The following is a 54,551-nucleotide window of genomic DNA, read 5'->3' on the forward strand; positions in this document are numbered from 1 at the left end:
TGGTTTCAAAGGCATATCCTTTTGCAGCATCTTTAATCTCTTCTTCACTCATTGTAGATTCTGCTAATGCAACTGCTTCTCCTTTCTGAGTGTAAATGCCAACAATGTCACCCTTTTTCAAATTGGGAGAAATTTTCAAAATTCCAGGAATTGCAAGTTGTGCACCATGACACATTGCATCAACTGCAGAGTCACGAATCACCACAGATTTTAATTCACTTAGGGCATTCTCTACAGGTTGAATCATACTCTTTAGTTTAGAATCATCTTTCTTTTCCTCCCACAATGCAAACGCATTTGCAAGTTCATGAAGAGTCACCAATCCATCTGTTTCTCTAAATTGATCAACTCTAGTCCTTCGGAGTTCAATCATGGTTGCACCAGGTCCTAGAATCTCACCTAGATCATAGTATAATTTTCTAATGTATGTTCCAGCCTCACATAATACTCGAGTTAGTAGTAATCTTTCTTTTTGTTCTAGAACTTCAAACTCATAAATTGTTCTTGTTCTTGTTTGTCTCACTACTGCAGAACGTTGTGGAGGTTTTTGGTAAATTTCACCAGTTAGTGATTCTATTACTTCATGTAGTTTTTCTTTTGAGGGGAGAGAATGTACTCTACCTAATGCATGATATTCTTTCGGACCAAAGAGCAACACACCTAATGCTTTAGTTGCCTCACCCAATCCTAAAGGCAATACTCCTGAAACTTGAGGGTCTAGAGTTCCACTGTGTCCAATTTTTGGCAGTTTCAATATTCTTTTTGTCCAAGCTACTGTCTCATGACTTGTAGGTCCAGGAGGTTTGTCTAAAATTATAATTCCATAGTTTAGTAGTTGTTCTATTGTTCTTTTGTCATAGTATGTACCATATGCATCATCAGTGATGTCTTGATCAACTTCAATTAGATTTTCTAGTTGTTTTAGAGTCATAGTAGTTTTCTCACCGTTTCTTTGGCAACATCAATTACTTGTTGTGCTGTAAGGTTGTCAGTATTAATTATAACATCAAAGACAGACTTGTCATCACCAAAATCAAAATCATAGAGTTTCTTGTATAGTGCCTTGTTTTTATCAAATCGTTGTTTTGTGATTTGGTATGCATCCTCAGGGCTCATATCATCTCTTGTTTGCATACGTTTTGTGCTGCTCTCATGAGAACCTTCTAACCATATTCTTATTCCATCTTGTATTAACCAGGGGAGTGTATAGCTGGTAATCACCATACCTCCCTCATTGAATAGTTTAGTTAGTTTTTCATCTAGTTTCTTGTCAAATTCAGAATTTTCTTCTCGTTGATTAAGAAATTTCATTCCATCTTCTGTATCCCACCAATCATCACCTGCTGAATCAAAACCTTGTTCTTGTGCCATCTCTTTTAGAACATCACCACCGCTAAGATATTTTAATGAAAATTCTTCAGCTAGCCCTTTGGCAACAGTTGTCTTTCCTACAGCAGGAGGACCTGAAATTACGATTGATTTTGTCAACTGAGATCCATGGAGGTTTTAGTTAGTTTCATGATAATGCCACTAAATGCAATTGAGGACAAGAAGTACCAAGCCCAGAGGAACAATGCATTTTCTGTAGTACAAACATGTTCAGGATCTGCTGCTTGTTCTGCAGTACATGTTAACTGGAACATATCTCCTGGAATTACATTTAGAGGAATTGGAGATACAGCTACAGTGTAAGCAAATAGTTGTGGCAATACAAGATAAAATATCAAAATCAATGGAACAAATGTAATCATCATTGGTCTCATATTCATCTGCATCATTTCCATAGACATCTTGTTCATGTATGCAGATTTTTTGTTAAGTTCAGCTGCTTTTGCAGTATCTTTTGCCCTCATTGCTGCCATTCTTTCTTTTTGCCATCCACGTGTCTCTTTCATGATTCGTTTTAGTTTTACTTGATCAACCATTTTCTTTCTAACTGCGGCATTGAAGACGTTAAGCAAGATACCAAATCCAGTAACTGCAAACATTGATAGAATTAGTCCTTGAATTATAGGGTCATCACTTCCCAATGCCCCCCTTTCACCTCCAAAGAAATCAAACTGGAGAGGAATTGATTCGATAAATAGTAGAATAAAGTTAAAGTCCATTTTTTACAGTCCTAATGCTTTGATTATCTTTTCTGCTGCTTCATCAACCTTTCCCTCACGATTAAGGATGTATTTTACTGGTGAGCCTGTAATTACTGCACATGCAGAAATCATGCCTGACTGGACATCTAATTCCTTTTTTACATTTGCAAGTGTGATTTTATCTCGGTTTCGAGTATCATCGCTCATTCGTCTACTATAGATTTCCTCAGGTTTTGCAGACACTGAAACAAAGTTTGAGGGTTGGATGATTTTGAGAACATGTTCTGGAAGTCCTGGATAATATCCCTCTGGTGAGCTGATAAATGCATGAGTATCAATAATTACAATTTCCTCATTGTGTGCAGCAATCTTTTCAGCTGCAGTCTTTTGTAGTTCTTGTTGTTTTGAAACAGGTAGTTTTCTTAATTCATCTCTGTCATTAAGACCATTTTCTTTTGCAACTTCAAACATTAGAGTTCCATAACTTACAACGCTAACACTTTTTTGATGATCTTTAATGTGATCTACAATCTTTGCTAGTAAGGTAGTCTTCCCAACTCCAGGGATTCCAACAAGGATGATTTTCTTACTTTCTACCAAGTAAAGCACCCAAACGCGGCATTACAACTTCGACTTGTTCTCTAACTAATTGTGTGTAATAGTTGATGAGAATATCTACCATAAGTAAAATTCCGATACCAGAACCAAATACACCCAAGACATCAGATGCACCTGCCAACAGACCCAGAATAGCTGAGCCAATAATGGTGACTGATGGAATGTACTTGTTCAACAATGCTTCAACTGGTTTGTTTGATCTTCTAAATCCAGGAATCTGTACATCTGCATCAAGTAAGTTCTGAGCTGCACTCTTTGGTGAAAGACCACCAAGTTCTACCCACAACCTACCAAACACAATTACAATTCCAATCATGAATAAGACATAGCCAACTGCACGTCCAGGATCCAGAGCTGCAACATCTAGACCTCTAGGTGGTGTGATGTAATAGATAAGACCACCAATTGGAGTCGACGGACTCGTTGGGTCAAATTGCGCTATGAAATTCATAAAGAAATTATTGTTACGTGGGTTTGCATTTGCCCACAACATCTGGAAAATAAAGACAGCATTTGCAGTAAGTGCAGATGCCAAGATAACTGGAATGTTTGAGACATACATCATCTTAATTGGATACACTGCAGAGAATCCTCTGTATTTTGTAGAAACGATTGGAATCTCAATTTTCATTCCTTGTGTAAATACAAGTATCAACAATACACCGGCTGTCAGACAAAGTCCAAAGATGCTCGGTAATTGGTTTGAACGGAACAGAATGTTTGAGACATCACCTGCCATGATTGATTGTCCAATGTATGGAATGATACCAATAGTTCCTCCATCTCCTGCAGGTAAAGGACTAAACAAACTCCATAGAATTTGTTGAGCAACACCGGCCATAATGAAAAGACTGATTCCACTGCCAAGACCCCATCCTTTCTGAATTAATTCGTCTAAGAACATGATAATAATCGACGCTGCCATCAGCTGCCCAACCATAACATACAGTATAGACGGATCTGATACACCAGGACCATACACTGCTACACCATATACAATAGATTCAGCTACAATCACAACATAAGTTACCATCTTTGTAGCAGTTTGGAAGATACCTCTTTCCTCAGGTTTCTTAAAGTCAAATTTGAGAATATCTGAACCTCTCAACAACTGCATTAAGAGACCAGCTGTAACAATCGGTCCAATACCTAATTCAACAAGTGTACCTTGTTGTGATGCAAAAATTACTCTAGCAAATGCTAGAAAATCAAATTCAGGTGCTGTTGCTCCAAATAATGGTGTCTGTCCCATTACCATGTAGATAAGTAATGCAACTCCACACCAGAGCAATCTAGTTGATAATGGAATCTTCTTTTTTGGTTTTGGAACTTGGGGAAGATATGGTTCTGCTTTGAAAACAGCTTTTCTAATAATAGTAGTAACTGTACCCTCAGCCATCTTCTGTAACTACCTCTTCCCCATCAGATTTTTCCTTTGTAGCAGAGATAACTTCGCCGCCAACTGCTTTTAGTTTCTCTTCTGCAGATGCTGTATACTGTGTGACTTTGACAGAATAAGCGTTTGTTACTTTTCCGCCGCCAAGGAGTTTCTCGTATCCAGCACTTTCAAGGTCTACGATTTTTTTTCCTCCTTCTTCTTTACCGAACTTAGTAAACAAGTCATCAAGATCACGGACGCTAGCCCATTTCTTGGTAATATTTGGGTGAGGTGGTTTAGTTGAATCATGGCCATAATGATCTGGTTCGTCTTTTAGTGTTGTACTCCAATGATGTTTCATCATTCCAGTAACTCCAAGACCACCCTTGTGACCACTTGCACGATGTTGACCTACCTGGCCCCATCCCATGTGGCGTCCTCCCCTAAGTCGTCTTGTTTTTCTTAATCTTGTTGCCATGTTAAATCATATTCCTTACAATTGTTCCAAGTTCTTTGTTTCTTCCAAGAATTCCTTTTTGTCCATACAATTTCTTTGTACTTCTTTTGAATCCATGTCTTGGTGGTGCTAATGCAAACCAAGGTTTTAGTGGTTTTAATTTTGATAACATTGTTTTTCCTTCTGCTAATGCTGCAGCCAATTCTGCAGAACTTGCATATCCTAATTCTTTAAGATCTTCTGGAGTTACTTTTTTGTAACCTGCTTTTCTTGCTTTTTTGTCAATCAATTCTTTTGCTAAGTCTGCATCAAGATCAACCCATGAAACATAGTGTTGTACTTTTTTTAACATTCCAAGTAAGTTATCTTTTGCAGGAAGAATTACTGCACGATATTTTTTTTCTAGTTTTAGCAAATCCATAGTAGTTGATGCCCAATAAGGACAGTCTGCTTGGCCTTTGATTCTAACAACTAGTACTGCATTTGCCATTTCTCATCAACCCTGACTAAATGTCTGTCTAAGACAGTCCAAGATAGCTTTTGAAGTAGAATTCATTGTAGGTGTAGAACCTTTTGCAGTAGTCCAAGCGTCTTTTAGACCAGCTAATTCCAATAATCGTTTAATTTTACCACCTGCAACAAGACCTAATCCACGAGGTGCAGGAATAATTTCAATTGTAACACTTCCACCTTTTCCTCTTACTTTGAATGGAACAGAATGTTTTTGATCACATCTGCATTCCCAACTGCCACATCCCAATTTGATTGGGTTGACATTAAGATAAGCAGCATTAGTTGCCTTTTCAATTGCAATTCTCATTTGTTTTGATTTTCCTTGTCCGATTCCCAAGTAACCGTTCTCGTTTCCTGTTGCAACGATTGCTTTGAATCTAGTTGATTGGCCGTTTGATGTCATTTTTTGAATAATTCCAACATCAACAACTTCACTCTTCAAGTCAGGAAGTAATTTTTTGATGATTCCTGCTTCTTGAATTCTTAATCCTAATTCAATAATTTCTTCTAATGATGAGATTTCTCCTGATGCGACTTTTTGTCCTAAGATTGTTTTTGGAACCCAAACTTCTTCTTCGGGTTCTCTTCTTCTTCTTGGTCTATCTCCACCTTTTGCCCCACCAGGTGGGCCTCCACCATAAACTGGTGTACCTTTGCCTCTTTGTCCGCCTTGTGGTTTAGATTCTGCTTTTTGACTCATTTTATTTTACCTCAGTATCAATTGTAGATTTCATTTTAGAAACTTCGTTTTTAACAGTAAGATGTTCTCCGTTAATTCTATCTTCAGATGGAAATGTTTCTTCGTTTGCTGGAACTTCAAGACCAGCATCAATTACTCCTTTGAGAGCTGCTGCCATTCTTTGTGTATATTTTCTGGTTCCAGTATACAAGATTGCATCCTTTGCACCTTGTCCAAGTGCTTTCTTTCCTGCCAAGTATCCTGTAAGATATGCTGCAGGAACACTTTTTCTAGAACCTTTCCAACCTTTTTCAAGCAAGTATCTAGAATGTGCTGATGCAACAACCTTGTCTCCAGTCATGCCAGGCTTTAGAATTTGAACTTGTGTATTTTCATTAGTAATATTTACAGTGATAAAGTCACGCTTACCCATCAACATTGTACCACGTTTACGGTAATTGGTCTTCTCCTCTCTAAGTCTCCTCAATATTTTTGAATAGGCCATGTATAGAATTCGAGTTTGAACGTGCTCTTATATACGTTAACCGAGAATGAGTGAGGCAAGCAATGCCTTTTGAGAATGGAGACGATTTTCTGCCTCATCCCATACAACAGACTGAGGTCCATCAATCACAGATGATGTCACTTCTTGATCTCGCTTTGCAGGAAGACAGTGCATAAAGATCGCATCTTTCTTTGCAGACGCCATCAGTTTTGAGTTAACTTGGTATTTTGGAAGGAATTTTTTGATTCTATTTGGATCGTCATTATGAATAGAAGAATAGGTATCAGTGACTACAACATCAGCATCTTTTACTGCATTTAGAGGATCAGATGTCAATTCAATAGTAGTTGATTTTTTTGCTTCTTTTACTGCCTTTTTGTCGGGCTCAAAACCATTTGGAGTTGCAATTGACATTGTGGCACCAGATAATGCTGCTCCATAAATCATTGAGTTACAGACATTATTCCCATCGCCAATCCATGCAATCTTAATTCCTTTGATTTTTTTCTTCTTTTCTTTTATGGTCATAAAGTCTGCTAAGATTTGACAAGGATGAAAAGTATCAGAGAGTCCGTTAATTATTGGAACAGTTGCATTTTCAGATAATTGTTCTAGTAACTCATGATCATAAACACGAGCCATTATACAATCAGTGTATCGTGAAAGAGTCTTTGCAGTATCTTCAACGGATTCGCCACGAGATAATTGCATATCATTTGATGAGAGATTAACGGTATAACCACCAAGTTGTGACATTCCAATTTCAAAACTTACTCGTGTTCGAGTAGATGGTTTTTGGAAAATCATTGTTAGTGTTTTATTTTTTAGAACAGGTTTGTTTCCGCCTTTCTTGAGTTCTTTTTTTAGTTTAATTGAATCATCAATTAACCCCACAAATTCCTTTGGAGATAATTCCGCTAAAGTGAGTAAATTTTTTGTTTTTAGTTTCATCTTCTAAAGAACCCGAACCTACCTTTTTTCTTTTTTGGCTCTTCCTTATCATGTTTGTGAATCTCTTCTTCATTTTCTTTGTCTTCATCATCATACTCTTCATCATTATCTTCATCACCAGGTTCTGGTTTTCCATCTTTAATCCATTGACGAATCTTTTTGCCTAGTCTGAAAGCTTCATCATCATTTTCTGGTGGAGGTACATCAAACAAATCAGAATAAGTTGCAATCTCATCATCTGAGATTCCTTCAAATGGATCATCAGAAGTTGGTGTTGGTTCAGGTTCTGGTGTTGGTTCAGGTTCTGGTGTTGGTTCAGGTTCTGGTGTTGGTTCAGGTTCTGGTGTTGGTTCAGGTTCTGGTGTTGGTTCAGGTTCTGGTGTTGGTTCAGGTTCTGGTGTTGGTTCAGGTTCTGGTGTTGGTTCAGGTTCTGGTGTTGGTTCAGGTTCTGGTGTTGGTTCAGGTTCTGGTGTTGGTTCAGGTTCTGGTGTTGGTTCAGGTTCTGGTGTTGGTTCAGGTTCTGGTGTTGGTTCAGGTTCTGGTGTTGGTTCAGGTTCTGGTGTTGGTTCAGGTTCTGGTGTTGGTTCAGGTTCTGGTGTTGGTTCTGGTGTTGGTTCAGGTTCTGGTGTTGGTTCAGGTTCTGGTGTTGGTTCCTTCTTGATATCAACCCCTTCAAGGGTTCCAAAGACGGTTTCAAGGAAAGTTTTCTTATCAAAAGGTTTTAGATCAGGATATTCTTGTCCAACTCCAACAAACATCACGGGAGTAGATGTGACTTTAACAATAGATAGTGCTGCGCCTCCTCTTGCATCAGCATCACTTTTAGTCAAAATAGAACCATCAAATTGCGTATGAGAATAAAATTCACGAGCTTGATTAACAGTGTCATTTCCTGCCAAAGAGTCACCAACAAAAATTTTCAAATCAGGATTTACAACTTTGGTGATCTTTTCAATTTGTTGCATTAAGTTTTCGCTTGTCTGCATTCTTCCTGCAGTGTCAATTAGAACAACATCTGTTTTGTGGGATTTTGCGTATAATACAGCATCACGTGCAACAGCTGCAGGATCAGAATTGTAATTTTGTGCAACAAGTTTTAGGTTAAGTCGATTAGTATGTTCTCGTAGTTGTTCAATTGCACCAGCTCTAAAAGTATCAGCAGCTGCAACAACAACAGAATATTTTTCTTGTTGTAACAGATGTGCAACTTTAGCTAGAGATGTTGTCTTTCCAGTGCCGTTAATTCCAAGGAATAAAATAAGAAATGGTTGACCTTGTTCCTTTTTCTCATTGATTTTTCCAAAAAGATCAATTTCCCCTGCATTATCAAAATGCGCAGATATGCTTGAAATCAAACTATCCTTAACAAATTTTTCAATCTCTTTTTTTTCAACTTTAGAGCCAATTAGTTTTTCTTTTAAATCATCTTTGATTGAATCGATTACTTCAGTTGCAACATCAGATTCTAACAGTGAAATTTCTAATTCAAAAAGAATATCTTCAATGTCTTTTTCGTTGAGTTCCTTTTCACCAAAACTTTTCGCTGCATTTGAAAACGCATTACGAAGTTTATCAAACATTGTTTATCCCGATTGTGGAGGTTGGCCAGGTTGTTGCATGGCTTGCATCATTTGATTAATTTGTGCCTTACCTTGCTCTAATCTTTGGGCAGCGTCTTGTTTTTTTGCTGCAGTATCTTGTATTGCAATTTCAATTTCCTTGATTCTTTCTTCAAGATAATTAATTGCAGAAGCAAAGTCCTTTTCAACTGCCACCCCTGCACCAATATTTAGAATTATTTTGCTATTAGATGAAATTTTTGTTGGGACATAAGTTCCCAATCCAATTGGGACAAGAGTATCAGATTCAGGGTTTTGACTAAGAGATTTAATGGACTCAATAGCTGCAGTTGCCTCTCTAAATACACTAAAAAAAGTTCCTTCTCTTTGAGACAAATCTGCAAAATATGTTTCAAGCATTTGCATTTGCTGCATCAATTGTTCTGCTTGCTCTTGACTCATTTACAACAGGACTTTCTCTTATGGTTATAAATTCATTCATAGAAAGTGAATCAAAAAATGAATAAAAAATAAAGAAGGAACTTTATTTTGCTTTAGAGAATCTATCTTCTACCTCATCCCAGTTAACTACATTCCACCATGCGGCGATATAGTCAGGTCTTTTGTTTTGGTAGTTAAGATAGTATGCGTGTTCCCAAACATCACAGCCTAACAATGGAACTAATCCTTCAGTTCTAGGACTTGTTTGGTTTGGCATTGATTTGTATTCAACCTTTCCAGAAGAAGGGTTGTATACTAACCATCCCCAACCACTGCCTTGAATTACCGCGGTAGTGGATGAAAATTTCTCTTTGAAGTCAGAAAAGCTTCCAAAAGAATCGTTGATTGCATCAGCAATTGATCCTCCAGGTTCTCCGCCTCCATTTGGTTTCATATTATTCCAAAATAACCTGTGGTTGTCATAACCACCACCGTTGAAATTAATTGCACCTCTTTTGTCTTCAGGAACTGAATTGATATCAGACAAAATGTCAAGGATGTCTTTGTCTTGAATTTCAGCTGGACATGTTTCAAGAGCTGCATTTAGTTTGTCAGTGTATGTTTGATGATGCTTTGTGTGGTGAATCTCCATTGTTCTTGCGTCAATGTGAGGTTCTAATGCATCATAAGCATATGGCATTTCAGGAAGTGTGTATTTTCCCATGAGTTCAGTTGATAATTTATTCCATTTATTGGTTTACAGGTAATCATTTTTACTTGCTAAAATTGTTAGAAGATTTGTGAAATTCTTAGTGATTTTTTCTTTCATTATTGTAATTTTGATGGGATTGGTTTTGACTCAAGCAACAAATTCTCAAAATGAAATTCACACATACTTGGAAAGAAGTGTTCCATTTGTTGGAACAGATATTCCAAGAATACAAGGAATTGATGGGACAGGAATCAATATTGCAATTATCGATACTGGTGTAGATTTTAACCACCCGGACTTGTTTGGTTGGGGACCAGATGGAAAAGTTGTTGGAGGATACAACTTCATTCAAGAGGGACAGCCACCAATGGACAATAATGGACATGGCACCCAAGTTGCAGGAGTAATTGCTGCAGATGGACAAGCAGTAGGTGTTGCACCCAAGGCAAAAATTCTTGCATACAAAGTATCTGAAGACGGCGAGGGCGTATCATCTGATTTGATAATCAAAGCGATTGAGAAAGCAATTGAGGATGGTGCAGATATTATCAATATCAGTTTAGGAGTAAACAAAACTAACACAAAGATTGAGAGGGCAGTAAATCATGCATTAGAAAAAGAAATCTTTGTAGTGGCTGCGGCAGGAAATGATGGTCCAGATTTAGGAAGTATTGGAAGTCCTGGAAGAAACTTTGGTTCAGTTACAGTTGGTGCAACTTACAACAATCTCACATCAAGTCTAGTTGCAACATTAGAAGTCAATGACAAACCATACACAGTAATCCCAATGGCAGGAAACAAAAAGACAGAAGATACAATTACTGGAAAATTAGTTTTTGGAGGATACGGAAAAGTAGATGAATTAAAAGATCTTGATGTCAAAGACTCCATACTAATTGTTGAGAGGGGAAGTGATATTGAAGGAGAACTGCTGTATTTTTCAATAAAGGAAACTAATGCTGCAGATGCAGGAGCAAAGGCAATGATTGTTTACAATAACATTCCAGGAATTTTTCTTGGAGAATTAGTTCATGAATTTATCGAACCGGATTATTCACCACGAATCCCAGTGGTATCAATTGACAGAGAAGAAGGATTAGAGATTGTTGAATCAATTAATGGGAATGAGGCTACACTGAATCTGTTTTTCAATCCAGATTATCTTGCACATTTTAGTTCAAGAGGACCTGTATCTCCATTTTACATTAAACCAGAAATAGTAGCACCTGGGGCATACATCAACACTACACAAAGTAATGCAGGATACAACTTTACCAGTGGAACTAGTTATGCTGCACCTCACGTTAGTGGTGCTGCAGCACTGTTATTACAGAAAAACCCTGCATTGCATCACCACGAGATAAAATCACTGCTACTAACCACAGTTGAGCCTGTATCAGATGCCTACGGAAAGGAGTTTTCAATACAAGAAGCAGGAGCAGGAAGACTGAACATAGCAAAGGCATTTGAGGCAAAATTGATCATAGAACCTCCAAACTTTGTGGCACTTGCATCATCAGATAGCAAAGTAGTTGAAAAACAATTCCAACTAAAATCACTAGATGGGACATGGGAAGGATTTGATGTAACATTTGATGGACCAGAATTCATAAAATTTAGTGGAGAATTAATCAATGAAAATATTTTGAATGTAAGGATGAGTATGTTAGAAGATAACTTTGGAGAGCATGAAGGAAAGATAAGAATAACTCATGAAGGAATACAATATGTTGTCCCGTTTATTTTGCATTATACTCACGGTTCAATTTCAATAGTTCAACAAAACGACAAACTACTCTTTGATGTTCACCATCCAGAAGAATGGAGTTTTGCAAAAATTTCAATTACAAACAGTAAAGATGGAAGAATAGATACAACAAGTGCAACACCATACAAAGCTGCATCAATTGACATTTATGAAAATGCAGAGTATTGGGTTGATGCAAAAATCAGAATCAATGGAAATACATCAAGTGCTTACAATACCATTGATGTTAGAACACTTGAAGAAAGAGAAAGACTGGATCTCGACATTCCAGAAAGACAGATGGGAATAATTGCAGGAGCAGTTATTATGATTGGAATAATAGGTATTTTTCTAAAAAGAAGATAGATTATTGTGGTGGTTTTGGACCAGCATCAATAATTTCTTGTGCAACTCCATCAAATTTCTTAAAGTTCTCAACGAACATTTGAGCTAGCTTCTTTGCAGACAAATCATATTCATCCTTGTCAACCCAAGTGTTTCTTGGATCTAAAATCTCAGATGGTACTCCTTCAACTTCAGTTGGAACATCTAGATTAAACAAATCATTATGAGTATATTTTACAATGTTAAGACCACCAGAAAGGGCAGCAGTAACCATTGCGCGACTATACTTTATCTTGACTCTGCTTCCAACACCATATGGACCTCCAGACCAACCAGTGTTGATTAGGTAGACTACTGTATTGTGTTCGTTAATTTTCTCTCCAAGCAATTTGGCATAAACAGAGGCAGGTCTAGGCATGAATGGTGCTCCAAAGCATTGAGAAAATACAGATTTTGGTTCCTTGATTCCTCTTTCAGTTCCTGCAAGTTTACTGGTATATCCAGACATAAAGTGATACATGGCAGCTTCTTTGGTAAGTCTTGAGACAGGAGGTAAGACTCCCAATGCATCGGCTGTCAAAAATATAATCACTTTAGGATGTCCACCAATACTTGGAATTACAGCACCGGGGATGAAATCCAAAGGATAGCCAACACGAGTGTTTTCAGTTAAAGTGTTATCATCATAATCAGGAACATTATCTTTTAGAACTACATTTTCTAAAAGTGCACCAGGTTTGATTGCATTCCAGATTTCTGGTTCTGCTTCTTGACTAAGATTGATACATTTTGCATAACATCCTCCTTCAAAGTTAAAGGTTCCATTGTCAGACCAACCATGTTCATCATCGCCAATTAGTTTTCTATTTGGGTCTGCTGAAAGAGTAGTCTTTCCAGTACCAGATAAACCAAAGAACAATGCGGTGTCACCTTTCTCACCAATGTTTGCAGAACAGTGCATTGGGAAAATTCCTTTATCAGGTAAAAGAAAATTCATCACACCAAACATTGACTTTTTCATTTCACCGGCATACTCTGTTCCTCCAATCAAGACAATTTTTCTTGTCAAATCAATGAGAATGAATACATCAGTTCTAGTTCCGTCAATCTCAGGGTCTGCCTTAAAATCATTAATACAAAGAATTGTGAACTCGGGTTCATGTTTTTCTAACTCTTCACTTGTTGGACGAATAAACAAATTACTTGAGAACATATTTTGCCAAACATGATCATTAATCACTCTAATTGGTAAACGATTTTCAGGATCTGCACCTACAAATCCATCAAAGACAAATAGTTCCTTGTTATCAACAAAGTTCTTCATTTTTTCTAAGAGTTTTTCAAATTTGCCACTTGGGAATTGATGGTTAATTTTACCCCAATCAATTGTTTCATGGGTTTTATCATCATATACGATAAATCTATCATCAGGTGAACGTCCGGTATATTTTCCAGTATTTACTGAAAGGGAGCCTGTAGAGTTGACCACACCTTCTTTTCTCTCAACTGCAAGAGTCACCATCTCATCTGTGCTGAGATTTCTGTGTACTTTGGAGGGGTTTATTCCAAATTCCTTGAGTTGGGCTGAAAATTTGTCAGTGGTAGCAGTACCTACTACTTGTGTCAGAGTATTACGCCTCCAAAAATTATGTCATTAATCCCAGGCTTGTTCATGAGATATTTCGATCCGCCTTCCATTTCCTTATTATCTCTTGTCATCTGAAATTATTTGCATCGTCTAGGAACGTATTTATTCCAAAATTCAAGAGTCAATTTGATGCCGATCAATAAAGACAAGATTGCAAAGAGACAGGAGATTAAAGGACATAATCCTGATTTTGAAAGACCAGAGAGCTGGCGTTATGTTAGACTTCAAACGGGTTGGAGAAAACCAAAAGGTATTGATCATCATCAGAGAAAACAATGGAGTAGAGGTCGTCCAGGTCTAGTCAAAGTAGGATTTGGTGGACCAAAAGATGCAAGAGGATTACACCCATCAGGATTTACAGATAACTTAGTTTACAATTTAGATGACTTAACAAAACTTGATCCAAAGAAAGACGGAGTCAGATTGGGTCACAGTGTAGGTACTAGAAAAAGAAAAGAGATTGTTACAAAAGCAGTCGAACAAAAATTCAAAATTTTCAATGCGAGAGTGAGTGCAAGTGGTAGTAAATCTTAAAGCTAAGAAAAGACTAGCATCCAGAGTAACTGGTGTTGGTATTCACAGAATAAAATTTGATGCAGACCATCTTACTGATGTAGCTGATGCAATTACAAGAGAAAATATCCGCAGTCTAATTACAGCTAACACAATTAGAATCGATTCATTTACTGGAACTTCCAGAGGAAGAGCACAGACCAAAAAAGACCAGAGAAACAAGAGAGGAACCAAACAAGGTTCTAAACAAGGACGTAAAGGCGCTCGTGTTGGTAAGAAAGAAGTCTATGTTGCAAAAGTCCGTGCATTAAGAAGATTGTTAAAGATTGCAAAAGACAGAAAGGATTTGACTAATCCAGAATTTTGGGCACTCTACAAAAAAGTAGGTGGCAACACAGTCAGAAACAAGGCTCACTTGAGACAATTAATGGAAGAGATTGTCGCAAAAAGAAAGAACTAGAATCTGTAAACAGTTTTTTCCCAATCTAAAATTTTACCATTTTCAATTTTGATACCTTCATCATGGAGCATTTTTGTTTTGATATGCTCACCATATGCATATCCACCAACTTTTCCATCAGACATTACAACTCTGTGACACGGAATGATTACAGGATACGGATTTTTGTTCATAATTCTTCCAACTGCTCGTTGTCCGTTCTTTAGACCAACTGCCTTGGCCAGTTCACCATAAGTTGTGATTTGGCCTTTTGGAACTTCTAGTAATTTTTTGTAAATCTTTTTTTCAAGATTCAAAGTCTAACTACCTCAAGTTCTGTAGACTTGAGAAGGTCAAGAACTTTTTGCTTGTTTGGTCCTAATCCATTCCAATCTAGCAGAGCAAACTTTGCCATCTTGTTTTGCTTGAGAATATGTGAAAACAACTCATCATCAAGATTATCAAGTGCATGTTTTGGAATTACTGTCCCAAGTGCATATTTGCCATCAAGTAGTTGTTCTGTAAACTTTGTAGGGTAATGAGTTCCACCAAAACATAATGCAACAGGGTTTTCGGGAATATCATTTGACATTACCTCATGAACTAGTTTTGCAACCCTATGGCACAAATTCTCATCAGTCCACTGTTTTTCAGTCGTTCCAATTTCGATGAATATTGTGGGCTTTTTGAGATCTGTTGGTCCATGATGTGTTGCCTCTATAGTAATATCAAATTCTTGAAAATCAGACTGATGATCACGTAAAGTTTGAAGATACTTCTTTTGCAAGTCAGGATGAGGAATTGCTACTTGTCTATTATTTCCACCAAACTTTGCCTCTGAGAAATTTCCAGTACTATGGCAAGTAAGTGCAAGTACTCCGGATTCTGCTGCATGTTTTGATAAAAAGACAAATCCATCATAATCGTATTTTTCTTCTAGCCAATCAGCAGAAATTGCAGGAGTTGGAATAATCACCAGATCATAGAATTTTCCATGATATACATCACCTTCTTGAGTCATATCTTTGCAAAGAAATTTTGCCATATTATGACCAGCAGGGTCATCGGCGTATGCAACTAACAGTTCCATGAAATAAGAGATATAAAGAGACCCTATTAATTTCCACCAATGAACCCGAAGCAGACTTTGAAAAACATGGCAAATACCTTGAAAATGGCCAAAAAGCCAGATAAAGATGAATATCAACAACATCTCAGATTGGTATTGTTAGGAATAGCTGGAGTTGGAGCTATTGGATTTACAATTCAGTTTGTATTTTCGGTGATCACATTTGGTAGGTAAAATTGTCTGAAGAAGTAAAGTCACATTTGTTTGCAATTAGAACCACAGGTGGACAAGAAAAAGTGGTAATGAGATTATTAGAAGCAAAAGCTAATGCTAATCAAATCAATATTCAATCAGTATTTTGGGTAAGTGATCTTAAAGGATATGTTGTCATTGAAGCAATAAATCCAAGTGATGCATACATGGCCGTAGAAGGTGTAAGACACATCCGCGGTCAATTAAGAGGGGAATTAGAATTCAAAGATATCGAAGGATATTTGGTGAAGAAATCAACAGTTTCAACATTAGCAGTAGACAACGTAGTAGAGATTACTGGAGGACCATTCAAAGGAATGAAAGCAACAATTACCAGAATCGACCCAGAAAAAGAAGAAGCCACAGTTGTTTTGCTTGATGCATCATATCAATTACCAGTTACAGTCGACGCAAACTATCTAAAACTATCAACTGAGGGTTAGGAAGGATTAAATTTTCATTTAGAGGCGATAAAACATGGGAGAACAAAAAATATCATCACTTGTAACAGGAGCAGCAGCATCTGCAGGTCCACCTTTGGGTCCAGCATTAGGTCCTCTTGGAGTCAATATTATGGAAGTCATTAATGCAATTAACGACAAAACAAAAGACTTTGAGGGAATGAAAGTTCCAGTTACAGTCATTGTTGATAGTGACACCAAAAAATATGAGATTGAAATAGGTATCCCATCAGCAGCTGCATTAATCATGAAAGAAGCAGGAATTCAAAAAGGATCTGGTGCTTCTGGAACTGAATGGGCAGGAGATGTTACAATGGATTCAATTGTGAAAGTCGCAAATACTAAACTGGACAAATCTTATGCATCATCACTAAAATCAGTTGCAAAAACTATCATTGGTACATGTGTTGCTTTAGGAGTAAAAGTTGAAGGAAAGACTCCAAAAGAAATTACTGCAGAGATCAATGAAGGCAAATGGGATGAGAAATTCCAATAATTAAACTCGAGTCTTATCGACATCATCTAAAATTTTCTGCATACAATCATGACAAATTACATCATGTTCAGATAGTTTTCTAATCAAATCATGATCTTGAACTTTAGAGTCATAAGTTGCAGAGATCACTATCTTGTTGCTCCAGACCTCAAAGTCTTCTTTTTTCTTGGAGCAACCAAAGCAGTTCATGGCATAATTACTAGTTTTACGTATAAAATCTAAACATCATTTCCAGTAACTACCCATTCAAGGGCTCTAAGAACACCCTGATAGTACTTCATAGCATCCATTGATTCAGCATTTACCAATCTTTGTTCAATTTTTTTTCTATATTCTGCTATTTCATTTTCTGTTTTCATAAAAATTGTAAAAAATTAACCTATATTGAATTTAGGATTTTTGGTAAAGACTGCCTCATAAGTTGTCTAGTTTTTACAGTTTCTACTTAATCTCATATCTGTAACAGGGATTAATGACAAAGAATTTTGTTTTAATGTAGAACAGTTACAGGTTTTTTGAAAACTTGTTTGTAGTTTCTCTTTTTTCCATCCTTGAATACAATCTTTGGATAATGCTTCATTGAAAATGCAGCCATTTGGTCAATTATTCCCTGAAGATCTTTACCTTTTTTGGTTAATGTGTATTCAATTCTAATAGGAATTTCATCATAAACTGTTCTCTCAATAAGATCTGTTTCTTCTAATTCTTTTAGTCTAAGAGATAGAGTTTTTGGATTGATGTTTTCGATTGTTCCAAGAAATTCATTAAAACGTGTCTGATTTCTCATTGCCATATTTCTGATTATATGAAAAGTGAATTTTTTTCCAATTATCTTAAAGGTATTATCCACTGGACAGTTCTTTATCATATGTTCCAGCGTAAGATTATCCATAATAAAACAAGTGTTCAAAGTGTATTAAAACTTAACTTACTTTAGTATAGTTACTAATAAAGGGTTAGTTACCACAAGGTAATCTAATGTAGAGTGTTTCCCTTTCTATTATAAATATAGTAACAATAGTAACTTACCTAAGGTAAGTTAGATGAAGACCACAACCAAAAATAACACAAAAGAATATACTGCAATTTATTCAAAACTTGTGCCTCTATGTCAAGAGCCTATCCCCAGATTGGTTTTGGTGTTCACTCTCTTACTGTTGAGGTAAAAGGAGGTGAAAGTATGGCATTATATGGAATTTATGGCAGACACGAAATCAAAGACTGTCCACTAAACTGTTCAGAATCTAGAAAATTAGTTTTAGAGTTAGAAAGTAAAAATGAAGATCCAGAGATTTGTAAAAATTACAAAATTAACAAGGTAATTGGCAGATATCACTCTGGTCTCGAACACACGTTCTTGTGGATAGTTGATGCAGAAGATCCACATCTAATTCAACAAAAAGTAATTGATAGTGGTATGGCAAGTTTCAACGAAGTCAAAATTGTCCCACTTATGACATTTGATGATGTTATGGCAGTGAGTAAAAAACTAGAACAAGGTTAACTGTGAGAAATCACAGTAAACGTTTTTCCTTTTTAACCATAAACTCCAAGTTGGAGTTTTGTTGATTTTTTAATCCTTTGAATCGATTTCGTATAGTAACTTCTGTAACTCCTGCAGCTTCTGCAAGATTACGTTGAGTTATTGAATCACCATTTTTGATACAAGATACATACAATGCAGTTGCTGCAAGACCCATGGGGTCTTTTCCAGCAGATTCCTTGTTATCTTGGGCCTCTTGGAGTACTTTGACTGCATATCTTTTGGTTTTTTCTGAGAGTTCTAACTTACTTGAAATTCGGGAGATACATTGAATGGAGTTAACGACAGGCATTTTTAATTCCAATTCATGATGGAGTAGCCTATAGCATCTAGCAATATCTTTTCGTTTTACATTAGCAGCATCAGCTATGTCATTTAGTGTTCGAGGTGTTTCAGTATCTCTACATGCAGCATAAAGAGATGCAGCAATCATTGCAGAAATAGATCGTCCACGAACTAGTTTTTTCTCCAAAGCTTTTCTATACAGATATGCTGCTTTTTCTAGAACATTTGAAGAAAGTGCAATTTTGTCTTTCATCCTAGATAATTCGTTAAGTGCTTGTCGCAGATTTCTATCTACAGGTTCACGAGACTGACTACGATTATCCCAAGTTCTCAGTCTTTCAATAGTACTTTTCATTGAAGACGAAAGAGGTTTGCCAGTTGCATCCTTGTTTATGGGATTAATTACAGTAGACAATCCCATGTCATGCATCAACAATGAAGAAGGAGCTCCGGTTCTGGCAGGATTTGCACCACTTTCTGTTTGAAATGATCTCCATTCAGGACCAGATTCATTTGATTTTTCAGATACAACATACCCACATTTACTGCAAAATTGTTCTCCTGTAACATCATCAGTTAGCAGTGAATTTTTTCCACAACGTAAACAGTTAGAATCTTTAGTTAAAGTTACCATGAAAATTGCTTTACGCTGCCACCTTTTTTATTGAAATTTTAGTTGATGCATCAGAATTTTGAGACTCTGAACCGATGTCAATATCTCCTAGCACAGTATTTTCAGATAGGTCACCATCAAGAGTTAACGTATCGCGAAATTTCTTGTACATTGTTGCATCCATCTTAGTTTTGAAAAATAGAAATTCTAATTCTAATCTCTTTAATCGATTCATCTCTGCTAATTCTTCTTCAATTCTTTTTGTCATAGTTCCATTCCAAGTTCATTGCACTTAAGGGATAGGATTTTGTGCAATTTTGCATCATTTTGCACACGAGTATTACAAGTCATTTCTTTAAACATTCACATCCGCAATCAAACATTCCAGCTTTTCCCATACATTGATCATGATGTTCGTTATAGCACTTATTACAAATCACCATGATTTTTTCCTTTTTTGTGAGTTTTTTCATGTGTTAGTACTTTATCAAAAGTGTCAGGAAATCCTTCCCAAGAAAACTTGCAAATCCTGCAATTGTATTTCATTTATTTTCCTCTCTTTGAGATTGGAATTTCAATAGTTGAAACATCTCTATTTCTCCCATCTTGAGATTCAAGTGATTCAGAACTAATGTTTACACACCCTACTTCAAATGCATCTGTTTTCTTTAAGAGAACTTGAGTGACGTCTACTGCAAGTCCAATACTGTGTCCCCTGGCTTTGATAGTAATAGAATCCAATGTAGCTAATTGAATTATTGCAGAAGTAACGTACGACATTAACGGTTTTTTACCGATAAAAATTGTATCAGTTGTATTATCTAACATACAGAGTGGAGATTAATGCCTCATTTAAACTGGGAATACAAAATCTAGTCGTGAATTCCAATTAATGAAAAGAAAAGAGGTTTTGAGAACTATCTAAAAATAATCTAGTTTAAAATTAATCAAACAAAACTAATCTAAATTTTCTACTTTCTGTGTTTTGGTAAACATTCTTTACAATATACAGGTCTGTCGGGTTTTGGTTCAAAAGGAACTTCGGAATCTTTCCCACAATCAGCACATGTACATTTGTACATTTTTCTGTCTTCTGACATAATTATCAGGGATTTATTCCCTATAATAACAAGCGTTTTAGACAAAAAGAGGGAGATTTAGAAAAATTTGAAATTATTTTTGAATTACCAACCTTAATAGCACTAGTAGTTTGTGAAATGCGTTGGGAAAACGTCAAGTAAAAAATGAAAGTGCTCTAAAAGAAATTAAACTTCCAGAAACAGATGAAGAGATGTTTGGCAGAGTTATCAAAATGATGGGTGGAGAAAATCTTATGGTAAAATGTCAAGATAAAGTTGTAAGAATAGGCAGAATTAGAGGCAAGTTAAAGAGAAGAGTGTGGATTAGAGATAATGATGTAGTGATAATTGCACCTTGGGAGTTTGGTAAAGTGCAAAAAGGAGACATACTTTGGAGATATACATTACCACAAGTTGAATGGTTAAAACAAAATAAACACATTCCGTTAGATTTTTAGAATTAAGTTCAATTTACTTAAGAAAAAATTTGATCACACACTAACAAATCCACTATATCTGGAGGGTAAAAGTATGATTCCCTAAATACTAGTCTGATGGATAATAGTATGAACTGTAATAAGAGAAGTGAAGCACATGTTTGGAGATTTTCCAAACACAATAAAATCCGAAGATGTCTAAAATGCAAAACCAGAATACCAATTACTGAAAAGGAATACCATCAAAAATGGGGAATGCATGAAAACACTACAAAATAGATTCTAATTCACAAAGAAATAACAACCTTACAAAAGAATCAGGATTACTTTTTTCTTATATCAAATGAAAGGATTTTTGATAAAGCCATTTGCTAAAAGAACCACAATTCCCACTGCAGTCCCAGTTCCACCCAGAATTCCTATCAAAAATGCAGCATCACGTTTATCCATTAAATGGTTCAAGAATTTGCAACTTATGAATTTAGAGTTTAGGGAGTTGACCGGTTTTATCTAGATTGGATTTGCATACTTTACAATACAACCTAACCTCAGTTGAGGGAAATTCAGCACCACAATTTTTACAAGTGTAAAGTTTGGTTTCCCCCATGAGTCTACAACACATGTTACAGACTTAAGCATTGATAATTTTGTATTTAATGTGGTTTTTCAGACTTTTCTTGTGCAGTATCAATACCGAATTGTTCTTTTCTCTTCTTGTTTGATAACTCACAATAGAAGATTTGTTTTTCTTCAGACATGATGATTTCTAGTTTGTTTGATTATTAATAGATGATGCATGAATTATGCCAATTCATTAAGATATACCGGATCTTTGTCTGTCTTTTGTAATTCAACAAAGGTCTCTGTGTTTTGAATTCCTTCGATTTTACCAATCTTTTCAATTACTACAGAGTGTAGAGATTCCAAGTTCTTTGAATATACTTGAATCATAATATCAAATCTACCAGTAACTTCAGAAATTGAGACTACCTCGGGTGTTTCCATGAATTTTTTATGAATGGCATCCTTGAATTTTGGATCTCTGTTGATCCCAACGTTTGCTTTGACACCAATTCCCAGCAGAGAATCATCAATCTCTACTGTGAATTTCTTTATCAGTTTCTTTTTGACCAGTCTCTTGATTCGGCTGTAAAGCACAGAGGCATTAATTCCAAGTTTCTTTGAAAGTATAGGAACAGAGATCGAGCCATCCTTTGTTAATTCAAATAGCAATTTCATATCAAGTTCATCAAATCTATGCAAGGTATTCGAAAATTCTCGTTGTGATTTAATATATGTAGGTTTTGAGACAAATTTGATATGGATTTTCAATTATTTTGATAAAAAAATGAAATTTTTTAAAATAATATACGTCAAGTAAATCCTGGCCTCTAAACGATTTTAAGTAGGCTTTCTCGAAATTGTTCGTAATGATTACAGAGTCTGAGTTAGTAGACATGGTAAAAGAGGCAAAGGCTGCAACTAAAGCCAAAAAGTTCAAGCAGTCAATAGAATTGATTGTCAATTTCAAAGATATTGATGTCAAGAAAGGATTTGCACTCAACGAAGTCGTTCAGCTCCCAAAGACCAGTTCTCCTGCAACAGTATGTGTTATTGCAACAGGAGATATGGGAACAAAAGCAAAAGCTGCAAAAGCAGACTCTGTTATTGGAAATGAAGAACTAGATAAATTTGGAGCAAACAAAAGAGAGTCTAGAAAATTCATCAACAAATATGATTTCTTTTTGGCAGACACACAAATCATGCCAACAGTTGGTAAAACTTTGGGTCAGTTGTTAGGTCCTAGAGGAAAAATGCCAACGCCAGTTCCATTTAATGCACCTATTGACGCATTTTTATCAAGATTTAGATCATCAATTAAAGTTAGAACAAGAGCATCACTTTCTGTCTCATGTAAGATTGGAGATGAGTCAATGGAGGATGCAGACTTGGCAATCAATGCACATACAGTGCTAAGCGCAATTGAAAAGAAACTACCAAACGGTGAGAAGAACATGAAAAGAGTCATGATCAAAACCACAATGGGAAAACCAATCAAACAACTACAAGAGGTTAAGAAGAAATTTGCATGAAAATAGAACTAGTTATCCTAAAAGAAAAACTCAGATGTATCAGCAATTACAGGAGCTTCCAAAAAAATACAAAGTGATGGCAGTTATCAAAATGAACAAGGTACGTTCTACTCAGATACTACCTTTAAGAAAAACTCTCAAAGATGATGTAGAGTTTTTCAGCATTAAAGACAAAGTTGCACAAAAGGCATTAGAGAATTCAGACATTCCAGGAATGAAAGAGATGATTGCAGAATTCAAAGGACAAATAATGCTCATGTTTACAAATATGTCACCATTCAAGCTTAACGTACTCTTAGCAAAAAACAAAATCATGATGATGGCAAGAGGTGGAGATATTGCAAGTATCGATGTTGTAGTTCCAGCAAAGAATACAGGAATTGCACCAGGACCAATGCTCACAGAATTCAAAGAGGCAGGAATCCCAACCAAGATTGATCAAGGTACAATCTGGATTGCAAAGGATTCTACGCCAGTAGCAAAGGGCGAGGCAATCAACGAGAAACTTGCAGCAATTTTAGGTAAATTAGATATCAAACCAGTGGAAGCAGGCATTACACTATTCACAGCACTTGAGGAGGGGCTCAAGTATGCTGAAGAAGAAATGATTATCGATGTTGAGAAGGTAAGAGACCAATTTGCACAAGCACACCAAGAAGCAATCTCACTATCTATAGAAGCAGCATATATCACATCAGACAACATCGAACAAATATTGGCAAAAGCAGCACAATCAGCACGTTCAGTATCTGTTGAATCAGGTTACATGACTGATGAAACTAAAGAACAAATCTTGCAAAAGGCAGACGCTCAAGCAAGGGCAGTTGCAGGCCAAGCAAAAGACTACACACCAGCATAAATTTACAATTTTTGTTATTGTTAGAAATTTTACTTTGTCAAGTGGTAACTCTCAAGAAAAGTAGAATCATTTATGAACATAAGAAGTTTTTTTCAAATTAGTGACTAGTGAAATGTTACAAACATCACAAGTAAGACTCCCTGCAACAATATTTCTTGTAGCACTAACTGGAACAACTCTTGCAATGTGGGGAGCAAGTTGGGATATTACATCTCATTTACTAAGAACTCCTGAGACATTCTTTACTCCATCACATGGAATTCTGTATCTAGGGGTTGGAATCAGCGTCATTAGTGCGATAATGAGTTCTATTTTGTATCTTAGACGAAAAGAACTCAGGACAGAATCATTTGGAATGGGACTCAAGTTAGTAGTAATTGGTTCCATAATCCAGGTGATTGCAGGTCCAGGCGACTTTTACTGGCACGAATTATTTGGAATAGATGGACTCCTTAGTCCAACACACATCACACTTGCATTAGGTATTCTTACGACACTGGTAGGTTCAGTTATTGGTTTTTCAAGAATTAGATTTCATTTGCAGAAAAATAATTTCATTAAAATCATCTTGCCAATTACCTATGGAATCCTTTGGTTTAGCATAATGTGGTTAATCTTTTTCTTTGTGTTGCCAATTTCAGAAGGGGACACTCACAACTTTAATCCAGACCCCATGGTTGCAATTATTCTTAGTTTTATTTTCATTCCATTTGCTTATTCACTAGTGTTTTGGACATCATCAAAAGTACAAAACAAATTTGGTACAACTAGTATTGCTGCACTGACATTTGTTGTAATGAATATAACATCAAACATTCTAACATCAGAAACCATCATGTTTTATCTCCCATTATTTGCAGCACCTATGATTAGTGTCATAGCAGCAGATTTTGTCTTTAATAAAAAATGGGAGTCAAAAATAATGCAAAAACATTCAGGAAAAATTGCAGGGGCAATATTGGGATCTATGTTTTTTGTATTTAGTTTTCCAATGCTTTCAATGACGTTTTTAGAGATATACTTGCACAATGACATATTTCCATACGACGTATTACCAACATCATCTGACGTGGTGTTTAATCATTGGATGATGAGTATTCCAGGAGGAATTATTTCGGGAATAGTAGGAATGATCCTTGCACCTAAAATACTGAGATTCTCTACAAACTAGTATGAAGAAAAAAGAAGTTGATGAAATTCTAGATCACATTAGTCAGAAATTTGAAGATGATGTTCCAAGAATTGTCAAAATGTTGGTTAGAAAAAAGATTGGTAAATTCCAATCATTTGAGGCAGGATCTCTACCAGAATCGTTGCGAACATGTACTGTTGAAGAACTAATAGATATTGTAAAGAAAGGACTAGAGTCAGGAAAACTCAAGATATAGTTAGTAATTCCAATAATTTTGCTTTTTTATAAGTTAGAATCGATTTCTAGTTTTAGTTCATTTTTTAGCACATGTAGTAAAGTGCATATTTGAAACGGCTTGTGAATGACATATGATGGATTAAATTTTGAGAGTTTATCAATTTCCTCATCAGCCCCCCCAGTAACCATGACAACATGTGCAGATTCATGAATCATTCTGATTTCTCTTAAGGCATAATGTCCATCAAATTCAGGCATCATAATATCCAAAAAGGTCACATCAGGAGATAATTTTTTGAATTGTTCTACTGCCTCGTATCCATTTTTTGCAGTCCCCACAACATTGATGTTGTAAACTTGTAACAATTCAACAAATGTCTTCAAAATCATGTCATCATCATCAACAACAAGAGCATTTATTGACATGTTTTTTTACAAAATATTGAACTTAAAAGGTTAACATTCAATTGAACAATTGATGTAAAAAATAACCCAACTATATTTACGATAAAACTACCAAAGAAATAATTAAAAAAATTGAGAGTTTGGAAAAAATCAAGCCTGTTTTGAACACATTCAAGTCTCTTTAACTTTGGGCAAATTCCAGTTGTATTTCATTGCCAACAAACGAATTCCAGTAGTGATAATAATTCCGATAATGGAAGCAATTTGAATATCAACACCAGAATATAATATTGCATAAAATGCTACAATTCCAATTACACTTGCAACAGCATAGACTTCTTTTACAAAGACAATTGGAATCTCTCGTACAAACACATCACGCAATATTCCACCACCAATTGCAGTGATTACTCCAGCTAAAAGCATTGGAAGAAACTCTAATCCGATTACCTGATGTGCAATAGATGCACCCAAAATAGAGAAGACACCTAATCCAACTGCATCAAACACTAACCATGTACCCATTCGTTTTTTGAGTTTAGTATACACAAAGAACATTACAATTCCAACTGCAACAGTCAATCCAATGTAGATTGGATCAGAAAATGCATTAGGAAATCTACCAAATGCTACATCACGTGTAATTCCTCCTGCAACTCCAACAACAGTAGCCAAAACAATAATTCCAAAAATATCAGCATTATGAGCAATTGCTTTTGAAGCTCCTGTAACTGCAAATGCAATTGTTCCTAAATAATCCAAAATAGTGATAAACGATCCAAGTTCAAAAGAAAAATCTACCATTCAATGCAAACAGCGTAGCATTGCTAATTAAGAATTGATAAAAAGGGAGATCAAAAATAGATTTGAGAAAAGTAAACTCGTTTAGCCAAATAATGAAGATAATCCTTCCATGGCTGCTTCTTCGGTTTTACCTTCTTCTTTAGGTTTTTCCTCGGCCTTTGCTTCACCACCGGCTGCTGCATCTGCTGCGGGTGCGGCTGCTGCTGCAACGGCTACAGGTGCGGCTTTTACTGCCTCATCGATATTGACATCGGCTAAGGCTGCAACTAGTGCTTTAACTTGGGCTTCATTAACTTCAGCGCCAGATGCTTTGACAACTGAGCTGACGTTTGCCTCGTTAACTTCTTTTTCTAGCTTGTGAAGAAGTAAAGCAGCGTAAACATATTCCATTGTATCGAGATTTTCATGGCCGATAATATAAAACTACTGTGAACTCGTGCCTAGAATTAGTTCAGAATTTTGAGACTTCGACATACAGAATAAAGTGTCCGTTTCAGGTTCTTGTCAATTAGAGTATCCATTCTATTTTTGAGGACACGTTTTGCCTCATCACGTTCTGCGCCAGGAGGTAAAGACAATACCGTATTGATAAATTCTGGCAAGGATTCACGAATCCAGCCATCTAACATTGCATAGACCTTAGGCGGAATAAGATCACATTTGTCTTGGTCAAGATCCAACACAGTTGCAAAGTTTTCATGTTCAACTCTATACACTAAAGCCAACACCACATTGTCAGGTGTCGGATGGGTTAAAATCTCTAATGAGCGCTCACCAGTCTTTCCTTGTTCTACTTTATTTTTCAAACCAACTGGATTTACAATAACACCGCTGATTCCAACCTTTCTTCCCTCAACTCCAGTAACGGTTGCAAAGATAAAGTCCTTGTAATTGCCATTTTCTTTTACAGAAAATACGTGAACCCCTTCTTTTAGTTGAGGTTTCTTGCCAAACATAAGATGCCTGTATAGTATATTGTATTTAATGTATAGTAATGTGATTATTCTATTTGATTTTCATGGGTGGTAATTTGACGGTCTTTTTTATTATGTAAGAAAACTTTGTAATTTATGAAAAATGCAGGAGATTACAAAAACACACCTAGAACAATAAAGCTTGAATCCAATTTGGATCAAGTCCTCAAAAAAATAGTAGACGAGAAGAAAAGTAGAATTCTAGTAACTGAAAATGACAAGGTTACAGGAATTGTGACTGAAAAAGACTTGGGAATTTTTCTGTTAACTGACGAGTCTGAAAGAAAATTAGAAGACATTCCATTATCTGAAATTGTTGTAAAACCAATTATGATAGATGAAAAAACAGAACTTCACAAATGTGCTGAAACTATGCTAAAAAACAAAATTGGATCGTTAGTGGTATCAACAAATGGTGAAGTCTCTGGAATCATAACTAAGACTGATTTGATCAGATATTACTCCAAAGAACACAAAGGGCAAAAAATTGTAGGAGAATACATGTCACCGTATTATGCATGGCAATATTCTGACACCCCACTTTACAAAGTAGTCAAGAAAATGATTGATGAAAAAATTTCTCGAGTCATTTTACGAGACCATAATGAGATTCCAGTTGGGATTGTCACATTCAGAGATATGTTTGAACTAGCAATAAGTCTTGGAAACAAGGAAGACATACTTGACAATACTGATCCTGTAATTTCTGTAGTATTCCCAAGAAAAGGATTTGTTTCTGAATCAGGATTTGGAGGTTCTACCAAAATTGATGAGATAATGAGTAAAAACATTATCTCAGTTGATTACGATGACGATATGGCAGATGCTGCAAAGATGATGATAGAGAAAAACATCAACGGTGCAGGGGTTCTATCAGGTCATGGAAATATTATTGGAATCATATCAAAGACAGACATCATAAAGGCCATGGCATTTATGAAATAAAAAAATCATTTTAACAAAAAAGATTCTAGATATTGTATGAGAATAGCAACATCTTTTCTGATAATTTTTGTAATGGTTGGAACCGTTTATGCTCAAGAATATCCAGAACTCGGAGTTAAAGTAGATGTGATTGCAGATAATCTCAAAGTTCCATGGAGTATTGATTTTGCTCCAGATGGGAAGTTGTTTTTTACTGAACGGGTTGGAAAGTTAAGTGTAATTGATGATGATTCCATAGTTGAAATTCTGAATTTAGGAGTAGGTGGTGGAGAGGGAGGAATGTTAGGAATTGCACTAGATCCTAATTTTGATGAGAATCATTACATCTATGTGTATTATACTTACAATGAATTACTTGGAATCAAAAATAGACTGGTGCAGTATTCTGAATCAGATAATGTATTGACTGAAGAGAAAGTTTTGATTGAAGGAATACCTGGTGCACCATACCATGATGGTGGAAGAATAAAGTTTGGACCAGATGGAATGCTATATGTCACAACAGGTGATGCAGTTCAACCAGATTTATCACAAGACCTGAATTCAGTTGCAGGAAAAATTTTGAGAATAAATTCAGATGGCAGCATTCCAAATAACAATCCATTTGGTTCAGCAGTTTATTCCATAGGACATCGTAATCCACAAGGAATTGCATGGGATGAATTAGGTAATTTGGTTGCAACAGAGCATGGACCGTCTGGATGGCGCGGTGTTGGACATGACGAAATTAATTTGATAGTGCCAGGTGCAAACTATGGATGGCCAGACGTAATTGGAGATGAGGTTATAGATAGTGCAACAAATCCAATATTACATTCAGGAGATGACACTTGGGCCCCATCAGGTTCAACATTTTACTATGGAAAAGAAATGCCAATGTTTGATGGAAAATATTTTGTTGCAGCACTTAGAGGACAACACATACACATGGTAGAATTTGATGAAAGTTTTGGCGTGTTATTTCATGGGAAATTATTTTCAGGAGAATTTGGGAGAATCAGAGATGTTGTAAATGGTCCAGATGGATTGTACTTTATGACAAGCAATCAAGACGGTAGAGGAAATCCAAATTTGTACGATGATAAAATTTTGAGAGTATCTCCATTATACAACTATGAGAACAGTTCTTCATGGATACAAATTATTTCAGAATGGTACATTGAGGGTTTAATTTCAAAGCAAGAGTCAGTTAATGCACACAAATATCTAGTTGAGAGAGGAATAATTTCTCAAAATTAGAGACTGTCATATTCGGACCATTGTCTTCCCAGTTTGTTTAGTATCTCCCATGCAAAACGGTCTATGTTTATTCCAGGATTAGCCATTACTAGAACGATGTATTTACCAAACGGAAAGCTAAGCATTACTGCATTTTCTCTTCGAGATGCAGAATATTTAACTCGCCCAAGATCTGCATCAAATCCTTGTCTGTTTGCAACCCTATGGGCTAGTTCCTGATACATCTGCCTTCTTTGTTTGTCATTTAACATTGGGACAATACTGCTATCAAATCCACCTGCAACTAATTCACCATCAGGATCAATCAATCCACAAAATCTAATCTCAGGTTCTTTCAAAATAACATCTATTTTCTTTTTGATATCATCTGAGGAAAACTCTTCTACCATATGAGATAATTTCTCTTTTCTGTATTTAATGAATCCCCAAATTTCAGTTATGGTTTTAGAAATACCTTGAGGGTGTTAGGTTTTTTTGCATGTTCTATAGCTTCAGAAAATTTTTCCAAAGGAAATGTAGAATCTATCATAGAGTCAACTGAAACGATTCCAGTTGCAAGTGCATCAATTGCAGGTTTGAATAATCCACAACGAGAGCCAATCAGAGTAATTTCATTTACTACAGTTGGAGTCAGGTCAAGATTCTCTCGTGATGCAATTGTTGATTTTAAAATTACAGTTCCCCTAGGTTTTACAAGTTTCATAGTATCTGCAAATCCAGAATTACTACCAGTGGCCTCAACTACTAAATCAAAGGATTGTTCATCTACAGCATCTATTCCAATTTTAGTTGGAATCTCAAATTTTTCTAAATGCGCAAGTTTACTTTGATGTCTTCCAAAGCAAGTGATGTCACGACAATAATACTTTAGAACTTGGCATATCATTTGAGCAAGTCTACCATCACCTACAATTGCAACTCTCCAATCATTTTTCAGAGAGATTTGCTCTTTGATTTCAAATGCAGCTGCCAATGGTTCTACAAATACCGCTTGTTCATCTGTGATTGAATCAGGAATGACATGCAGATTTGTCTCAGGCAATGACAAGAATTCTGCAAATGTCCCATCTCGTTTTAAAATTCCAAGAACAGTTCTATTTGGACAGTGTCTCTGCATTCCTTTTTTACAGGAATCACAATTGTTGCATCCAGCATTAATTTCACCTACAACTCTTTTTCCAATCAAATCAGGATTCTCTGATTTTTCCACAACCCCAACAAATTCATGTCCCAAAACTCCATTGTATGCCATGTATCCATCTAAAATCTCAAGGTCAGTTCCACAAATTCCAGCAAGGCTGACTCTAACTAGTACTTCCCCAGGTTTTGGGTCTGGATAATTATCATCGTATTTCATTTGCTTCCCATCAAAGGATATGGCTTTCATGAAAAAGGTTTAGAATCAATTCCATTTTAAAATATAGATTATTTTTTTCAAGTAAATTTTCAATTTTGTTTTGTCATTTACAATACTTGGACAAGGATAAGATAATTCCATTCAGAATCACATTACTAATTCATAATACCATTTAATATGAGAATCATAAGCGAAAAAATACAGATGTCAAATAATTTTCTAAGTATAAAGACACAAACAAATTCAAAAAGATATGCCAGTTTGATCTTATTTTCAATTTTTGCAATTGGTATGATAATAAGTTGGATGCTAGTAATTACCCCCATACTAAAAAACGACAATTCAGCATTTGAGAACATTCGTGAATATATCGGAGAAGACAGATATGCAGAGAGCATAGGAGAGGAACTATCAGAACCAATTATTTCAAGTGATTTTGTAGAGTACAAGATTGTAAGTTCAAATGGAAATATTTTGGAAATAGATTCATCATATCTTACTACAGATATAGTCACAGGAGAAAAAATTTATGAAAACCACCACACTTGGTTTGTAGATTCCACCACCAGAAAGCACGCGGACAATGATGAGTGGTATTTTACATTTCCAACAGACGTTAAAAAACAAGACTATCAGTTAATTGATCCAAATATGGAGGTTCCAACAATATTCGTTTTTGAAGGAACAAAACAGATTGGAGATTTAGAAGTCTACATGTTTTCATGTGAAAGTATAGGTGATGATTTCTCTAAGGCATGGCAAGAATTTGCACCAACAACAGTTTACGGGGATCAAACATGCAAAACAAGTATCGAGCCAACCACAGGAAAAACAATTCAATTTTTGATAACATGGGATATGTATGTAATAAACGATGGACAACATGTTTCAGTCGAGATTGGCCAAGCTGAGACCACAAAGTTCTCAGAACGTATCTTACTACAATCAGCAATAGAGACAAAGCAGTTATTTTACATCTATGATACGATTATTCCAATATTATTAGGATTAATTTTTGGTGCAATATTTTTCGTAATTTTGTACAGCAACATCTCAAAAGAAAAAGAAAGGATAATCATAGAGCAATTAAAAAAATTACAAAAAACAGAAAAAATCAGTGCAATAGGCCAGTTATCATCTCGCTTTGCTCACGATGTTCGCAATCCATTGACAGTTATCAAAGCATCAATGGGCATCATTAAGAACAATACGGAGATCAAAGAAAAGTACGGAAAATTATTTGTACCAATTGATGAATCAATAGAAAGAATAAATCATCAAGTAAGCAACGTACTTGATTTCATACAACAAAAGCCACTAAAAATAGAGACAATCAAGTTATCAGAAATAATACACTCTGCAATAAAGAGTATAGAAATTCCAAAAGAAATATCAGTTGAGACTAACCTATCAGATCAAAAAATTGAAGGGGATCAACATATGATCAGAATTGTATTTATCAATATAATAATGAATGCAGTCCAAGCCATTGGGAAAAAATCAGGCATCATACAGATTGATGTAGATTCAAAATTAGATTCAAAGTTTACAAAAATAACAATCAGTAACAGCGGTGAAGAAATACCAAAAAAAGTATTGCCAAAAATTTTTGAGCCATTATTTACAACAAAACAAGAAGGAACAGGACTGGGTCTATCTAGCTGTAAAAATATTATCGAGCAGCACGGAGGAACAATAGACGTAGCAAACAACCCAACTAGATTTATGATTATTTTGCCAAAAATATCCAAAGAAAAACAATAACGCTCAATCGCTAATTCTTAATATTGGCAGGTGGCAGGTGTGAACATTGGACAAAAAAGAGATTCTAAAAGAATTTTCATCTGATCCTGACAAATACTACAAAGTCAAACTATTCCAAGAGCAAGGATTTGTCAGAAAATCATGTACCAAATGTGGCAGATTCTTTTGGACTCTAAATGCAGACAGAGATTTATGTCCTGATGATGGATTAGATACCTATTCTTTCATTGGAGAACCACCAACATCAAAGCGATTTGATTACACCCAATCATGGAAGCAAGTCGAAGAGTTTTTCGTAAAAAATAACCACACTTCAGTTAGTCGATATCCTGTAGTTTGCCGTTGGCGTGATGACCTGTACTTTACAATTGCATCAATTGTTGACTTTCAAAGAATAATGGGAAGTAAAGTGGTATTTGAGTTTCCTGCAAACCCACTTGTAGTTCCACAAACTTGTTTGAGATTCAAAGATTTAGAAAATGTTGGTGTAACGGGCAGACATTTTTCATCATTTTGTATGATAGGACAGCACAGTGTTCCAGATAACAATGGATACTGGAAAGATGAATGTGTTGATTTGGATTATAGATTGTTAACTGATCAGTTTGGAATTAAAAAAGACGAAGTGGTATTTGTTGAAGATGTTTGGGCAGGTGGGGGCTCATTTGGTCCATCACTAGAATATTTTGTACGAGGATTAGAGCTTGGAAACGCAGTATTTACTGAATTCCAAGGTGAATTAGGACAGCATACAACTCTTGACCAAAGAGTAATTGACATGGGTGCAGGTCTTGAGAGATTTGCATGGATTACTATGGGGACACCTACAGCTTATGATTGCTGTTTTGGTCCAATTAATGAGAAATTATTTAACACGATTGGAATTGATTCAGATTCAGAAATCTTACGCAAATATTTTACAGAAATTGCAAAAGAAATTGATCATTTTGATGATCTCAACCAAGTGAGACGTCTTGCAGTAAAGAATGCAGGAATTACAGATGAGCAGATGCAAAAGATGATCACACCACTAGAGGGAATGTATCTAATTGCAGATCACCTACGTACTTTGATATTTGCAATTACTGATGGTGCTTTGCCATCAAATGTTGGTGGAGGATATAACTTGAGAATGATGTTGCGAAGAATTAATGCAACTATATCCAAATTGAATTTGAAACTAAACATCGATGACTTGATTGATTTGCATGTTGATTATCTTAAAGATACGTATCCTGAACTTGACGAGAAAAGAGACGATGTAAAGTCAATACTCAAACTAGAATCTGCAAGATACGAAGAATCCAAAGTTCACATGAAGAAAAAAGCAGACAAGATCAAAGAGAAAGGAACACCGTCAGTTGATGAACTAATCACATACTACGAATCAGACGGAATTACACCTGAATATCTCAAAGAAGTTGATGCCATTTCTGAAATTCCTTCATCATTTTATTCCAAGTTATCTGATTTACACCAATCAGACAAGAAAAAGGCAATTGCAGAACTTCCACTAGAAGGACTACCAGAGACTGAGACATTATTTTATCAAAATGACCCAATGTCTTTTGACGCAAAGGTTCTCAAGGTAATTGATGATATGGTTGTACTCGATAGAACATCATTTTACGCACGGGGAGGAGGTCAAGAGCCAGACCATGGAAGTATTGCAGGATTCAATGTAATTGATGTAGATAAACATGCAAACATTATCGTCCACAAGTTAGAAGGAGGAATTCCAACAGAAGGGGAAATTGTTTCATGTAAAGTTGATGAAACAAGACGGTCCAATATTACAAAGAATCATACCAGTACTCACATACTTAATGCATCATCACGCAAAGTCTTAGGTTCTTGGATTTGGCAACATTCAGCTTTCAAAGAAGATGATCATGCTAGATTGGACATTACACATCACTCCTCATTGTCAGATGACGAAGTAAAGAAAATTGAAGAAGCTGCAAACAAGATGGTTCAGCAAAATCTTAACGTAAACATAGATTACTATGACAGAGGAACTGCAGAGCAGACATACGGATTTAGAATTTATCAAGGTGGTGTTGTACCAGTAAAAGCAGTTAGAATTGTATCCATTGAAGATCAAGACGTAGAAGCTTGTGGTGGAACACATGTAAAGAAAACAGGAGACATTGAACTAATCAAAATTACAAAGACTAAGCGTATTCAGGATGGTGTTGTTAGATTAGAGTTTGTTTCAGGTCCCAATGCATTTGAATATGAAAAACAACAAGAAGAAGAATCAAAACGCAAAATTGAAGAAGCAAGGCAAAAAGAGCAACTAGAAAAACAACGTGAAGAAAATAAAGCCAAAGCTAGAGAAAAGATTCCTGCATTGTTAGAAAAGATTCTATCAGGAGAAAATGTAGAACCAGATGGAATCAATACAAAAGGTAAAGTGTGTTTTACGTCAAGTTCAGATTATGATGATTATTTCCATCAGAATTTTGGCAAGAAACTAGTTGGGAAAGATAGTGCCGCAGCATTTTGTGGAATTTTTGAATCAGGGCCAACAATTCGTGTTATGGTTTATGCAGGAGAACAATCAGGAGTAAATGCAGGCGAGATTGCCAAGGAAATAGCCTCAATTTTAGGGGGTTCGGGTGGCGGAGATGCTAAATTTGCTCAAGGTGGAGGAAAAGACACATCTAAAAAAGACGAGGCAATAGCCAAAGCAAAATCTATGATTCTTGGGTGATATGATGACAATAAACTGGACTGAGATTGAAAACAAATGGAGGACAATGTGGCAAGATAACAAAGACTTTGAAACAAATCCAAACGATAAACCAAAAAAATTCATTACAGTAGCTTATCCATATCCAAACTCACCTCAACACATTGGACATGGCAGAACATACACACTAGCTGATGTTCATGCAAGATATTACAGAATGAAAGGGTACAATGTTCTATTCCCAATGGGATTCCATTACACTGGAACTCCAGTACTGGGTATGGCAAGAAGAATTAAAGCTGGAGAAAAAGAGATTCTAGATGGATTGCGAAATATTTACCACGTTCCAGAAGATGCAATAAAATCATTTGTTGAACCAATAAAGATTGCAGACTATTTCCATGAAGAGATAAAATCAGGAATGATTGAGATGGGTTACTCTATCGATTGGCGTCGTGAATTTACGACTATAGTTCCAGGTTATCAGAAATTTATTGAGTGGCAGATTACCACACTCAAAGAAAAGGGCAGAATCATTCAAGGTAGTCATCCTGTTGGTTGGTGTCCTGTTGATCAAAATCCAGTATCACAACACGATACAATGGGTGATGTGGAACCAAAGATTGATGACAAGAATTTCTTGATTAAATTCAAACTAGGTGATTCTGTATTTCCAATTACAACATTACGTCCTGAAACTATCTTTGGTATAACGAATCTTTGGGTCAATCCAAATACCACATACAAAAAAGTGTCAGTTGATGGTGAAGAATGGATTGTATCTGAAGAATGTGCAAAAAAGATTTCATTCTTTGAGAAAAAAGTTGAGATTACAGGTGAAATTCCAGGATCAGAAATCATTGGCAAAACTGCTACTAATCATGACGGACGAGAGATCCCAGTATTGCCTGCTGAGTTTGTAGAACCTGGTATGGGAACAGGATTGGTAATGTCTGTGCCTGCACACGCACCTAAAGACTATCAAGCATTGATGGATTTGAAGGCAAAAGGCCACGAATTAGCCTCAAAATTAGAGCCCATTCCAATTATTGTAACCGAAGGGTACGGCTCCATCCCAGCCAAAGAGATTTGTGAAAAGATGGGTGTTTCTGATCAATCTGATGACAAGTTAGAAGAAGCAACCAAAGAGTTGTATCTCAAGGAGTTTACTGATGGAAAATTAAATAACAAATGTTTACAATTTGATGGTGAAAAGGTACAGTTTGGTCGAGACAAGATTCGAGATTGGTTGCAAGAAAATAACCATTTAGAAAAATTCCCAGTTTTAGAGAATGCTCCAGTAAGATGTCGTTGTGGAGCTGAATGTGTTGTCAAAGTATTGAACAATCAGTGGTTTTTGAATTATGGTGATGAAGAATGGAAAGAATTAGCTAGAAACTGTTTAGATGAAATGAACATTCTACCAAACAACATCAAGACAGAGTTTGTGGAAGTAATTGATTGGTTACATGAGCGAGCGTGTGCAAGACAACAGGGACTTGGAACTAAACTACCATGGGATAATGACTGGATTGTTGAAAGCTTGTCTGACTCTGTAATTTACATGGCATACTATACATTATCTAGATTTGTAAATGATGGAACTGTACAACCAGAGAATCTCACCAAAGAATTCTTTGATTATGTTTTGTTAGATAAGGGAGATGTTTCACTAGCTGCTTCTACATCAAAAATTTCTGAGGATATTATTAATACGATGAAAAAAGAATTTACATATTTTTATCCTGTTGATTCAAGACATTCAGGTCGAGATTTGGTACAAAATCATTTGTCATTTTTTGTTTTGAATCACGTTGCAATCTTTGAGAAGAGTTTATGGCCACAAGAGATTGTTGTTAACGGTTCAGTAATGATGGATGGTGCTAAAATGTCTAAAAGTATGGGAAACATAATTCCATTGCGAGCGGCAATCAAAGATCATGGTGCAGACCCAATCAGATTGGCAATCATTTCATCAGCTGAGTTACTCCAAGATGCTGATTTTAACATGGAATCAGTCTCAGGAATTCAAAACAAGTTAGAGTCTCTCTTGGAGGCATGTTCTAGCCTCAAAAAAGGCGAAATTGGGGATTTGGAGGCCGAAGACAGGTGGATTTTATCCAAAACTCAGAGCAAGATTGCAGAAATTACAGAAGCTGTCGAAAAAATGAGATTACGTGAAGCACTACATGATATTCTCTTTACATTTGAGACAGACTTGAGTTGGTATCAAAAAAGAATTACAGCTAAAAGTCGCGATAATATTTCAGGAATTTTACACCAAATCAATTCAGATAGAGTTGCAATGTTGTCTCCATTTGCACCACATGTTGCTGAAGAAATGTGGGAAAGACTTGGAAACTCTGAAATGGTTTCAAAATCAGTTTGGCCTGAATATTCTGCTGACAAAGTTGATGCTGCATCAATTCAAGCTGAAGAGTTACTCAAAAGTACCATGGACGATATTGCAAATATTCTCAAAGTTACAAAAATTACTCCAAAAAAGATTGTAATCTATGTAAATTCAGATGAAACAAAATCCAAAATTTATCGCAAGATGCTCAGTATCATGGTAGGGGGGCAAAACAACATGGGAGTTGTAATGAAGGAACTCATTGCAGATCCAAATACTACGGATGCTAAAAAGATGCCAGATTTTGTTCAAAAAACAATCAAGGATTTACACTCAGAGTCTGAGGATATCAAAAAAATGAAGCTTGAAGCTGAATCATTTGATGAAAAAGAATTCTTAAAATCAGAATTAAGCAGTATGGGACAAAAAGAATTTGGTGTGAATATTGAAGTGTATTCAGAATCAGATTCAGATATTTATGATCCTAAAGGAAAAGCAAAACATGCAAGGCCATTCAAGCCTGCAATATTGATTGAATAGTATACAAATCCACCTAAGAAATGGAATTAAATACAAAATTCAGGCACCAGATAGGATAAACATTACAAAATAACAGAAATGAAGAGATGTCAATTATAATGATACTATGTAGTTTTGTAACTTTCAAAATCTTTGTCTTTTGATTTTAACTGTTCTGAAGTGTATTCTAAAACAAGGTTTCCTACGGCAGCAGAGATCTTTGCAAGTTCTTTTGAAGAGATAATTAAATCTCTTTGATATAATGAAGGAGGTTTGTAAGTAATTAGAAAATGAGGAGTAACTACAGTTTTTTTGAAACCCATAGTAAGAATTTTCTTCATTTTAGATTCTTCCTCAAAATCAATAATAGCATATCTCAAAATTGTTTCAACTGGAATAGATATTAAACTAGGTTGAGAGTCGTCTCCAAAAACAACACGTTTTGTATTATCAAAGTTTTGAATAGACAAAACTCCATGTCGATTATGTGAAGTTATTGAGTCATCAGATTTTTTTAAAATGACAGAATAATTTACCACATGAAATTTTATGTGATCATAACAATCCTGACACAATAAACCATGAATGCCCCAATTTTTTTCAGGTGTTGATTTTTTGAAACCTAATCGTTCAGAACATCGGTAACATGTTTTTGATCCAGCAAGTTTGAATTTGTAAGCAGTTAGAATTTTGTTAAATTCATCAATTTCTATTTTGGGAAATTCTTCTTTAGATTCAGATGTTTCAGATTTAAGTTGATACAATAATCGAATCAGGTACTCTTCGTCTTCAATTTTTAGGGGTTCGTTAAGACTGACCATTTTTTCAAGTTCTTCAATTCTATCAGGTTCCCCGATATTGGCTTTTTTGATTTTATTAATTATGTCCATTACATCAGAAGAGGGGTTAGTAGTCAAGTGATTTTCAAGGAATTCAAAACTATTCAAGTTTTTCTAAAAATTAGCCACAATGCTATTCATTATGAAGTAGTTTCAAAAAATGATTGTTCACTCATTAACTGTACAAATTTTTTAAAAACTGCTAGTTTTGCATAATTATAGATTGAAATTTTAGTCTAACATACAAAAAGAATGAAACAAAATTCAATTCTATCACTAAACAAAAAGATTAAGTCTTGTCAAAAATGTCCAAGACTCTCAACATACATCAGAGATGTTGCCAAAAACAAGGTTAGGCGATTCAAAGATGAGCCATATTATGGCAAACCATTATCAGGGTTTGGAGATATCAAGGCAAAATTACTCATTGTTGGACTAGCACCAGCTGCACATGGTGGAAATAGAACAGGTAGAATGTTTACAGGAGACTCTTCAGGAGATTGGCTTGCTAAAGTGATGTATAAAACTGGATTTGCAAATATCCCTACCAGTCAAACCAATAATGATGGACTGACATTAAACAATGCTTACATTACAGCTGCAGTTAGATGCGCTCCGCCCCAAAACAAACCAACAAAAGAAGAAATGCAAAACTGTTTTGGATTCCTAGAGCAAGAATTCCAAATACTAGACAACGTTACAACAATTCTCTGTTTAGGAAAAATAGCATATGACGCAACCTGTAAACTATTAGATGTAAAACCAGGAAAATTTGGACACAACAAAGCATTCCAATATGATAAAACAACAATAATCACATCTTATCACCCATCAAAACAAAACACACAGACAGGGAGATTACTTTGGAAGGACTGGTTTGCAGTTTTCAAAAGAGCAAAAAAGATTGCAAACAAGTAGAATTATTGGCAAAAAATGAATTTCATTTCATAGTGACCAAAATCAAAATTCTGCAGTTAATCTTGTTTTTTCGGGGCTCAAAAATCACATTTCCATTTTTAATGGAATAACTCTCTTTGAGATCCTCATCTTCAGGCAAAAATTCATACCTAAAATCGCCTTTTTGCAGTGAATTTAGTATTGACTGTTTGATTAGATACCCTGATTCATCAAGGTCAATCTTATCTCGTCCTTTAGAAATAATCCTTGGATAATAGTCTCGCTCAAACTTTTCAAAGACATAATTTTTTAGAAATTTCTCATCTCTTCTTGCCTTTATCCACCAAGACGGCGATACATCCATAAAAAATTCTAGATCCAACATATTACTGTGAATATCTTTGCATTTATTGCTAGTCAGATCCTTGAAATAGGATAAGTAGATAATTACTCCATTGAGTCAAGAATTCTTTTGCGGACACAAGCCAATTTTTCTTGTTAAAGAATCAAAAAAATTCAAAGGAATTACAATGAAGTTGTGCGCTGAATGTGCAGAGATTGATTGTATTGATGATTAAAGTGTAAAAAAAATTGTGTATATAATTACGTGAATCAGAAATTTAAATTGATATAACAATTCCCAAATTCATAGAAACCACAAAACCAATCAAATTAGAAAAGCGCGTTAATATTTACATGTCAGCAATACCAAATAGAAAAGTAAGAAAATCATCAAATTACAAAAATCATTTTATTGTAGCAGGAATTCTTGCAGGTATCGGACTCGCATTGCTAGCATATCTTATGTTCTATGTTGCACCAGTTGAAACCCTAGAAACTGTCAAAGTAGTTGCTGTTACTAGTCAGGGATGTATTGGTGAAACATTAGATGGTTATGCAGTAAACATTGGAAATTGTAATGCAGAACCGGGTGATTTTATCAGTGCATTAGTTGATCAAAAACTCAAAGAAAGAGCTGCATTGATGAACCCAACAAACTAGAATTTTTTAATTTTCTTTTATTCTTATTTCATCCATACATACAGGACAAATCTTTTCATTCTCATATTCTACTAAATTTCCTCTCAGATGTGCAGGCTTTCCGCATTTGGCACATGTTATAGAATAATACTCATCAAGCTCCAAAATACACTCTGAGCAAAGTAGTTTGTCTACACCATGCTTGTTGTATCTTTCAGTATTATCAACAGATTTTGAACATCTCTCGCATATTTCAACCATAAAATATCATCAAAAATTTACAAGATAAAGGCATTAGCTAATTCTCATTATTGGTATCCTCAACAGAATACCCACCAAGTGTGATATGAGCATCTTTTTCTGTTGCAAACTTTTTGGATTGCAATGCAGATTCTGAAATTATTTCCAATCTTCCAATTATGATATAGTCTGTCATGTTTTGGTATGTTTTAGAATCTGCAGGATTTTCGGCATATACAATCTGGATGTATGCACGAAGTGGATTCCACATAGAGGATTTTTTTTCTATCATCTGTTTGATTTTCCCATAGGTTCCTGTTTGACTCATGCCAGAGCGATAAAGTCCAATATTTTCACCGGAATCAGATTCTTGGTAAATGCAGATGGCATAAGTTCCATCTTCTTTTTCAATGAATGTAAGATGGATGTCTTTTGGCTTCCATGTCTTTACTATTTCTGCAATCTTTTGAGACTCTTCTTTTTTTACAAACAATGGAACTGCAATTGGATTTCCAGCATTGCTCCGCCATGCAATTCCATAAAAGTTGCCATACCAAGAAAACTTTGCATTAGTCATTCATTAAATCTTAAGAATTTTTCAATTAAAGAGTATTGATGAGTTTAAAATCTAAGGGTTAATTGTGTTCAAAACTAACAGAACACCTAGAATTATTCCTGCAACTATGATTACTCCTTTGAATAATGTCTTCAATAAGTACACTCCACAGGATATCAACTTAAGCGTATTGAATTTGCTTTTCAGTTTTGAGATTATGAAGGGTCTGTTTCAACTACATGGTGTTCCAATACACCAATGCATTCGTCAAGAGATTCATTTTCAGAAATTGCCTTTGTCTCCTGGAGATTGAATTCTTGGCTTAGTTGTAAATCATATTCTTTCAAGTCATTTCTGTATGTGTTGCATGCAGAGCGAAGTAGACGCCAATAATAATATCCCTTGTTCATCTCATCTTTCATCTGATCAGATTCCAAGATTCTTGATAGCCTCTCATAGTCTACTTTGTAATTGTCAAATTTTTCCCTAACAATTGTAGGCAACTCAGCATACCAGTCACGCCCTTCATTTGTTTTTTCAACGTTGTTTAGTTTCTGCAGTTGATATGACACTGAATCCTTTAGAACATCCAATGTATCATTTGTCTCAATGAGTCGCAAGAGTTCAGGGTTTATCATTAATCATATCCAAAATGTTCCAAACTTAAGAGTATTGATGATTCTCAAACTAATTCATCTATTGCATCATTATTTTCCGCCACCAAAAAACTGAAAAATTTGTCTTTTTTGGTAGATTGCAACACCGATTAAAATTATCAGACCCACCAACAGACTAACATATTCAGAAAAATATTCTGCTGAAACCTCCCAGATTCCTCGCCAGAATAATACAAGACCAATTCCTGTAAATAGTAGCAACACTGTTCTTTTGGTAAAAATCTTCGCCTTCAATTAACTACGAGTTTTTTCCGTATGGATCTTGGACTTAAGGATATTGTTTCTAATCATGTGTAGATTCTTGGTCAAAAGGGACGGGTTTTTCATTTTCATCATGCCCTGTGTGCTCTGAGTGTCTTCGTTTGATAATTCTAGTAACTTCTGCAACTAGTTCCCTATCTTTTTTGACCAATGCCTCTAGTGCAGTACGGTATTCCTCATCACCCCACTTGTCTTGGGCAAACATCTGCTTTACCAAATTCACAATATCAGATTTGTTTTTCTGATGATCATGTTTTGCATTATCTAGATTATCCAATAAAATTACAAAATTTGTTAATCCTTATACTTTTTTGGTTTTCTTGTCTTTTTCTTTTTTTGTTGATCATTTTTGTATTTTTGAATTCTCTGTTTTTCCCTGGCTTTTTTTTCTCCTTTTTTGAGTCGGTTGTCTTTTTTCTTTTTCTTTTCAGTCATAATCCTTCTTCATTTACATCAGGTTCAGGATTTGCTCTCTCAAAAGACATCTCTTGTTTTTGACATGAAGGACATTTTTCCCACATGCCAAACTCGTTTCTAATTTTTCCCTTTCCATCACATCGTAAACACACCATAATCTCTTAGAATAATTTTAAAACTTAAGGATTTTGAAAAATAGCAATAGAATTAGGGTAAATGCAAGATATGGCTAGTAAATTACTTACTAGCCAGAACTTTTTTGAATTCTTCAACTGGAGTTATGAACTTGCATCTTTTGCAAAACAAAACCTCTTTGTCTTGCATTTTTTTTACTTTTGTTGGAATCTTTCCGCAGAAAAGAGACTCACTTTGACAGTTTGGACATTTTGCTAGTAATGAATTCATTCCGTATTCATCTGTCACATTCATGAATTAGTTATACAAAACTTGCTTATTAAAAAAATGAATAATTTCTACTAGTGCCAACAATCACAGTTTTTGCCAACAATTAGTTGCACCACATTGACCACAGCTTGACTTTTTGTTCCATTTTACAAAATCCTTGTCAGATGGAATTTTGACTACAGTAATTCTTTCACAACCACTGCATTTTACCTTGATTGGAATATTTCCCTCATTGCCACCTACAAACAAATCTTTGAAGCCCATGATTAACAACTAAACAAATACTGCAAAAAAATCTATTGCATCCTTTTTTGATAGTTCCTTATTTTTTGTCTGGCAATAATTGTTAGTAAACGTGCATTTAGGACATCCACCCCATTTTTGACCATCTGTAATTGCCTTTTTCTGCTTTGAATCCACTGGACAATCACAATCATGTAATAGTGAAAAACAGGTTTTTAATATTTTCTCAAAATCTTCATAAATAATCTTACTGCACCCATTAAAGCCATCTGAAGAATTATCATAAAGATAGATTATTCCATTTTCATAGTACACGTCAATGTCATTTGACTCAGATTTTGTGATGATTTTTGCAGCATTAATCAATACATGACAAATGGTATGAATTCTAGAATCATTTGCAATCTGGCTCTTTGTTTCAGATGACTTTGTAATAAATTCAGATGGAACAATGATACTTACAGAGGAATGCTTTGACTTCCAGTTAAAATTCCTCCAAGATGGAATTGTGCTTCCATTAAAAGTCTGAAAGTTCTCAGCTGCATCGTTATAGTTTCCTTTAAGATAACCAGTAATAGTCCGACTAAGTTCTATTATCCCATAACGTAAAGATAGTTTGTTCTTTTTCACAACAACATCTCTGTGTGCAGCATTTCTCTCAGATGTCTGCAAGATAGAGGTTCTAACAATAGGAATTGTTCTTTTCTGATTCTCATATGATTTTTTCAGATATGCACGTGCGCCGTTCTGAGATTTTCTCAGAGAGATTACCTCATAGTTTTGTTTATTGAAATGATAAATTGCGTTTTGATGTAATTGGTAATATCCAACAGGAACTCCACGAGTTCCAATTTTTCTAGAATTCAAATAAATTGCAATCTCACCTGATGAACCACGAAGATTTACACTATTTGCAAAATCAAAGAACTGTGATTTGTCTGAAGACACGGAAGCTTCTGCCTCAACTTCAATTGATTCTTCATGTTTGTCTGAAATTATAGAGTTTTTCTTATTGATTGGAATTACATGGTCTTGTGAGAGATATTCATCTATGTGTCTAGCAAAGTAATGACACGCTGCATCATCAGGGTCAAGTACACAAATGGCATAAGATTTCTGTCCCATCCTACCTGCACGTCCTATTCTCTGTACAAAGGAATCATATTCATTTTTGAAGGCCGAAATTACCACATCAACATGACCAATATCGATTCCAAGCTCCAAAGTAGGAGTACATGATAGTGCATCTAATTCTCCTGCCTTCATTTGTGATTCGTAGAGTTTTCTGTTATTTTGATCCAAACCGCCACGATGAATTTGGATTCTAATCCCATCATTTGCAGACTCTACATTTGATGCAAGAAATTCTGCATCATTGTGTGAGTTGCTAAAGATTAGTTGTGTGGAATGATTCTTGTAGCAAATTGATGCCAGCATCTCCATTGTTGTTCTCTGTCCAAATTTACGAGGTATTACAAATAACATGTGCATGTTTCTTTTTCGACGAGTTACACTTTTGATAAATGAGAATGATTCAGGAGGCAAATCAAACATGTTTGAGAAAAATTCTCTAGAGTTATCCAAAGTAGCTGAAGAACCAACAAACTGTACATCTCCCATGTATCTCTTCATTCTTTGCAAGACATGATACACATTGGAGCCATGAAAACTAGTGTAGGAGTGGGCTTCATCCATAACTATTATCTTTGCATTCTTGAATAGTTCATTCCATTTTTTGTCTTGTAGAATCAAATGGTAATTGATAAAATCAAAGTTTGTTGCAATTATTAATGATTTTTTTGCAGCATCTGCAATTATCATGTCTTTGTATTCAGAGCTTTGCCCTCCATGAATAGAATAGATATCAACTGTACTTTTCAATCCACAGTTTTCAATTAGTTTTGAGATTTTTGAAACTTGGTCATCAATTAGTGCATTTAATGGATATACAAAAAGAGCAAAGACTCCAGGTTTTTTTTCTTGTGAAATTTTTTCCAAAATTGGAATACTAAATGCTTCAGTCTTTCCAGAACCAGTGGGTGCAGAAATTATAGAGTTTTTTCCATCTAAAATCAAACGAACAGATTCTTCTTGAAAAGGCAATAATCCAGTAAAGCCATACTTTACAATTCCTTTTAGAATATTCTCAGATAGGACATCATCAAGTTTTGCAATTGGTATTTTTTCAGGTTCAGGGGAAACCATATTCTCATAATGAACTATACCTAAGGATTCTTCTTTGTGACCTTGAACTAATTCACGAATTATCAGATCATCATCAATAAGAGATTGTGGGATTTTTGAAACATCGTAAAGAATTTCATTGGAGATAGGAATTACAATTTTTGGCGTAGTTTCTTTTTTCTTTATTTGTTTTATTTCATCAGGAATGTATTCAGATTCTGCAGGGCCACCACAGTTGTGTGGTTCATCAGTCCTAGAATCAATTGGGATAAATTTTCCACTATCGGATTTGAATTCCTCATCCCAGTAAATTTCAGCTCCGCATCCTTTGGAACAGGGTTTTGTTTTTCCTGAATAATTCATTCCATATGTAGGGCGTTTTGGAATTATCATTTCAGGATTACATTTTGGACAAATTCCAGGACCACCTACATCTTCAAAGTTTTGTGTAAGCTTTGTATCACATTTTGAGCAAAATTTCATGAATGTGTTTTTGTTAGAGATACCATTAATGAAGATATGATAATTTTCAAATTAACATGGGATCAATGTTGATTCTAGTTTACACCTTTTCTTCTAGAAAGTTTTTCTGCTGGAAAGTTTGATGTTTTATCAAACTCTTCGGCTTTTACCTTTATAGCATCTCTTTCTTCTTGGGTCTGCTCACGAATTATCACATCTTCAGCATCAGTGTAATTTTGACATTTGTTGCACAACCAAAGGGTTCCCTTATCAGATTCACTATACTGAGGATAGCGTCGTTCTTCGCACTGCTTACAGAAAAGAGGCATGATTTTAGATAAAATATTTCTCAAATTAAGCGTATTGGCTTCATTCCAATTCAGATAGAATCAGATCACGTTTTTTATGCAGATTCTCCAGATTCTTCTCCAATCGGCGCAGGGTTTCTGAATTATAATTGGATTTCTTGATTTCAGATTCTTTATGTTCTTTCAGTTTCTTGATTCGATTTTCAGTATCATCCAAAGCTTCTTTGAGTGCTGCAACATCTTTTTCAAAAGACAAGTTACATAATTTTGAATAATTATCAAATTAAGGGTTTATGGAATAAAGATCTCTTTGACTCCACTGCTCTTTTTGATAATCTGTCCCAAAGACATCAAGGGATTTTGTAATACATTCTTCTTGTTCAATTCCCTGTTGAAACAATTTTTTACAATCATCTACTGCAAGTTGTAAATTCCTTTGATTGCGTTCTGCAACATACAAATCATAATTTGAGCTGCCCATAATTCCAATAATTATTGCAACTACAACTACAACAGATAAAGGAATTAGTGGTCTCATCGTCCTGAAATATAAGCCACATACAATGCTATTGAAACAACACTAGATACACCAATAATAATTCCAAGTTCTCTTTTAGAAAAAACTGCAGTTCTGTAACTCAATGAATAAGTTACGTTGTTACAGAATTTAGGGGTTAGGATTCACAACCAATTCCGTTATTGTCCCCATCAAAGTTGTGAGGATCAGGTGATAGTACAGTAAATTTCTTGTAAACAACATCTACACAATTCAAGTCAGGTGGGGGTGATGGAATACAAAAATCAGGATATGATGCATCACAGTTGTTTTGACTATCAAGTGCAGGAGTTGAAGATGGAATGTGTTGACATCCATGTTTTTGAGCCCAAAAATAATGCTCAAATTCTGATTTTTCACAAAACTCTGAACTTAGATATCCTAATCCCGAATCCAGTAATTCTTGATTAAGAGATAATCCATTACAGTATATTGCACCAAGCATTCTGCCATGACTTCCTTCAGTCTGTTTGTCATCTTCATCAACTAGCACAAAAGAGTCAACTGGGCATATTGTCTGAATAAAATTTCTAGCTTCAACGCCGTTTACCTCATCAAGTTCAGGAGCTGATGCCAATGCAAACCGAATTGATTTTCCATCAACATGAATTGTATCACCATCAACAATTTTGGTTACATACCCAGATAGGCATTCAGCATATCCTTTACAATCATCAGGATTTGCATAATTTCTGAATTCAGGAATTCGTGGCTCTACATAACATTCACCACGATGTTTCATTGCCATGTGCTCGGCATTTAATCCACAAAGATTACCATAAGTTATTCCATCAACACCACATACAGGGTTGTACTCCATTGTACATGCAATTGCAGGTTTTTCAGAATACCAACCACGATGTTTCATCTTTTCAATAGATGTATTATTGATACAAACTGGTGTTGCATCATGTTTGAACATCAATTGTTTTCCCTCAACACAGATAATATTTTCAGCTGAAATTCCAGCATGTTTTTGGTGAAGTGGTCTGAGGTATTCTTTGATTACTCCATCCATCATGCATAATCTTCCGGCATATGCACCAGGTCCACATCTATCATCAAGTACACAAATCCCATCCAAAGAAGCAAATCCAGGGGCACACATTCCCATGTAGGATTTGTGATGTTTCATCTCATTTAGCATTCCATGATGTCCAGAATATTCAGGATGTGAGGGTGCAAAGATAGGAGCAGGGATCAGTAAAACAAAGGCAATTACAACAATAATAATTTCTCTCAACAACATCACTAGCATAATTCATTCAATTAAGAATATCTAGAAAGAATTCTCAAATGCTACCTCATCCAAATGTAACTGGCCACCACGAGGTGCTGCATCTTCTGCTCTTTTGCCAACTACTACCATCATTACAATAAGATGACTTTCTGGTAGGTTGATCACTTTGGCAAGTTCATCATACTCAAAGCCTACCATTGGACATGAATCAAGGCCCATGTCTCTAGCTGCAAGCATTATTGTTTGAGCTGCCATACCACAAGAGCGAATTGCTTCATCTCTTTGTGCTTGAGTATCAGAAGAGTATTTTCTCTCAAGACTAGCTTTTACTAGTTCTTGTTTTTCTGTAGGATGATTCTTCCAGTAACGTAGTGGTTCAGTCTTCCATGCAGTCATATCACCACAAAGTACAACAACTAAGGAACCGTCTTTTGGTTGAGCTTGTCCCCTAGCAGCTTCTGAAATTTTTTCTTTAACATCTTTTTCAGTGACATAAACAAATCTCCAGTTTTGTTGATTGTAACTAGTTGGAGACAGTATTACATGCTCCATGAGTTTCTTGACTTCATCAAGACTCATCTTGTGATTAGGATCAAATTTTTTGATAGCACGTCGAGTTGATACTGCTTCAAAAACATCCATGTAGTAAATACAAAATTTATCTAAAATAAATTAAACGAAAAGACAATTGAGATTAAGATCAAGACCAAAAAGTATCTTGATGACATCTCTTATCACTTAAGATCAGAGACGATTGTGCTCTGATGACAGTGATTTTATCTTAAGGCCTGAAACGAATGTTTTCAGACGACAGACTTGTCTTTTCTTAAACAGATTATGTGAATTTGATATTTAACCGGTACTGATAATTTCTACTAGTGGTAAATGATCTGAACAAATTCAGATAGTCTATTTATTACACCCCCGAGATTCACAAAATATCTTGAAGATTGCAGTAATGGGAATGGGTGTAGCTGGTTCCTATCTAATGGCCAGACTAAAAGACTCTGAACATGATGTTACAGGGTATGAGTTGAATCCAAAAGAAAGACATGATTCTATTTGTGCATGGGGAACAATCAAACCAATACTTACTGAATACTGTAAAAAGACAGGTAGAGACTTTAACGACTTTTTAATCCATGATGGAAAAAATATGCATGTCAAGATGAACAATGATGTCAAGTTTGACATCGGATTACATGGATTATGCACATATGACAAGATTGGTCTAATCAAAGATTTCATTAAAGATTCGAAAATTATCTATGGAAAACCACCAACACTTGAGGAATTAGAAAAAGAGTATGATATGATAGTTGACTGTACTGGATTTCACAGAGTGTATTTACCAAAACTAAAGGAAGATTTCTTTTTGCCAACATACGAGTACAAAGTAGAATATGAAAATGGAGTTCCATATGATGACTTTTACATTGAACCATTTCCTGGAATGTCAGGATATTTTTGGTATTTCCCACTAGGTGAAAAATGGGCCCATATTGGAGCAGGGGATTACAACAAAAATCACATTAAAGCAACTGATGATTTTTTGAAAAAACATGGAGGCAAAGTTCTCAAGACAAAGGGAAGACCAATCAGATTGGCAACTCCAGATAGATGCAAGCCATACTATTCAGGAAAAGTTGTAGGGGTTGGAGAATCAATTGGAACAGTATATGCATTGTTAGGTGAAGGAATCATTCCGTCAATGCAATGTGTAGAATTGTTCTTAGAGAACATGCATGATGTTAAAGCATATGAAAAGGCAGTAGAAGAACATTACAAAGTATATGCCAAAGTTTTCAATTTTGTGAGAGCAAAAATCAAAAAAGATTTCAATTTCTTCAAATCATTACCAGATTTTCTTGCAATATTTCGTTACATGAAAAAGAACGAAGACAGATTTGGAATGGATATCAAGATTGCTGACTTGATGAAAGTAGCTAAGGCCTAAGAAAAACTGACAGAACCAAAACCTTCTCTGTTTGTTCTGTTTGATGCCATGTTGTAATCATAAATTATCTTCGAATATTCCTTGAACTCTTCTTTCATTGGTTCCAAGTCTTCAGCCAAGTAGAATCCAGGGCAATCACCAGTAAATTGGTATGTTGCATGAACGCGTGGCTTTCCTTTCTCATTTTCAAGCCAGCTAGAAAAGGGATACAGATAGCACACTCCAGGACGGTCAGGATGCATAGAGCAACCTCCTTCCTCATTCAAAAATCTACAAGATATGTGAGTACCATCATCTGCTTCAGTTTCATCTGTTTTCCTTTTGAGGTTAATCGTAGTCATTGTGGTCATTTGTCCAGAGGGTCCTGGTTCAGAATAGGTAACAGTTAGAGTTTCATTTTTGATAAACTCTGAGGGTTTTTGATATTTCAATCCCTTGCCAATTGTAATCAAATCATCAGAAGTTAGTGGTAATCTTCCTTGGCGGTCACAACAATTGTGACAATCAGGCCAAAAACATTTCCAAAGAATAAATTTTTTTTCAGAATTAAGATAAGGTACATGGAACACAACATCTTTTACTTTAATTGGTCTGTCAGATACATCAGTAATTTTTCCCAGCATAAAGTTTCGAAGTATAGGATCTACATCCCAATCTTTTTGTAGTAAATCTAGTGACTCTTCAATCTCCTTTTGGGACAATAAGTTATAACATCATTTGCAGATGTTATTAATGTTGAGTGAAAAAGGCAAGTATGCTTCAGCTACAGAAAACAGAAGATTTGTCTGGTCAGAAATAATTTGGCCTTTAATTTTAGAAATCAACGATGTTGCATTTACTTTAAAACAATTCCAAGATAAACGTGACAAGATTTGCCAACAGTACAATCTCTCAATTAATGTCCCGTCAAGAGGATTGGCATCACTACAGCAAAAAGGAATCATACTCAAAGAAGGAACACTGTATTCCATTCACTACAAATTGATTCCATATATGAGATTAAGAGCAGATTGTGATTATGCAACTGCAATTAGAGAAGTTAGACTAAAGTAATTACAACAAATGATTATATTCTAAACATTCAAAATTTCTTTCAAGTAGCCCGATAGTCTAGCGGTCAAGGATTCTGCCCTCTGGATCTCACAAAGTGGATATAGGCGGAGACGGCAGTTCGAATCTGCCTCGGGCTACTGAAATGATTTCTAAAAGTCCTATCTTGATGCTTGTGCGATTCTTTCTAACTCGTTCTTCTTCTTTACAGAAGGAGCATTAGGATCGTTATCTGCAGCCAAGATTAGTTGTTCTGCCATGTGTTCTTCAATTGGTTTTGGGTTAGAGAATGTTGATTCTTTGATTGCATCAGCAATGAATCTCAAAGCCAAATCTACTCTTCTAATTGGTGCAACATCAACAGATACGTGATAAACAGTACCACCATAAACAATTCTAGTTGTGTCCTCATTAGGAGCTGAATTTTCAACTGCTCTAACTAGTACCTCTACTGGGTTTTTACCAGTTTTGAGTTCAATGATTGTAAATGCAGTTCTAACAGTATTGAGTACTTTGGTTTTCTTTCCAGTCATTCGACCAGTGTTCTTTGCATATTTTTTACCAAAGTGCATTGTTTTGTTGATTAATCTTTCAACAATGTTAACATCTGCTTTGTTGAATCTTTTGAGTGCAGAACGACCAAATGTATAAGGTAAGATTTGTTTCCTAAGAGAAATTGCAGTTTTAAGACCAGGGTCTTTAACTTCAATATCAGACAAATCCCATTTTCTAAAGAGTAACAAGTTTTTTGTTTGTGCCATTTCTATCTCCTTGGTTTTTCCTTCTTTCCAATTACTAGTTCATGAAGAGCAGTGCCATTTACTTTGAAGACTTTGAATCTAACACCAGGAATATCTCCCATTGCACCACCTTGAGTTGCACCCATTCCTTGAATATGAACTTCATCGTGTTCATCAATAAAGTTCATTGCACCGTCTCTTGGTAAGAATGCTGTAACTGTTTTACCATTTTTAATTAATTGAACACGAACACATTTTCTAATTGCAGAGTTTGGTTGTTTTGCTGCAACTCCAACTTTTTCTAAAACAATACCTCTTGCTTGAGGAGCACCACCAAGTGGGTCTGCTTTTTTATCAATACCTAATTCTCTTCTCTTGTAAGTTGAGATTGCCCATCTCTGTTTCTTTTTTTTAGTAGTTAGAACTCTGCCTGCAAATAATCCAAGTGGTGATTTTCTCATTTTCTACATCTCCAAAGTTTGTCTTTCAGGACTGTTAATCAAGACACTAGTAATATCAAAATATCGTTTTGCAAGCATTCGTGCCTTCTCAGCATTTCTGCCTTCTCTTCCTACAACGATTCCTTTCTTTCTTGGGTCTACCATAACAATTGCCTGTTTTGTCCCATCTGCTCGTGTATTTATTTTTACTTCAGATACTAGTTTAGAATTAAGCAAATTAGACAAAAATTTTGCTGGATCCTCATCAAATTCTACGAGTTCCACATTTCTTTTTACAATGTTTTGCAATGATTTGATATGCATTCCACCCTTACCAATTGCAAGGCCCATCTTTCCTGTGTTAACTACAAAAATTACTCTATCTTGTTTTTCATCTTCAACACAATCACGTGCGGTTGCACCTGTAACATTTTGGAACAAAGACATCATACGCATTTGATCCGTTGTTAGTTTGATTGATTGTGTCATAATTCTTAATGTCTCCAAACAAAAAATGTCTCATTTAAACTTTCAATAGTAACTCTAATCATTTTTTTCCTCAGCTTCTGTATCTTTTAAAATTGATTTGATGTTTGCATCATCAATTGATGTGAATGAGATTGTTGAAATTCTAAATTGTAAGCCACATAATCTACCCAATGCGACTGAGGTTCCTTGGAAGTTCACTAAAGGTATTTTTTCTTTTTTTGCATCTGATTCAATTTGCTCAATCATTTCTTTCTCTACAGATTGAGACAATACAATTAGCTTGGAATTTTTTACAGAGTTTAAAACTTGTTTAGTACCCATTGTTAGTTTCCCTTCTTTACGGGCATCCTTCAAAGATTTTTCAAGTATCTTACTCATGTTTTTCCTTATGAGCATCGTCGCAACAGGGCTTTATAGGTTTATGGAAAAATTACGCACACAAAAAACATAGATCACTCACTAAAACCAAACAAAGATGAAAATACGCGAGTTATTTCTTCAAAAAAGTTAGGTTGTTTTTCGTTTTCATTTTCTTTCGGAATTATTTTTTCAGGTAAAGTTTTTTCATTTGATAAAGTTTCAATTTCAGATTCTTCTACATTGCTCACCTCAGAAGTTTCTTGAATTTCTGATTTTAGTGAGAGGGCATTGTTAAGATTTGTTCTTGCAGTATAGTAATTTGGATTCTCTTCTATAATTTCATTATAAAGCATGATGGCCCCATCAAGATTTCCAAGATTTGCCAATGCATTTGCCTTGTTATTTTTTGCAGGTAGATAGTTAGGATCAAGAGCAATAGCATGATCATAGTATGCTATTGCTTCTAAAACATATCCAATTTTTCCTAATGTAGAGCCTTTGTTGACAAGAACTTCAACATCATCTGGATTTTCAACTAGAGATTCATTAAAAAAATTCAAAGAATCATCAAATTGACATAATCTGTAAAGTGCAGGACCCATTCCATCATAGTAAGAAATTGTATCAATAAAAGTACTAGAATCACATTCAAGATTAATTTGATTTAATAATTTTCCAAGTTCAATATCATCTACAGAAAGATTATCATGTTTTTTATTTTCTAAAATATTTTTTGAATCAATTTTTGTCTCAGTTTCTTTTGAGACAATTTTTATTTCTTTTTTAGTTTCTGGTTTTTCATTTATGGTTTCTTTTTCTGAAACCATTGTTTCATTATTTGCTTCACTTGCAGGTTCTATTATTGTGTCATCAGTTGTTTGTGTTGTGTCATCAGTTGTTTGTGTTGTGTCATCAGTTGTTTGTGTTGTGTCATCAGTTGTTTGTGTTGTGTCATCAGTTGTTTGTGTTGTTTCTTCAGTTGTTTGTGTTGTTTCTTCAGTTGTTTGTGTTGTTTCTTCAGTTGTTTGTGTTGTTTCTTCAGT

General features: G+C 35.4%; 75 protein-coding genes and 1 tRNA gene (2 of these 76 only partly in view). 24 read left to right on the forward strand and 52 right to left on the reverse strand.

The window, feature by feature from the left end; all coding sequences use genetic code 11:
* The 13 genes from Nisw_RS02790 to Nisw_RS02850 all read right to left on the reverse strand — a co-directional run.
* Positions 1-931: the 5' portion of an RNA-guided pseudouridylation complex pseudouridine synthase subunit Cbf5 gene (locus Nisw_RS02790; protein WP_141976330.1), read on the reverse strand. It extends 68 nt beyond the left edge of the window; 931 of the gene's 999 nt are visible here — the first part of the coding sequence; the start codon lies at positions 929-931; the stop codon falls past the left edge of the window.
* Positions 928-1,488: a (d)CMP kinase gene (gene cmk / locus Nisw_RS02795; protein ID WP_141976332.1), complete on the reverse strand. Its 561-nt coding sequence runs from the start codon at positions 1,486-1,488 to the stop codon at positions 928-930. The genes Nisw_RS02790 and cmk overlap by 4 nt, the downstream gene beginning before the upstream one ends.
* The gene (locus Nisw_RS02800; protein ID WP_141976334.1) at positions 1,485-2,108 is read right to left on the reverse strand and encodes an EMC3/TMCO1 family protein; all 624 of its coding nucleotides are present in this window, start codon (positions 2,106-2,108) and stop codon (positions 1,485-1,487) included. The genes cmk and Nisw_RS02800 overlap by 4 nt, the downstream gene beginning before the upstream one ends.
* A 3-nt stretch (positions 2,109-2,111) precedes the next feature.
* The gene (locus Nisw_RS02805) at positions 2,112-2,690 is read right to left on the reverse strand and encodes an adenylate kinase (RefSeq protein ID WP_141976336.1); all 579 of its coding nucleotides are present in this window, start codon (positions 2,688-2,690) and stop codon (positions 2,112-2,114) included.
* Positions 2,677-4,107, reverse strand: a complete 1,431-nt coding sequence (gene secY / locus Nisw_RS02810; RefSeq protein ID WP_141976338.1) for a preprotein translocase subunit SecY — start codon at positions 4,105-4,107, stop codon at positions 2,677-2,679. Before secY ends, Nisw_RS02805 begins: the two co-directional genes overlap by 14 nt.
* Complete coding sequence (locus tag Nisw_RS02815) at positions 4,100-4,564, reverse strand: uL15 family ribosomal protein (RefSeq protein WP_141976340.1); 465 nt, start codon at positions 4,562-4,564, stop codon at positions 4,100-4,102. Before Nisw_RS02815 ends, secY begins: the two co-directional genes overlap by 8 nt.
* A 1-nt stretch (position 4,565) precedes the next feature.
* A complete protein-coding gene (locus Nisw_RS02820; protein ID WP_141976342.1) occupies positions 4,566-5,033 on the reverse strand; it encodes a 50S ribosomal protein L30 in 468 nt (155 codons plus the stop codon).
* A gap of 6 nt (positions 5,034-5,039) precedes the next feature.
* Positions 5,040-5,756, reverse strand: coding sequence for a 30S ribosomal protein S5 (locus Nisw_RS02825; RefSeq protein ID WP_141976344.1), 717 nt, complete (start codon positions 5,754-5,756; stop codon positions 5,040-5,042).
* Position 5,757: 1 nt separating this feature from the next.
* Entirely contained in the window at positions 5,758-6,240 is a 483-nt protein-coding gene (locus Nisw_RS02830) for a 50S ribosomal protein L18 (protein ID WP_141976346.1), read from the reverse strand.
* 36 nt (positions 6,241-6,276) lie between these two features.
* On the reverse strand, positions 6,277-7,191 hold the full coding sequence (gene argF / locus Nisw_RS02835) for an ornithine carbamoyltransferase (protein WP_141976347.1): 915 nt from the start codon (positions 7,189-7,191) through the stop codon (positions 6,277-6,279).
* Positions 7,188-8,771 (reverse strand): signal recognition particle-docking protein FtsY, encoded by a 1,584-nt coding sequence (gene ftsY / locus Nisw_RS02840; protein WP_141976349.1) that lies wholly within the window; start codon positions 8,769-8,771, stop codon positions 7,188-7,190. Before ftsY ends, argF begins: the two co-directional genes overlap by 4 nt.
* Before the next feature lie 3 nt (positions 8,772-8,774).
* The gene (gene pfdA / locus Nisw_RS02845) at positions 8,775-9,212 is read right to left on the reverse strand and encodes a prefoldin subunit alpha (protein WP_141976351.1); all 438 of its coding nucleotides are present in this window, start codon (positions 9,210-9,212) and stop codon (positions 8,775-8,777) included.
* An 82-nt stretch (positions 9,213-9,294) separates the two neighbouring features.
* Positions 9,295-9,915 carry a superoxide dismutase gene (locus tag Nisw_RS02850; RefSeq protein WP_141976353.1) on the reverse strand — a complete coding sequence of 207 codons (621 nt, stop codon included), beginning with the start codon at positions 9,913-9,915 and terminating at the stop codon, positions 9,295-9,297.
* Positions 9,916-10,033: 118 nt separating this feature from the next.
* On the opposite strand from Nisw_RS02850, the gene Nisw_RS02855 reads away from it, so the two are divergent.
* Positions 10,034-12,016, forward strand: coding sequence for a S8 family serine peptidase (locus Nisw_RS02855; protein WP_185736680.1), 1,983 nt, complete (start codon positions 10,034-10,036; stop codon positions 12,014-12,016).
* A 1-nt stretch (position 12,017) separates the two neighbouring features.
* Here Nisw_RS02855 and pckA read toward each other — a convergent pair whose 3' ends face one another.
* Positions 12,018-13,559 (reverse strand): phosphoenolpyruvate carboxykinase (ATP), encoded by a 1,542-nt coding sequence (gene pckA / locus Nisw_RS02860; RefSeq protein WP_255430861.1) that lies wholly within the window; start codon positions 13,557-13,559, stop codon positions 12,018-12,020.
* 213 nt (positions 13,560-13,772) lie between these two features.
* On the opposite strand from pckA, the gene Nisw_RS02865 reads away from it, so the two are divergent.
* Positions 13,773-14,177, forward strand: a complete 405-nt coding sequence (locus Nisw_RS02865) for a 50S ribosomal protein L32e (protein ID WP_141976359.1) — start codon at positions 13,773-13,775, stop codon at positions 14,175-14,177.
* Positions 14,161-14,616 (forward strand): 50S ribosomal protein L19e, encoded by a 456-nt coding sequence (locus tag Nisw_RS02870; protein WP_141976360.1) that lies wholly within the window; start codon positions 14,161-14,163, stop codon positions 14,614-14,616. The genes Nisw_RS02865 and Nisw_RS02870 overlap by 17 nt, the downstream gene beginning before the upstream one ends.
* Here the strand turns inward: Nisw_RS02870 and Nisw_RS02875 are convergent.
* Together Nisw_RS02875 and Nisw_RS02880 are read right to left on the reverse strand one after the other, a co-directional pair.
* A complete protein-coding gene (locus Nisw_RS02875; RefSeq protein ID WP_141976362.1) occupies positions 14,613-14,912 on the reverse strand; it encodes a methylated-DNA--[protein]-cysteine S-methyltransferase in 300 nt (99 codons plus the stop codon). The two genes, Nisw_RS02870 and Nisw_RS02875, sit on opposite strands and share 4 nt — an antisense overlap.
* On the reverse strand, positions 14,909-15,685 hold the full coding sequence (locus tag Nisw_RS02880) for a D-aminoacyl-tRNA deacylase (protein WP_141976364.1): 777 nt from the start codon (positions 15,683-15,685) through the stop codon (positions 14,909-14,911). Before Nisw_RS02880 ends, Nisw_RS02875 begins: the two co-directional genes overlap by 4 nt.
* Positions 15,686-15,724: 39 nt before the next feature.
* Here Nisw_RS02880 and Nisw_RS02885 point away from each other — a divergent pair, with 39 nt between their 5' ends.
* The 3 genes from Nisw_RS02885 to Nisw_RS02895 are packed head-to-tail and all read left to right on the forward strand — an operon-like array spanning position 15,725 to position 16,873.
* Positions 15,725-15,898, forward strand: a complete 174-nt coding sequence (locus tag Nisw_RS02885) for a protein translocase SEC61 complex subunit gamma (protein WP_141976366.1) — start codon at positions 15,725-15,727, stop codon at positions 15,896-15,898.
* A 2-nt stretch (positions 15,899-15,900) separates the two neighbouring features.
* Positions 15,901-16,359, forward strand: a complete 459-nt coding sequence (locus Nisw_RS02890; protein WP_014962674.1) for a transcription elongation factor Spt5 — start codon at positions 15,901-15,903, stop codon at positions 16,357-16,359.
* A gap of 34 nt (positions 16,360-16,393) precedes the next feature.
* Positions 16,394-16,873: a 50S ribosomal protein L11 gene (locus Nisw_RS02895; protein ID WP_141976368.1), complete on the forward strand. Its 480-nt coding sequence runs from the start codon at positions 16,394-16,396 to the stop codon at positions 16,871-16,873.
* Here Nisw_RS02895 and Nisw_RS02900 read toward each other — a convergent pair whose 3' ends face one another.
* The 3 genes from Nisw_RS02900 to Nisw_RS02905 form a co-directional block, all read right to left on the reverse strand.
* Positions 16,874-17,062 carry a hypothetical protein gene (locus Nisw_RS02900; protein ID WP_141976370.1) on the reverse strand — a complete coding sequence of 63 codons (189 nt, stop codon included), beginning with the start codon at positions 17,060-17,062 and terminating at the stop codon, positions 16,874-16,876.
* 29 nt (positions 17,063-17,091) lie between these two features.
* Entirely contained in the window at positions 17,092-17,232 is a 141-nt protein-coding gene (locus Nisw_RS09090) for a hypothetical protein (protein WP_185736656.1), read from the reverse strand.
* A gap of 131 nt (positions 17,233-17,363) precedes the next feature.
* Positions 17,364-17,765: a helix-turn-helix domain-containing protein gene (locus Nisw_RS02905; protein ID WP_141976372.1), complete on the reverse strand. Its 402-nt coding sequence runs from the start codon at positions 17,763-17,765 to the stop codon at positions 17,364-17,366.
* A gap of 216 nt (positions 17,766-17,981) precedes the next feature.
* On the opposite strand from Nisw_RS02905, the gene Nisw_RS02910 reads away from it, so the two are divergent.
* Positions 17,982-18,377, forward strand: a complete 396-nt coding sequence (locus Nisw_RS02910) for a hypothetical protein (protein WP_141976374.1) — start codon at positions 17,982-17,984, stop codon at positions 18,375-18,377.
* Between the two features lie 10 nt (positions 18,378-18,387).
* Here Nisw_RS02910 and Nisw_RS02915 read toward each other — a convergent pair whose 3' ends face one another.
* The 4 genes from Nisw_RS02915 to Nisw_RS02930 form a co-directional block, all read right to left on the reverse strand.
* On the reverse strand, positions 18,388-19,335 hold the full coding sequence (locus Nisw_RS02915) for a transcription initiation factor IIB family protein (RefSeq protein WP_141976376.1): 948 nt from the start codon (positions 19,333-19,335) through the stop codon (positions 18,388-18,390).
* Positions 19,336-19,345: 10 nt separating this feature from the next.
* Positions 19,346-19,582 carry a hypothetical protein gene (locus tag Nisw_RS02920; protein ID WP_141976378.1) on the reverse strand — a complete coding sequence of 79 codons (237 nt, stop codon included), beginning with the start codon at positions 19,580-19,582 and terminating at the stop codon, positions 19,346-19,348.
* A 278-nt stretch (positions 19,583-19,860) separates the two neighbouring features.
* A complete protein-coding gene (locus Nisw_RS02925) occupies positions 19,861-20,142 on the reverse strand; it encodes a DNA-binding protein (RefSeq protein ID WP_141976380.1) in 282 nt (93 codons plus the stop codon).
* Between the two features lie 143 nt (positions 20,143-20,285).
* Entirely contained in the window at positions 20,286-20,414 is a 129-nt protein-coding gene (locus Nisw_RS02930; protein WP_026090086.1) for a CxxC-x17-CxxC domain-containing protein, read from the reverse strand.
* A 122-nt stretch (positions 20,415-20,536) separates the two neighbouring features.
* Here Nisw_RS02930 and Nisw_RS02935 point away from each other — a divergent pair, with 122 nt between their 5' ends.
* Entirely contained in the window at positions 20,537-20,851 is a 315-nt protein-coding gene (locus tag Nisw_RS02935) for a translation initiation factor eIF-1A (RefSeq protein ID WP_141976382.1), read from the forward strand.
* 108 nt (positions 20,852-20,959) lie between these two features.
* Positions 20,960-21,109 carry a hypothetical protein gene (locus tag Nisw_RS02940; RefSeq protein ID WP_255430837.1) on the forward strand — a complete coding sequence of 50 codons (150 nt, stop codon included), beginning with the start codon at positions 20,960-20,962 and terminating at the stop codon, positions 21,107-21,109.
* Between the two features lie 522 nt (positions 21,110-21,631).
* Here Nisw_RS02940 and Nisw_RS02945 read toward each other — a convergent pair.
* Positions 21,632-22,069, reverse strand: a complete 438-nt coding sequence (locus Nisw_RS02945) for an Lrp/AsnC family transcriptional regulator (protein ID WP_185736681.1) — start codon at positions 22,067-22,069, stop codon at positions 21,632-21,634.
* 191 nt (positions 22,070-22,260) lie between these two features.
* Between Nisw_RS02945 and Nisw_RS02950 the strand changes: the two genes are divergently transcribed.
* The 4 genes from Nisw_RS02950 to Nisw_RS02965 all read left to right on the forward strand — a co-directional run bounded on the left by Nisw_RS02950 (position 22,261) and on the right by Nisw_RS02965 (position 25,170).
* Positions 22,261-22,923 carry a 50S ribosomal protein L1 gene (locus tag Nisw_RS02950; protein WP_141976386.1) on the forward strand — a complete coding sequence of 221 codons (663 nt, stop codon included), beginning with the start codon at positions 22,261-22,263 and terminating at the stop codon, positions 22,921-22,923.
* Positions 22,916-23,782 carry a 50S ribosomal protein L10 gene (locus tag Nisw_RS02955; RefSeq protein WP_141976388.1) on the forward strand — a complete coding sequence of 289 codons (867 nt, stop codon included), beginning with the start codon at positions 22,916-22,918 and terminating at the stop codon, positions 23,780-23,782. The genes Nisw_RS02950 and Nisw_RS02955 overlap by 8 nt, the downstream gene beginning before the upstream one ends.
* A 112-nt stretch (positions 23,783-23,894) precedes the next feature.
* Positions 23,895-24,953: a hypothetical protein gene (locus Nisw_RS02960; protein WP_255430838.1), complete on the forward strand. Its 1,059-nt coding sequence runs from the start codon at positions 23,895-23,897 to the stop codon at positions 24,951-24,953.
* 1 nt (position 24,954) lies between these two features.
* Positions 24,955-25,170 carry a hypothetical protein gene (locus tag Nisw_RS02965; protein ID WP_141976392.1) on the forward strand — a complete coding sequence of 72 codons (216 nt, stop codon included), beginning with the start codon at positions 24,955-24,957 and terminating at the stop codon, positions 25,168-25,170.
* 26 nt (positions 25,171-25,196) lie between these two features.
* Here Nisw_RS02965 and Nisw_RS02970 read toward each other — a convergent pair whose 3' ends face one another.
* The 4 genes from Nisw_RS02970 to Nisw_RS02985 all read right to left on the reverse strand — a co-directional run bounded on the left by Nisw_RS02970 (position 25,197) and on the right by Nisw_RS02985 (position 27,316).
* Positions 25,197-25,577, reverse strand: a complete 381-nt coding sequence (locus Nisw_RS02970; RefSeq protein WP_141976393.1) for a response regulator — start codon at positions 25,575-25,577, stop codon at positions 25,197-25,199.
* Between the two features lie 150 nt (positions 25,578-25,727).
* Positions 25,728-26,360: a trimeric intracellular cation channel family protein gene (locus Nisw_RS02975; RefSeq protein ID WP_141976395.1), complete on the reverse strand. Its 633-nt coding sequence runs from the start codon at positions 26,358-26,360 to the stop codon at positions 25,728-25,730.
* Between the two features lie 81 nt (positions 26,361-26,441).
* Positions 26,442-26,750, reverse strand: coding sequence for a 50S ribosomal protein P1 (rpl12p, locus tag Nisw_RS02980; RefSeq protein WP_141976397.1), 309 nt, complete (start codon positions 26,748-26,750; stop codon positions 26,442-26,444).
* Positions 26,751-26,806: 56 nt separating this feature from the next.
* The gene (locus Nisw_RS02985; protein ID WP_141976399.1) at positions 26,807-27,316 is read right to left on the reverse strand and encodes a hypothetical protein; all 510 of its coding nucleotides are present in this window, start codon (positions 27,314-27,316) and stop codon (positions 26,807-26,809) included.
* 114 nt (positions 27,317-27,430) lie between these two features.
* Between Nisw_RS02985 and Nisw_RS02990 the strand changes: the two genes are divergently transcribed.
* Entirely contained in the window at positions 27,431-28,279 is an 849-nt protein-coding gene (locus tag Nisw_RS02990; RefSeq protein WP_141976401.1) for a CBS domain-containing protein, read from the forward strand.
* 36 nt (positions 28,280-28,315) lie between these two features.
* Positions 28,316-29,518: a PQQ-dependent sugar dehydrogenase gene (locus tag Nisw_RS02995; RefSeq protein ID WP_185736657.1), complete on the forward strand. Its 1,203-nt coding sequence runs from the start codon at positions 28,316-28,318 to the stop codon at positions 29,516-29,518.
* On the opposite strand, the gene Nisw_RS03000 is transcribed toward Nisw_RS02995, so the two are convergent.
* Both Nisw_RS03000 and Nisw_RS03005 read right to left on the reverse strand, forming a co-directional pair.
* Entirely contained in the window at positions 29,515-29,907 is a 393-nt protein-coding gene (locus Nisw_RS03000) for a DUF6659 family protein (protein ID WP_141976403.1), read from the reverse strand. The two genes, Nisw_RS02995 and Nisw_RS03000, sit on opposite strands and share 4 nt — an antisense overlap.
* Positions 29,908-29,954: 47 nt before the next feature.
* Positions 29,955-30,905, reverse strand: a complete 951-nt coding sequence (locus Nisw_RS03005; protein ID WP_141976405.1) for an alcohol dehydrogenase catalytic domain-containing protein — start codon at positions 30,903-30,905, stop codon at positions 29,955-29,957.
* Between the two features lie 174 nt (positions 30,906-31,079).
* Here Nisw_RS03005 and Nisw_RS03010 point away from each other — a divergent pair, with 174 nt between their 5' ends.
* Genes Nisw_RS03010 through leuS form a run of 3 tightly spaced genes read left to right on the forward strand, consistent with a single transcriptional unit; the run spans position 31,080 to position 38,227 of the window.
* Positions 31,080-32,639 carry a porin PorA family protein gene (locus Nisw_RS03010; protein WP_255430839.1) on the forward strand — a complete coding sequence of 520 codons (1,560 nt, stop codon included), beginning with the start codon at positions 31,080-31,082 and terminating at the stop codon, positions 32,637-32,639.
* A gap of 46 nt (positions 32,640-32,685) precedes the next feature.
* On the forward strand, positions 32,686-35,355 hold the full coding sequence (alaS, locus tag Nisw_RS03015) for an alanine--tRNA ligase (RefSeq protein ID WP_141976409.1): 2,670 nt from the start codon (positions 32,686-32,688) through the stop codon (positions 35,353-35,355).
* Positions 35,356-35,359: 4 nt separating this feature from the next.
* Positions 35,360-38,227: a leucine--tRNA ligase gene (gene leuS, locus Nisw_RS03020; RefSeq protein ID WP_141976410.1), complete on the forward strand. Its 2,868-nt coding sequence runs from the start codon at positions 35,360-35,362 to the stop codon at positions 38,225-38,227.
* A 104-nt stretch (positions 38,228-38,331) separates the two neighbouring features.
* On the opposite strand, the gene Nisw_RS03025 is transcribed toward leuS, so the two are convergent.
* Positions 38,332-39,123, reverse strand: a complete 792-nt coding sequence (locus Nisw_RS03025) for a hypothetical protein (protein WP_141976412.1) — start codon at positions 39,121-39,123, stop codon at positions 38,332-38,334.
* Between the two features lie 174 nt (positions 39,124-39,297).
* Here Nisw_RS03025 and Nisw_RS03030 point away from each other — a divergent pair, with 174 nt between their 5' ends.
* Positions 39,298-39,963, forward strand: coding sequence for a uracil-DNA glycosylase (locus Nisw_RS03030; RefSeq protein WP_141976414.1), 666 nt, complete (start codon positions 39,298-39,300; stop codon positions 39,961-39,963).
* A 22-nt stretch (positions 39,964-39,985) separates the two neighbouring features.
* On the opposite strand, the gene Nisw_RS03035 is transcribed toward Nisw_RS03030, so the two are convergent.
* Entirely contained in the window at positions 39,986-40,324 is a 339-nt protein-coding gene (locus tag Nisw_RS03035; protein WP_141976416.1) for a hypothetical protein, read from the reverse strand.
* Between the two features lie 73 nt (positions 40,325-40,397).
* On the opposite strand from Nisw_RS03035, the gene Nisw_RS09410 reads away from it, so the two are divergent.
* The gene (locus Nisw_RS09410; protein WP_255430840.1) at positions 40,398-40,520 is read left to right on the forward strand and encodes a hypothetical protein; all 123 of its coding nucleotides are present in this window, start codon (positions 40,398-40,400) and stop codon (positions 40,518-40,520) included.
* 118 nt (positions 40,521-40,638) lie between these two features.
* Positions 40,639-40,944, forward strand: coding sequence for a hypothetical protein (locus tag Nisw_RS09095; RefSeq protein WP_185736658.1), 306 nt, complete (start codon positions 40,639-40,641; stop codon positions 40,942-40,944).
* A 6-nt stretch (positions 40,945-40,950) separates the two neighbouring features.
* Here Nisw_RS09095 and Nisw_RS03045 read toward each other — a convergent pair whose 3' ends face one another.
* From Nisw_RS03045 to Nisw_RS03105, 14 genes are all read right to left on the reverse strand, one after another.
* Positions 40,951-41,184: a hypothetical protein gene (locus Nisw_RS03045; protein ID WP_141976418.1), complete on the reverse strand. Its 234-nt coding sequence runs from the start codon at positions 41,182-41,184 to the stop codon at positions 40,951-40,953.
* Positions 41,185-41,221: 37 nt separating this feature from the next.
* Positions 41,222-41,740 carry a hypothetical protein gene (locus tag Nisw_RS03050; RefSeq protein ID WP_141976420.1) on the reverse strand — a complete coding sequence of 173 codons (519 nt, stop codon included), beginning with the start codon at positions 41,738-41,740 and terminating at the stop codon, positions 41,222-41,224.
* A 194-nt stretch (positions 41,741-41,934) separates the two neighbouring features.
* Entirely contained in the window at positions 41,935-42,357 is a 423-nt protein-coding gene (locus tag Nisw_RS03055; protein WP_255430841.1) for a hypothetical protein, read from the reverse strand.
* Positions 42,358-42,679: 322 nt separating this feature from the next.
* Entirely contained in the window at positions 42,680-42,934 is a 255-nt protein-coding gene (locus Nisw_RS03060; protein ID WP_141976422.1) for a hypothetical protein, read from the reverse strand.
* Between the two features lie 17 nt (positions 42,935-42,951).
* A complete protein-coding gene (locus Nisw_RS09100) occupies positions 42,952-43,092 on the reverse strand; it encodes a hypothetical protein (protein ID WP_185736659.1) in 141 nt (46 codons plus the stop codon).
* Complete coding sequence (locus Nisw_RS09105) at positions 43,089-43,229, reverse strand: hypothetical protein (protein ID WP_185736660.1); 141 nt, start codon at positions 43,227-43,229, stop codon at positions 43,089-43,091. Before Nisw_RS09105 ends, Nisw_RS09100 begins: the two co-directional genes overlap by 4 nt.
* Before the next feature lie 82 nt (positions 43,230-43,311).
* A complete protein-coding gene (locus Nisw_RS03065) occupies positions 43,312-43,503 on the reverse strand; it encodes a hypothetical protein (protein WP_141976424.1) in 192 nt (63 codons plus the stop codon).
* Positions 43,504-43,563: 60 nt separating this feature from the next.
* Positions 43,564-43,743 carry a hypothetical protein gene (locus tag Nisw_RS03070; RefSeq protein ID WP_141976426.1) on the reverse strand — a complete coding sequence of 60 codons (180 nt, stop codon included), beginning with the start codon at positions 43,741-43,743 and terminating at the stop codon, positions 43,564-43,566.
* A 9-nt stretch (positions 43,744-43,752) separates the two neighbouring features.
* Positions 43,753-46,389 carry a DEAD/DEAH box helicase gene (locus Nisw_RS03075; RefSeq protein ID WP_255430842.1) on the reverse strand — a complete coding sequence of 879 codons (2,637 nt, stop codon included), beginning with the start codon at positions 46,387-46,389 and terminating at the stop codon, positions 43,753-43,755.
* A 74-nt stretch (positions 46,390-46,463) separates the two neighbouring features.
* Positions 46,464-46,697, reverse strand: coding sequence for a hypothetical protein (locus Nisw_RS03085; protein WP_141976430.1), 234 nt, complete (start codon positions 46,695-46,697; stop codon positions 46,464-46,466).
* A gap of 40 nt (positions 46,698-46,737) precedes the next feature.
* On the reverse strand, positions 46,738-46,932 hold the full coding sequence (locus tag Nisw_RS03090) for a hypothetical protein (RefSeq protein ID WP_141976432.1): 195 nt from the start codon (positions 46,930-46,932) through the stop codon (positions 46,738-46,740).
* A gap of 27 nt (positions 46,933-46,959) precedes the next feature.
* Positions 46,960-47,214, reverse strand: coding sequence for a hypothetical protein (locus tag Nisw_RS03095; RefSeq protein ID WP_141976434.1), 255 nt, complete (start codon positions 47,212-47,214; stop codon positions 46,960-46,962).
* A gap of 136 nt (positions 47,215-47,350) precedes the next feature.
* Positions 47,351-48,475: a Kazal-type serine protease inhibitor domain-containing protein gene (locus Nisw_RS09415; protein ID WP_255430843.1), complete on the reverse strand. Its 1,125-nt coding sequence runs from the start codon at positions 48,473-48,475 to the stop codon at positions 47,351-47,353.
* 36 nt (positions 48,476-48,511) lie between these two features.
* Positions 48,512-49,114 (reverse strand): nitroreductase family protein, encoded by a 603-nt coding sequence (locus tag Nisw_RS03105; RefSeq protein WP_141976436.1) that lies wholly within the window; start codon positions 49,112-49,114, stop codon positions 48,512-48,514.
* Between the two features lie 301 nt (positions 49,115-49,415).
* Here Nisw_RS03105 and Nisw_RS03110 point away from each other — a divergent pair, with 301 nt between their 5' ends.
* A complete protein-coding gene (locus tag Nisw_RS03110) occupies positions 49,416-50,429 on the forward strand; it encodes an NAD(P)/FAD-dependent oxidoreductase (RefSeq protein ID WP_141976438.1) in 1,014 nt (337 codons plus the stop codon).
* Here the strand turns inward: Nisw_RS03110 and Nisw_RS03115 are convergent.
* The gene (locus tag Nisw_RS03115; protein ID WP_141976440.1) at positions 50,426-51,130 is read right to left on the reverse strand and encodes a YkgJ family cysteine cluster protein; all 705 of its coding nucleotides are present in this window, start codon (positions 51,128-51,130) and stop codon (positions 50,426-50,428) included. The two genes, Nisw_RS03110 and Nisw_RS03115, sit on opposite strands and share 4 nt — an antisense overlap.
* Before the next feature lie 31 nt (positions 51,131-51,161).
* On the opposite strand from Nisw_RS03115, the gene Nisw_RS03120 reads away from it, so the two are divergent.
* Both Nisw_RS03120 and Nisw_RS03125 read left to right on the forward strand, forming a co-directional pair.
* The gene (locus Nisw_RS03120; RefSeq protein WP_141976442.1) at positions 51,162-51,482 is read left to right on the forward strand and encodes a hypothetical protein; all 321 of its coding nucleotides are present in this window, start codon (positions 51,162-51,164) and stop codon (positions 51,480-51,482) included.
* A 46-nt stretch (positions 51,483-51,528) separates the two neighbouring features.
* Positions 51,529-51,619 (forward strand) — tRNA-Gln (locus tag Nisw_RS03125).
* 21 nt (positions 51,620-51,640) lie between these two features.
* Here Nisw_RS03125 and Nisw_RS03130 read toward each other — a convergent pair.
* The 5 genes from Nisw_RS03130 to Nisw_RS03150 form a co-directional block, all read right to left on the reverse strand.
* Positions 51,641-52,240, reverse strand: a complete 600-nt coding sequence (locus tag Nisw_RS03130; RefSeq protein ID WP_048069045.1) for a 30S ribosomal protein S7 — start codon at positions 52,238-52,240, stop codon at positions 51,641-51,643.
* Between the two features lie 2 nt (positions 52,241-52,242).
* Positions 52,243-52,680, reverse strand: a complete 438-nt coding sequence (locus Nisw_RS03135; RefSeq protein WP_141976444.1) for a 30S ribosomal protein S12 — start codon at positions 52,678-52,680, stop codon at positions 52,243-52,245.
* Between the two features lie 3 nt (positions 52,681-52,683).
* The gene (locus Nisw_RS03140) at positions 52,684-53,148 is read right to left on the reverse strand and encodes a NusA-like transcription termination signal-binding factor (RefSeq protein WP_012214736.1); all 465 of its coding nucleotides are present in this window, start codon (positions 53,146-53,148) and stop codon (positions 52,684-52,686) included.
* A 54-nt stretch (positions 53,149-53,202) separates the two neighbouring features.
* On the reverse strand, positions 53,203-53,526 hold the full coding sequence (locus tag Nisw_RS03145) for a ribosomal L7Ae/L30e/S12e/Gadd45 family protein (protein ID WP_141976446.1): 324 nt from the start codon (positions 53,524-53,526) through the stop codon (positions 53,203-53,205).
* 74 nt (positions 53,527-53,600) lie between these two features.
* Positions 53,601-54,551 carry the 3' portion of a tetratricopeptide repeat protein gene (locus tag Nisw_RS03150; RefSeq protein ID WP_255430844.1) on the reverse strand. The gene runs 696 nt beyond the window's last position, so only the last 951 of its 1,647 coding nucleotides appear in the window; the start codon falls outside the window, past its right edge; it ends in the stop codon at positions 53,601-53,603.

This window comes from Candidatus Nitrosopumilus sp. SW, assembly GCF_006740685.1.
Lineage (GTDB): Archaea > Thermoproteota > Nitrososphaeria > Nitrososphaerales > Nitrosopumilaceae > Nitrosopumilus.

What these genes read in the sequence shown, in the direction of transcription:
- Nisw_RS02800 (WP_141976334.1), bottom strand. Translation starts at nt 2,108, where the DNA reads ATGGACTTTAACTTTATTCTACTATTTATCGAATCAATTCCTCTCCAG.
- secY (WP_141976338.1), bottom strand. Translation starts at nt 4,107, where the DNA reads ATGGCTGAGGGTACAGTTACTACTATTATTAGAAAAGCTGTTTTCAAA.
- Nisw_RS02815 (WP_141976340.1), bottom strand. Translation starts at nt 4,564, where the DNA reads ATGGCAACAAGATTAAGAAAAACAAGACGACTTAGGGGAGGACGCCAC.
- Nisw_RS02820 (WP_141976342.1), bottom strand. Translation starts at nt 5,033, where the DNA reads ATGGCAAATGCAGTACTAGTTGTTAGAATCAAAGGCCAAGCAGACTGT.
- Nisw_RS02825 (WP_141976344.1), bottom strand. Translation starts at nt 5,756, where the DNA reads ATGAGTCAAAAAGCAGAATCTAAACCACAAGGCGGACAAAGAGGCAAA.
- Nisw_RS02830 (WP_141976346.1), bottom strand. Translation starts at nt 6,240, where the DNA reads ATGGCCTATTCAAAAATATTGAGGAGACTTAGAGAGGAGAAGACCAAT.
- argF (WP_141976347.1), bottom strand. Translation starts at nt 7,191, where the DNA reads ATGAAACTAAAAACAAAAAATTTACTCACTTTAGCGGAATTATCTCCA.
- ftsY (WP_141976349.1), bottom strand. Translation starts at nt 8,771, where the DNA reads ATGTTTGATAAACTTCGTAATGCGTTTTCAAATGCAGCGAAAAGTTTT.
- pfdA (WP_141976351.1), bottom strand. Translation starts at nt 9,212, where the DNA reads ATGAGTCAAGAGCAAGCAGAACAATTGATGCAGCAAATGCAAATGCTT.
- Nisw_RS02850 (WP_141976353.1), bottom strand. Translation starts at nt 9,915, where the DNA reads ATGGGAAAATACACACTTCCTGAAATGCCATATGCTTATGATGCATTA.
- Nisw_RS02855 (WP_185736680.1), top strand. Translation starts at nt 10,034, where the DNA reads ATGGGATTGGTTTTGACTCAAGCAACAAATTCTCAAAATGAAATTCAC.
- Nisw_RS02865 (WP_141976359.1), top strand. Translation starts at nt 13,773, where the DNA reads ATGCCGATCAATAAAGACAAGATTGCAAAGAGACAGGAGATTAAAGGA.
- Nisw_RS02880 (WP_141976364.1), bottom strand. Translation starts at nt 15,685, where the DNA reads ATGGAACTGTTAGTTGCATACGCCGATGACCCTGCTGGTCATAATATG.
- Nisw_RS02885 (WP_141976366.1), top strand. Translation starts at nt 15,725, where the DNA reads ATGAACCCGAAGCAGACTTTGAAAAACATGGCAAATACCTTGAAAATG.
- Nisw_RS02895 (WP_141976368.1), top strand. Translation starts at nt 16,394, where the DNA reads ATGGGAGAACAAAAAATATCATCACTTGTAACAGGAGCAGCAGCATCT.
- Nisw_RS02900 (WP_141976370.1), bottom strand. Translation starts at nt 17,062, where the DNA reads ATGAACTGCTTTGGTTGCTCCAAGAAAAAAGAAGACTTTGAGGTCTGG.
- Nisw_RS09090 (WP_185736656.1), bottom strand. Translation starts at nt 17,232, where the DNA reads ATGAAAACAGAAAATGAAATAGCAGAATATAGAAAAAAAATTGAACAA.
- Nisw_RS02905 (WP_141976372.1), bottom strand. Translation starts at nt 17,765, where the DNA reads ATGGATAATCTTACGCTGGAACATATGATAAAGAACTGTCCAGTGGAT.
- Nisw_RS02910 (WP_141976374.1), top strand. Translation starts at nt 17,982, where the DNA reads ATGTCAAGAGCCTATCCCCAGATTGGTTTTGGTGTTCACTCTCTTACT.
- Nisw_RS02915 (WP_141976376.1), bottom strand. Translation starts at nt 19,335, where the DNA reads ATGGTAACTTTAACTAAAGATTCTAACTGTTTACGTTGTGGAAAAAAT.
- Nisw_RS02920 (WP_141976378.1), bottom strand. Translation starts at nt 19,582, where the DNA reads ATGACAAAAAGAATTGAAGAAGAATTAGCAGAGATGAATCGATTAAAG.
- Nisw_RS02925 (WP_141976380.1), bottom strand. Translation starts at nt 20,142, where the DNA reads ATGTTAGATAATACAACTGATACAATTTTTATCGGTAAAAAACCGTTA.
- Nisw_RS02930 (WP_026090086.1), bottom strand. Translation starts at nt 20,414, where the DNA reads ATGTCAGAAGACAGAAAAATGTACAAATGTACATGTGCTGATTGTGGG.
- Nisw_RS02940 (WP_255430837.1), top strand. Translation starts at nt 20,960, where the DNA reads ATGAACTGTAATAAGAGAAGTGAAGCACATGTTTGGAGATTTTCCAAA.
- Nisw_RS02945 (WP_185736681.1), bottom strand. Translation starts at nt 22,069, where the DNA reads ATGAAATTGCTATTTGAATTAACAAAGGATGGCTCGATCTCTGTTCCT.
- Nisw_RS02950 (WP_141976386.1), top strand. Translation starts at nt 22,261, where the DNA reads ATGATTACAGAGTCTGAGTTAGTAGACATGGTAAAAGAGGCAAAGGCT.
- Nisw_RS02960 (WP_255430838.1), top strand. Translation starts at nt 23,895, where the DNA reads ATGTTACAAACATCACAAGTAAGACTCCCTGCAACAATATTTCTTGTA.
- Nisw_RS02965 (WP_141976392.1), top strand. Translation starts at nt 24,955, where the DNA reads ATGAAGAAAAAAGAAGTTGATGAAATTCTAGATCACATTAGTCAGAAA.
- Nisw_RS02970 (WP_141976393.1), bottom strand. Translation starts at nt 25,577, where the DNA reads ATGTCAATAAATGCTCTTGTTGTTGATGATGATGACATGATTTTGAAG.
- Nisw_RS02975 (WP_141976395.1), bottom strand. Translation starts at nt 26,360, where the DNA reads ATGGTAGATTTTTCTTTTGAACTTGGATCGTTTATCACTATTTTGGAT.
- rpl12p (WP_141976397.1), bottom strand. Translation starts at nt 26,750, where the DNA reads ATGGAATATGTTTACGCTGCTTTACTTCTTCACAAGCTAGAAAAAGAA.
- Nisw_RS02985 (WP_141976399.1), bottom strand. Translation starts at nt 27,316, where the DNA reads ATGTTTGGCAAGAAACCTCAACTAAAAGAAGGGGTTCACGTATTTTCT.
- Nisw_RS02990 (WP_141976401.1), top strand. Translation starts at nt 27,431, where the DNA reads ATGAAAAATGCAGGAGATTACAAAAACACACCTAGAACAATAAAGCTT.
- Nisw_RS02995 (WP_185736657.1), top strand. Translation starts at nt 28,316, where the DNA reads ATGAGAATAGCAACATCTTTTCTGATAATTTTTGTAATGGTTGGAACC.
- Nisw_RS03000 (WP_141976403.1), bottom strand. Translation starts at nt 29,907, where the DNA reads ATGGTAGAAGAGTTTTCCTCAGATGATATCAAAAAGAAAATAGATGTT.
- Nisw_RS03005 (WP_141976405.1), bottom strand. Translation starts at nt 30,905, where the DNA reads ATGAAAGCCATATCCTTTGATGGGAAGCAAATGAAATACGATGATAAT.
- Nisw_RS03010 (WP_255430839.1), top strand. Translation starts at nt 31,080, where the DNA reads ATGTCAAATAATTTTCTAAGTATAAAGACACAAACAAATTCAAAAAGA.
- leuS (WP_141976410.1), top strand. Translation starts at nt 35,360, where the DNA reads ATGACAATAAACTGGACTGAGATTGAAAACAAATGGAGGACAATGTGG.
- Nisw_RS03030 (WP_141976414.1), top strand. Translation starts at nt 39,298, where the DNA reads ATGAAACAAAATTCAATTCTATCACTAAACAAAAAGATTAAGTCTTGT.
- Nisw_RS09095 (WP_185736658.1), top strand. Translation starts at nt 40,639, where the DNA reads ATGTCAGCAATACCAAATAGAAAAGTAAGAAAATCATCAAATTACAAA.
- Nisw_RS03045 (WP_141976418.1), bottom strand. Translation starts at nt 41,184, where the DNA reads ATGGTTGAAATATGCGAGAGATGTTCAAAATCTGTTGATAATACTGAA.
- Nisw_RS03050 (WP_141976420.1), bottom strand. Translation starts at nt 41,740, where the DNA reads ATGACTAATGCAAAGTTTTCTTGGTATGGCAACTTTTATGGAATTGCA.
- Nisw_RS03055 (WP_255430841.1), bottom strand. Translation starts at nt 42,357, where the DNA reads ATGATAAACCCTGAACTCTTGCGACTCATTGAGACAAATGATACATTG.
- Nisw_RS09100 (WP_185736659.1), bottom strand. Translation starts at nt 43,092, where the DNA reads ATGACTGAAAAGAAAAAGAAAAAAGACAACCGACTCAAAAAAGGAGAA.
- Nisw_RS09105 (WP_185736660.1), bottom strand. Translation starts at nt 43,229, where the DNA reads ATGGTGTGTTTACGATGTGATGGAAAGGGAAAAATTAGAAACGAGTTT.
- Nisw_RS03065 (WP_141976424.1), bottom strand. Translation starts at nt 43,503, where the DNA reads ATGAATGTGACAGATGAATACGGAATGAATTCATTACTAGCAAAATGT.
- Nisw_RS03070 (WP_141976426.1), bottom strand. Translation starts at nt 43,743, where the DNA reads ATGGGCTTCAAAGATTTGTTTGTAGGTGGCAATGAGGGAAATATTCCA.
- Nisw_RS03075 (WP_255430842.1), bottom strand. Translation starts at nt 46,389, where the DNA reads ATGAAATTTTGCTCAAAATGTGATACAAAGCTTACACAAAACTTTGAA.
- Nisw_RS03085 (WP_141976430.1), bottom strand. Translation starts at nt 46,697, where the DNA reads ATGCCTCTTTTCTGTAAGCAGTGCGAAGAACGACGCTATCCTCAGTAT.
- Nisw_RS03095 (WP_141976434.1), bottom strand. Translation starts at nt 47,214, where the DNA reads ATGAGACCACTAATTCCTTTATCTGTTGTAGTTGTAGTTGCAATAATT.
- Nisw_RS03105 (WP_141976436.1), bottom strand. Translation starts at nt 49,114, where the DNA reads ATGGATGTTTTTGAAGCAGTATCAACTCGACGTGCTATCAAAAAATTT.
- Nisw_RS03120 (WP_141976442.1), top strand. Translation starts at nt 51,162, where the DNA reads ATGTTGAGTGAAAAAGGCAAGTATGCTTCAGCTACAGAAAACAGAAGA.
- Nisw_RS03130 (WP_048069045.1), bottom strand. Translation starts at nt 52,240, where the DNA reads ATGGCACAAACAAAAAACTTGTTACTCTTTAGAAAATGGGATTTGTCT.
- Nisw_RS03135 (WP_141976444.1), bottom strand. Translation starts at nt 52,680, where the DNA reads ATGAGAAAATCACCACTTGGATTATTTGCAGGCAGAGTTCTAACTACT.
- Nisw_RS03140 (WP_012214736.1), bottom strand. Translation starts at nt 53,148, where the DNA reads ATGACACAATCAATCAAACTAACAACGGATCAAATGCGTATGATGTCT.
- Nisw_RS03145 (WP_141976446.1), bottom strand. Translation starts at nt 53,526, where the DNA reads ATGAGTAAGATACTTGAAAAATCTTTGAAGGATGCCCGTAAAGAAGGG.